The following is a 47,095-nucleotide window of genomic DNA, read 5'->3' on the forward strand; positions in this document are numbered from 1 at the left end:
AGCTGCGATTGTCGCCGGCCGCGTTGATCTCGGTAGTGCGCTCGAAAGTGGACAACTCCGTGCAAGCGGCGACGACTGGGTGATGCTCAGTCTCGCATCCGCCTTGTCGCAAGTGGCACACTAGAATCCGCTCGCAACCGCGGCATATTCGCCGTCGAGCGCGGGTCGCAGAAGAGCCCGTGAGCTAGATCTAGTGATCATGAGCCATCTCCGTGATGACTCTGTTGGTTCAGGTCATCACGTGTGAATGTGACCAGTGGCTGCACAAGATCAAGTGGTCCTCCGTTTAGCCCTCTCTCTTTTGGGCATGGCGGGAATCCCCAGCTCGGTGTTCCGGGTGGCGCGGTGCTGGGTGTCTCGGAGTTTGTCGCGAAGGTAGGTCAGGGTGAGGTCGATGCCTTCGATTTCGCCGAGCCAGCCTTGGTCTTGGGCGCGTTCGCGTCGCTTGATCAGGTCGGTTTCGATGTCGGTCAGTCGTGGGAGCATTTTCGGGTCAACGTGCAGCATCGGGCAACGGATGCAGGCGTGTTCGTGGGCGCAGGGTGTGGCGTAGGGCCGTCCGCAGGCGCCGAGTTCGACCTTCCGTTTGTCGAAGTGCGCTTCGAATTCTGCCCATTCTTCTGCGGTGACGGGGCGGTATTCCTCGGCGGGGCGCGTCGCCCTTCGGCGTTGGAGGTGGGCTTGGTAGTGGCGGGTGACGTCTTCGTCGAAGACGGCGACGTAGCCGCGGGTGGTTTCCAGATTCAGGTGTCCGAGCAGCGCGGCGCCGATGTGAATCGGTAGGCCGTTGTTGACGAGGTCGGTGACGAACAGGTGGCGGAAGTCGTGGGCGCGGAAGTGAATTCCGGTGAAGCGTGGGTCCGTTGCGGCGATTTCTTCGCAGATGGCTCGTAGTCTCGTTCCGATCGCCCCCGTGGTCATGACTTCGACGCGTTGACCGATGTGGCGTTGGAACAGGAACGGTTGCGGGTCGCTGGTGATTCGTTGGTAGTCGTCGTAGCGGGTGGCGAGCGGCACCGAGGTCTTGCCTGCGGTGATTCGGCGGATAACGAGGGCGATCACGTGAAACAGCTCCGCTGACATGGGGATGACGCGTTCACGGTCGGACTTGGACGGAGCCACCACGAGCAATGCGATCACTTCACCGTTCGGTCGCTGGTATTGGCGCACGCTCAGATGGGAGAGTTCGGTGAGTTCTTCGATTCGTAGTCCGCTGTGCCGGAGGGTCTCCACGATTGCCCAGGACCAGAATGCTGCGTCTTCCTTGAGGGTGACGTCCATTCGTTTGCCTGTGTTTTCATCGCGGACGTGCACTCGTGGCCTCTCGCCGCGGCGTGCGAGGTTGGTGTCTTCGCGGGAGTAGATCCGGGTGTAGGTCTGGTCTCGGATGGTGAACTGTTCGTCCGGTCCGGCGTCGGTGGCGTGTTCGATCAACTCTCGTAGATGTTCGTATCGTGACTCGACATGCTCGACCAAGACAGGCAGCAAGGGTTGCAAGGTTCGGATCGTGGCGTGAGTGCGTTCGCGTGCCCGCCGCTGGTCTTTGGCGAGGGCGCGCATTTCACTGCGAGGGATCGGGCACGGTACGGACCACTGCGCCCAGCGCTCCGGCTCATGCACTGCCCATGCCTGGATGTCGTAGTACATCGCGCGGATCGCCATGAGAACACTGACCTGGCGCAGTCGAGGGCTACCGTCGTCGAGAACGGTAAGGGCAGAACGCCATTCGAGGTAGACAGGTTCCGAGATGCGTAGGTCCGCCTGCTCGGGGTTGATGCGTTCGATTCCTTTCCAGAACAACCGGACCAGCACGCAGGCTTGACGGGAGAGTCCTGAATACGTCACTTCCGCGCATCGCCGGTCGAGGTAGTCGATGAGCAGTTGCCGAACGGCCGGATTTGCGACCTGGTACTGATCGACCATCTGTGTGGTCGTCAACTGCGGAGCACGAAGAGCGCCCCGCAGAGTGCTCGGCGCCGAGGCCGGGAACTGGCCGATCGCATGCAGGACCTGCCAAGCGGAATGGCCTGCGTACTTCCCGTAGTGGACGCCCGTCCGCTTCATGGATTGGCGGGTTTGTACCGCGTAGTGCATGAACGCCTCTGGCGTCAGATCCGCCAACGGTATGCCCTGCGTGGTCAGGGCCGCACAGATGTCGAAGACCGCCCAGCGTCTGTAAACCTCGCTCAGTGGCGACGCACGGACCGCTGATACGAAGGCGTCCAACAGCGGATCGTGTTCTGCTTCGATGAATTGTGTCGTGTAGTTGACGAACTTGTTGGCTCGGAACGTGGTGAGTGTCGGGCGAATGATCCGCAGCGCGAACACTGCTTGGGCGGCTTGCGTGAACTCCGAACGGATGGCTCTCCCGTCGCCTACGACGTCGCCGATGGTCGTCGTGGCCAGTGGGCTGGCGTCCCAGCGTTCCTGCCAGCTGTTGCCGGGATACCGGGTCAGGTAATCGACCATTTTGCGTAGTCCCCGATCGCGGATGTGCCGACGGTTGACTGGCGTCGGCCACACCTGTGCCGCGATCGTGCAGATGGTCACGATCGGCGCGTCGGTGAGATCGCCGTAGCGGTGCAGGGAACGAGGCTCGGGCGGGGCGGCAATGACGGCAGGTCGTGTGAACTTCGGCGCCGGCAGTCGATACTGATGATCCTGCGGACGCACCACACGTTCTCTCTCAGTCGCGGGCACCGAACACCGCCTCGATGTCCTCGTCGCGGTAGCCCGCGGCGTACGAGACTTGCGGGCGTGGGCGAGTGAAATGCTCGCGCAGTTTGTCGTGTAGTTCTTCGATGCGCGGTTGCAAGTAGCCTTCTGTCGTCGACAGATGCTGATGCCGGAGAATCGTTTGAACTTCCGGCAACGTCAGCTGCGGGTCGTTCGCCATGCGTACCGCCGCAGTATGCCGAAGATCGTGCAGAGTCCAATTGGTACCGAGGATCTCGTTGGCGCGCTGCATGATCCGGCGAAAGGCCCAATAGGTCAGTGGCCTCGTATCACCGCGTAGGGTGCGCCAGATCTGTTCAGCTGGTCCTGGGGTTCCGCATCTGTCGAAGTATCTGGCCAGATAGTCGAAGGCCGCCGGCGACCCGGGAACTGCAGACAGTTCACGTGTTCCTTTCGAGACCACCCAGATCCGCTGAGAGCCCCAATCCACACGGTCACCGGTTACTCCGAGCAGTTCGTTTGCGCGTGCTCCGGACGAGACTGCGAAGGACAGCAGGGCGCGGTCCCGATCATGTCTCATCGCGGCGAAGAGTTCGTCCCACATCTGATCCGGAAGCGATCGAGGAGCTCTCTGGGATTTCTTCTGTCGGAGCGGTGGACGGTGAAGACGAGGTGGAGGCTCGAGCGGGTTGCGGTGCCCCACCAATCGGCGGCGACCAGGCGAGGTCGGGACAGGGTTCAGTAGCGGCCCGCGCCCGTAGAGGAGGTGGAACTCGTAGAATTCGGAGATCACGGTCAGTGCATGGTTGATCGTCGAGGCTGCGTAGCCGGCAACCAGCAGCGGCTTGCCGGTTCGCACGTTGACCGAACCTGCCTGCGGCGCTGAAAGATCGGCGCGTCGACGCTGCGGATTGGCTGCGCAGCGAAGCCACCCGACCAGCAGTTCGACTTCAGTTCGCGACGCCTGGTGCCATGCCACGTCCACCGCAGCAAGTACCTTCCACCAGCGAAGGAGGTCGTGTGCATACGACTTGATGGTCAGTGGACTCATGTCGGAAAGAACGAGATCGATCAGGTATGCCGTGATCGGCTCTACAGGAATGCCGTTGACGACCACGGCGAACGGCACACCTGTGGATGGATCCGCTTGTCGAACCTCCCCGATTCGTGGCAGCTCTATCCGTCCCTCGAGAACCTGCCGCCGAATCTCGTCCATCGCCTACCCCCTGCTGTTGGGATGGCATACCCGCTTTTAGTGCAGTTAACAGACACGACGGACAATGGCTGGCCGGAGTAACCGTGCGAGTCACCGATGCCGGCGGAACCAACCTCGTCGAAATCGACATGCTCGTCACCGCCGACGCCATCACCGAAGTGCCGGCCACCACTTGTGCCGGGCAATGACCGACACGCGAAAAGGGCCGGTGAGCAATGCGCTCACCGGCCCTACGCGTACGAACTCGACCTAGGTCACCAGTTCTGGAGGATGTAGATGTTGTTGTCCCAGATCGCAGGATCGGTGAGCGAGAAGGAGATCTCGCCTCGGTGGGACGCCGTTTCCTCGACCAACTGATCGATGCTGGCGTAGACGTACTGGCCGTCGCCCTTGTAGATCGAGCCTTCGCCGAGGGCGATGCTCCAGTAGTCGTTCGGAACAACCTCGAGGAAATCCGCGGCATTGGTGTCGGCAATGAATTGAGTTTCGTTCGGATCGAATCGAACACCGACATACCCGTTGCCGGAGTACGGGGTTGCGGCAGATGCGGCGCCCGCACCGAGGAGGGCGACAGCACCGGCTGCGACAGGGACCAGCAGCGCAGCTACGGCCATACGTGAACGGGACATGGAAACCTCCTGTGACGCGAAGGCTGCATCGGCCGCAACCCACTTTGATGTAACTGACGGTATCGCAAAATCGGGTAACCGAACATTTGCGACAACATGACGTCGATCACGTCGGTGGTAGCGCGATAGGCTCGCAATCTGGGCATTCATACTTTATGACTAGGTGGAACAAGGCTGATCGTCTTTAAGTGCGGAGGGGGAAACGATCCGCTTGCCGCTTTCAGCTTCAAATGAGTAAATGCCTGGCACTCAACCCGGTCGGTCGGATCACCTACTGCATCCGCCTGCCCGGCGGCCCGGCCACCTGCGGTGTCCCCCAAGAGGATGCTCCGCTGCGCTCCGCTCTGTAGAAGCGAAAAAATCCTTTTTCCTTCCTGTCCTTCCGATCTTGATCGACGTGCTCGTCACTTGTGTGGACGCCATCACCGCGGTGCCGGCCACCTAGACGGTTGCGGAGACGGCCGTGATTGTCTCGGGGCGTTGCGGGATCACTGGTTCTGTCTGGCTCGCTGGGGGTTCAGACGATACGAAGTGTTTCCCAGTTCGGACCGCAGCCCGAGTGCGAAGAGTTGGCACTCCACGTCGTTGGCGGCCTTTCGTACCTCGTACGCGGTGGTGCCGGCAGTCGGGCGTGATGATCGTTTCTCACGTCCCCGGCACAGGGTGCGCCGGGGACGTGAGAAACGACTCTAGCGCCTATTTGTGCAGGTCAACCTATATAATTCGGGAGTCTAATTCGGTAGCGGACCTGACCAGTTCGCTCGATTCTGGAGGATTCCTGTGGCTGATTTGGCTACTGCTGTGACTGTGTTGGATGCGAATGGGCGGGCGGGTGTGCCGTCGTTGCTGATTTCGGGTCTGGGGATGGGCAAGTCGAGTTTGGTGCGTGGGTTGGCTGCGGCGGATGGGGTGTTGTGCAAGACGGTGTTGGGGTCGTTGCGTGAGCCGTCGGATTTCGCTGGGTTGCCGGTGGTGCGGGAGCACGGTGTGACGTTGGAGGCTCCGGCGTGGGCGAAGGAATTGGTGGCCGGTGGTGGCGGGTATCTGTTTCTGGACGAGTTGACGACGAGTCCGCCTGCTGTGCAGGCGGCGATGTTGGCGGTGGCGCTGGATCTGACTGTCGGTGATGTGCAGTTGCCGAAGGGAACTCGGGTGATTGCGGGGGCGAACCCTCCGGATTGCGCCGCTGGTGGGTACGAGTTGGAAGCGCCGTTGGCGAATCGGTTCTGCCATGTGGAGTTCACGCCGTCTGTGGATGAGTGGTTGGACGGTATGTCGACGGGGTGGGGTGCGCCACCTGCCTCGCGTGCGGTGGCCACCGATGAGCAGCGGGTTGCGTTGGTGCGCAGTTCGATCACCGGCTTTGTGCAGCGCAATCCTGATGCGTTGGATGCGTTTGGGTCGTCGGCGGCGCAGACCGGTGGCGCGTGGCCGTCGCGTCGTACGTGGTCGATGTTGGCGGCGGTGTTGCCGCATTTGCGCGAGGACGACAACGCGGCGATCAACACGGCGGTGTTCGGGTTGATCGGTGAGGGCGCGGGCGTGGAGTTCTTGGAGTGGCGACGTAGCGCAGATCTGCCCGATCCGGTTGCGGTGGTGGAGAATCCCGATCCGGTTGCGGTGGTGGAGAATCCCGATTCGGCGTTCGATTGGCAGTCGCGTCCTGATCTGGTGTGGGCGGTGCTGTCCGGTGCCGCGGCGTGGGCGGCGGGGCGCGGCACGGTGGAGGCCTGGCGCAGTGCGTGGGGTCCGCTGATCGCGGCTGCGGAGGCAGGCGCACCGGACGTGGCGGGCGCGGCGGCGCGCACGCTGGCGAAGGCGCGACCGGCGAAGGCGACTGTCCCGGCGTAGCCGCGTCGGTTCGCGCCGATGTTGACCGCTGCGGGTCTGATGGAGGCGGCAGCATGAGCGGGGTTCGGGCGCTCGCGCCGGATGAGTTGCGGGCGTTTCGCCTGGCACGGCTGGTTTCTGCCGAACAGATGCCGTATTTCATGAGGGCGTTGTTCGCGGCGCAGCCTGTTGCTGCACCGGGGTTGGGCACGTTCGCGGTGGATGCGCAGTGGCGGCTTTATCTCGATCCGGCGTTGCTGATCGGAGCGGCCGCGTGGCCGGTGCCGGTGGCGGGTGCGGTGTTGTTGCACGAGGTCGGGCACTTGCTGCGGGCGCACGGTGTGCGGGGGCAGTCCTTGCCGAAGCCGGCGGGGCATGTGGCGTGGAATTACGCGGCGGATGCGGAAATCAACGACGACTTGCTGGCGGCGGGCGTCGGGTTACCGGACGGGGTGATCACTCCACACTCGTTCGGGTGCGAGGACAGCGGAATCGCAGAGGACTACTACACGCACCTGATCGATCCGGCTACGGGACAACAGTTTCCAGACGACGACGATGTGGGATGCGGATCCGGTGCGGGGTGCGCGCCGGTGCCGGGGGAGTTGGGCGCGGCAGCGGGGGAGGTCGCGGACGGGTTGGACGACGCGGAAGCGGATCTGGTGCGCCGTCATGTGGCGCGGGCGGTGCAGGCGGCGCAAGGGAAGGGGCGCGGGAGCGCACCGGCAGGGTTGGCGCGCTGGGCTGGTGAGGTTCTCGCGCCGCCGACCGTGCCGTGGGATCGGGTGTTGCGTGAGGTGATCCGGCGAGCGCTGGCGGATCAGTCGGGGCGGACGAACTACAGCTATGCGCGTCCGCCCAGGCGCAGCGTGCCGGGGATCGTGGCCCCGGCGATGCGGGGTCCGTCGATCACGGTGTCGATCGTGATCGACACGTCGGGGTCCATGTCGGCGGCGGATCTGTCGGCGGCGATGGGTGAGGTGGCGGGTGTGCTGCGGGCGGGCGGTGTAGCGCGGGAGCGGGTACGGATTCTTTCGTGCGATGCGGCATCGACGTCTGCGCAGGCGGTGCGGTCGGTGGCCGATGTGGTGTTGGTGGGCGGCGGCGGTACGGATATGCGGGTCGGGATCGATGCGGCGAACGCGGCCCGTCCTGCCCCGCACGTGGTGATCGTGTTGACGGACGGGGATACGCCGTGGCCGGATCGTCCGTCGCGGGCGCATCTGGTGTGCGCGGTGATCGGCAACGACGGCGCACTGTCTCGGACCCCGGACTGGGCGTCGAGTGTGCAGATCCCGGTCGGCGTCGCGTGAACGCGGTGAGCGGTGACCTGTTGCGGTACGCGCAGCAGGTGTTGACCGGCACCGGACATGCACCGGATCAGGTGGCGAGCGTGGTCGCCGGTACCGGCGAGGATGCGGCGGCGCGGGCGTTGCGGGCGGGGTGGGAGTGCGCCGCGAATCCGGTGGCCGGGGCGTGCGAGCAGACGGAGGAGGGGTCGTGAGCGTGGAATGGTTCGATCTGGCTCAGCGTCTCTATGCCGCCGAAACGGGGCGCGCCGTTGCTCTCGGCTCGCGCACACCACGTTCACCCCGTCAGCGTCGGCGCTGGCGGTGCGTGCGAGCGCACGCGGCGGCAGCGTGAGCGTGTCCGCTGCGGCGTTCGGTGGACGCGAGGAAACCGCCTGTGATGAGGCCGGGTTGGCGTTGCTGGCACGGTTGGGCGGCACGCTGGCGGCGGATACCCCGGCGATGTTGCTCACCGACGACAGCGGCACGATCTCGGCGCTGGTGGGGTTGGCGCGGGCGCACGCTCACCACAGTGACCCGAACATCTCCGGTAGCGCCGCAATGGTGGGGTGGTGGGCGGATCGGGCGGATCATCCCGGCACGTCAGCGGTGGTCAATCTTCCGGCCGCGTCCAGTGCCCGCTACGTGCTCGGAGTGGTCCCGGAAGCGCAGCGGTCGGCGCGGGTGTGGCGGACGTGGTTGCAGATCACCGACGAGAGTGTCGCCGGGATGCACGAATGGGCGCGTGCGATCGGCAGTGGCCGGCTGCTGCCGCTGCTCGCTGCGATCGGCGAAGACGACGCCTATTCGTATTCTCGGGCACAGTCCGCACTGGTGGACGGCCACGACTGGTCACGCCCCGACAACACGGCCAGCGCCGCGATGGGCCTGCGAAGTCGTTGTGACGCAGCAGATGTGATGTCATCAGCCTTGCTCGATGATCCGATGTGGCGCGAGCGCGCACTGCACACCGGCCACGTCGCGGTGGGCGTGGCATCGATGACGCCGCCACCGAAAGGCTCACGTCGACGCAACGGATCGCTGTCGGTGACGTGCGAGCGTCTGGATTCACGCCTTCGGGTCGGATCTGCTGTCACCGGCTGGGTCGGTACACCGCGACGGCGTCCGTTCGAGCAGTTCACTGTCGAGGTCACATCGACCGAGGTTGTCGGCGGGAAGTTGGTTCTCGGACTCGGTTCTGTGGGGATGCATGCGCCGCCGAGTGGCGCGTCGGTGGTGTTGATGCCGCAAGCGGCGTCACCGCACACGATGCGCGCTGGTCGTGGCCGGTACTGGCGGCTCTACCGAGGTCGGCGGTCCTGGCTTTCGACGGGGCAGACGCCCGTCCCTTCCCGGCGTGAAGTGCCGTTGGACGTGCTTATAGCTGGCGCAGAGGAATAGCACCAGCAGCATACCTGCCGTAGGTAAATAGCCAGTTCAGAGACTTTTTTCAGGAAAGGTTTGATTCGTCATGCGCATTACTGTCCAGGCATCAGATATTGCTGCCCCTTCCGGTCTGGTTCCGTCGTCGGATATCGCTGCCCCCTCCAGCTCGGTCCCGTCACCGCCGCGCCCACCCGCTCCCTCGCTGACGGGGTCGGAGATCATGGCCGATCCGATCACGGCGCGTGTGCTGTTTTCGGTGTGGTCGGGTGATCCTGCGGTGGTGGTGCCGTCCCCGCCTGGTGCGGGCAAGACCCGATTGCTTGCACTGCTCGCTGCGGCGTTGGCGCACCGGGCGGATCTGCGGGTGGGGATTGCGGCGCAGACCCGCGAACAGGCGGTGGAGATTGCACGCCGATTGGGAGCACTCACCGATCGCGCCGCCTTGATGTGGAAGGCGAAAGCACCGGCACCGGACAGCGGCGGCACACCGGTGGTGTCGGGGCAGAAAGTGCGCTGGCAGGGCGAAGTCGGGGGAATTCTGATCGGCACGACGGCCAGGTGGTTGTTCTCGGACCCGGACCGAGTCGGCGCGGACGTGTTGATCGTGGACGAGTCGTGGCAATGCACCTACGCCGATCTGGGAGCGCTGGGAGCCATGGCGAAACAGGTGGTGTGCGTGGGCGATCCCGGACAGATCGACCCGGTGGTGACCGGCGATGTATCTCGTTGGGAGGGAAGCGACACCGCACCTGATCTACCCGCCCCGATTGCACTGTTGGCTGCGCACGGCGATGCGGTGGGGATGGTGCGGTTGGCGCACACCTGGCGACTCGGCCCCGACACGACAGCACTGATCGCGCCACTGTTCTACCCGGATCTGCCGTTCACCTCCAAGCGGCCTCCGGAACACCTCACCGATTCGAGCGGTGCTGTGTGGCCCGAATTGGCGCACCGCCCGATCACTGCCTGCGGAGGCCCGTCCGATCCTGCCTTGGTGACTGCATGCGCTGCGCGGGCGGCGGAACTACTGGCAGCGGATCTGGTCACCACCGCAGGTCAGCGGCCGATGACGGCCGCTGACGTGGCCGTGGTGGTCCCGCACGTGACTCAGGCTGCGGCAATCCGTGCCCTACTGAGCGAGTACCCCGGCGTACTGGTCGGCACCGCCAACTCATTGCAAGGCCTCGAGCGTCCTGCCGTCGTGGTGCTGCACCCGTTGGCGGGATACCGGACCTCCGAACCCTTCAACCTCGATGCGGGCCGTGCCTGTGTGATGCTCTCGCGTCACCGCGCCCACATGTCCGTCGTCATCGACAGCGCGTCCGCGAGCGTTCTTGCACATGGTGCGCCGTCGTCCGCGCTCGAGGTCCAGACCGGCCTGTTGGCCGCGCTGCACCGCACTCCCGCTGTGTAGACCACTCGAAAAAGAAAGGGACTTAGGCAATGTCCGAAACAACGAAGATTGAATACCGTGCACGCGTCTGGGAAGGGATAGATACATTCGATGCAGTCGCGGCATCGACGGCGGGCGGCAGTATGCGCGATGAGTTCCGCTACGAGCAGGACCGCGAGTCGCAGATCCATGACAACGGCGTCCGCGCTGTGCGGGCAGCAGAGGGAATGATCGCGTACGCCCGCCACTGCGGTACCGGCACCGAAGAATTGCCCACGGTGTTCGCGGACTTCCTCTCCGATGCACGTCACCTTGCCGACGCGTTGGGCGTCGATTGGGACGAAGCGAACCGGCAAGGGGAGGGGCATTACACCGCCGAGTTGTACGGCACCGAGTAGTCGAGGCGCTGACGGTCGGGCAGTCCACGGACGTTCGGCCGGCAGTCCCCGGCACCGGGAGTGCCAGGGACTTGGAGAGCAGCTCTCCCTTGCTATTTACCCTTTCGTCTGGTTTCCAAAAACGTTGTTAGGCAGATTGTTTCATGTTTCATCAAAGTGAAAAGTCTGATAGATTCGACCTGTCCAAAGCGCAACAATTCGGGCTGGTCTGACCACCTAGCCCGCTCATCCCGTGAAGGGGAGTTTCCATCATGATTGTTATTGATTCTGTCGCGGCCATCGCGGAATTGGGTGTCGACCACTCGTCTCGGCCCGGAGCTTTTGTAGATTTGCTCGACAAGGCACTATGCCCCGATTTCGGCGGTGAGTCTCTTGCCGATCCGTTGGTTCCAGGCTTCCCCCCGGAGGGTGCTTGGGTAGAAGTCAGCGCTGAGAGTGGCGCTGTACGTAGAGGATGGTTCTCCGTGGACCCGAGCATACCTACAGAGGATCACGCTCACGTGAGTGTCATCTGGGTTGGTGCAAGAGGGAGCGAAGGGCTAATCGAGAGTTGGTCGGGTGCCGCTACTTCCGAGCAGGTAGTCCAGTTCAGCCAGTCGTTCGAGGCACCTCCCGGTATGCCCGATGCTCAACGCAATGGAAGACATGAAAGGTAGCTACCGTGGATGGCGGATCCACGTTAACATAATGCATGCCTGCGGTATCTGAGAATCTTTCTCCCATGGGCATGCGTGCGTCCGCAATCCCGCGCATCCAGGAAGGTCAAAGATAGCTGTGGAACAATCGCTTCTGCTGCGGCACTTGGACACTCGCGCTTTCCGTCTCTGCATTCCCCGAGCCGTGGGCTTGCAGGTGCTGAACCCGGCGATCGCGGCCTCGTTCGAAGAGTACGTCCACAACAGTTTGTGGGCCATCTGCAGATCGAGATCTGCAGATGGCTCCAATCGCGCACAAGTTCAGATCCCTTGACCTACAGCATGATTGGTCTCAACGAACTTCTGGTGATGCTGGATCAAGGTCTCGCAGAGACGTCTTTTTCCTTGCCGCACCGCAAGACGGCCTGACGAAAGGACGGTGGCAGTTCGGCGAAGAACTGCTCGTCCGCTGCTTCTACGAGGACAACGGCTACAACCGCCTTCTTTCGTCCGAGTTCGGTGACTTCGATCAGCAACGCACGTGAGTCTTGTGGATCGATTTCTCGGGTCAAGAGTGCGCACCGCCGCCAACCCGTCGGTGAACGGACATCGAGACAGTCCCGACCCCGAAGGGTGCCACTGGTCATCCTCGGTCACGGTATGGGCAGGCATGAACAGCCAGCTCTGACATTCGTCGCCAGAGACGGTGAAGGCGACATCGCCGAATGACGTTGTCTAGGTGAATTGTCGAAGCATTAACTCTAAGTAGAAGTTGTCAACTCAGCATGTAGGCTCAGCATCCCACCCACTGGAAGGCTGCACGATGACATCACCGACCACCCATGCCGACGGCGGAATCGCGATCGAGCAACGAGGACGCGTGCTCGTGGCCCGGCTTGACGGCGGCTCGCTCGGTCAGTATGGACCGGCAATCCTCGCAAAACTCGATGCGCTCGTGTCCCGCGCGGAGAGCGACGACACTGTGGGCGCGGTCGTCATCACCGGCGCTCACCCCGAACGCTTCGGACACGCCGATGTTCGATGGCTGCACCACGCCGGGGCAGGCAGCCCAGCACTCAGACCGCAGGTGCTTTCGAAAGTTCTTCGGGCCGCTCGCACTGTCCGCTACATCAAGGGGGCCCGGCGACTTCTCGGCCGAACCGTTTTCGGGGGAGCCATCGATCTGGTCGATTTCCACGAAATGCTGTGCCGCATGAACTATAGCGGTGCGGTTTTCATCGCCGCGATCAACGGCACTGCCCTGGGACTCGGTTCAGAGATCGCGCTGGCCTGCGACTACCGCATCATGGCCGATGGTGATCACGTAATCGGCCAGCCCGAGATTCTCCTCGGGCTGTGCCCCGGCGGCGGTGGGACCCAGCGCCTCTCGCGGCTCGTCGGCCCTCGCCAGGGCCTCAAGCTGATGCTTAATGGCGGCGGACTCGACCCTGCTTCGGCCCTCGCGATCGGCTACGTCGACGACGTCGTGGCTACTGACGAGCTCATCGACCGCGCGGTCGCACTCGGAGACCGCCTCGCCCGCCGGCTCAAGCCGACCGTCGCGGCCATCAAACGCAGCGTCTACGCCGGGGCGTCGCGCAGCCTTCACGACGGTCTCCACTTCGAAAGCGCCGAGTTCTTGTCGACTCTCGCAGGACCCGAAGCGCAGAAGGCGATGCGCGCCTACGTGCAGCGGACCAGCGAATGCGGGGACCTACCGCTCTACGATCGGGCAACGCACGACAAGGCCGCCGACAGCGGCGTCTTCGATCGTCCCCCCGCCGCGTGACGGGCCGGTCGCACTCCCCGATAGTCCGCTCCCGCGGCTGGCGCCAGACCTACAGTGGCGAGAACCCGTTGGCTCGCGGTGCCCTGATATGTCCAAACCTCTTGCATCTGGCAGAGCGAGGTGTCACGCAGGGAGATCGCGTCGGGGTACTTATGGGCAAGCGCCGCGAGTACGTGATCACACTGTAATAGAGTCCGTATGCCCAGCCGGGATCTGCCGCATTCCAGTAGACGTCCTCCGCTCGTACATCGAAGCGAAGTGGAGGTAGGAGCTGAATGCGCGCAGCGGGATCGATACCCCTTGTGGGTTTGCCGGTGGTTCCGCTGGTGAACAGCATCGCCACTGGGCCGTCACTTCCGATCGCGACAATGTCGGTGTCGGGCGCTCGGGTTAGGAGTTGGTCGAAGTGTGGGCCGGGTTTCCAGTACCTCGATCCCGTCGATCGGGTCCAGTTTGGCGCACTGAGGCGGTTCCGTGACGATCAGTTTCGCGCCGCTGTCGGCGACGCGAATTTCGCCCGCGCTTGTCGCGAACGCCGTGAATAACGGGACGATCACTGGACCAGTCGCCAGCCGTTCCGGTCATCGTCGGACGGGCAATCCTTTGCAGTGCTGTACGGGGCGCTGAGAAGCTCGGACACAGTCGATGGTCGCGCCCTCGAAGTGCCGGTCCGCGAAGTTCGCGCCGCCCGCGCTTCGTGGCGTGCGGTCATCGTCTCCACGATCTGCGGGGGCCACCGGACATCGATCGGCTTCGCTGATTTAGTTGAAATCGACGGTTTCCGTAACGAGCAGACCGCGTTGGAGTGAAACATGAAGCGTGATCAGAGAATCGCGCCTTCGTTGCGTGCTCTGTTGACCGCGTCGATCCGCGAGGAAGCGTTTAGCTTGCGGAGGATCACCTTCATATAGGTTTTCACAGTGGAGGTGGTCAGGTTCAAGCATCGACGCGATGCTGACGTTGGTCGCCCCTGTTGCGGCCAACGTCAGCACATGGGCTCGCGTGCGGTCAAACCTACGGCTCGGACGGTATTGGCTCCCAGCTTCTGCCTTCGTTGCAACTTTGTAAGGCGCTCAGCCAGTTCACGTTTGGTTGAGGGGTCCTGGGTGACGGCGGCGTGCCTGCGTATATCCGCTTCCAGCTCTGGCAACGAGCTTTTCAAAAGCTGATTCTCACGAAGAGCTCATCGTGGGCCACCGCGCGCGAATCGCCGAGTGCCCTCCGGGCGCACAGTTGCTGCTCGCGCGAAACCAGGTGTTCCGTTATGTGCACGCACGAGCTGTCGTGTGGGACGCGAGGAAACGGCCTAGCGCCGGAATGGTCAGCCTGCGAAGTAGGAGGACGACTTCGTATCCGAACGCTACGCTACAGACGAGTGCGAGGCTGGCGACGCGATGGGTAGACAGGGCCGCGTGACATGCTGGGCGACGGCCCCAGCCAGGGAGTTGCCTGCCGACGAGATGGATGGGCCGACCGGCCGGAAAGTCCCGAGCCCGGCGTGTGCGTGTACCGGTCCGCCAATCGATTCGAAATTTGTTCACTGCTGCAATGGATTTGAGTCCGCAGCCGAGGCCGGAGGTGGGGCGAGTGCGGCTCGGGACATGACCCCCGCCGCGTCGATGGTGTCAGTGACCTGTGACCAATCCGGGCATAGTGAACCACTTCCGAGCGTCGATGGGGAGTGAATGAGATGGCGGCGACCGCGTGATCATGGCTCTGTGTGCGGTCGCCGGCGATCTGGTTTGCCGCGTTTCTATCAGGGTGTTCGGCGTGGGGTAGCTGCGAGTTCCTCACTGGCATTGGAGGTGTGGTGGTTCGCGGCGTTGTCGAACATTCGGATTTTGTCAGGAGTCATGCCCAAGCTTGCCAACGCTGCGAGGAATGCAACTGCGGCGAGGATCCACCACGCATGTGTGAATGCTTCGTGCGCGTCTACGTAGGACAGTGGTACGCCCAGGACGATCACGAGAATAGACACTCCGAGGGCGGTCCCGATCTGACGATTCATGTTGACGACGGCACTGCCTGTGGCTGACTGTTCCGGGGGGAGATCAGCGGTGGCGGAGGAGAGAATTGCAGGTAATGCTAGACCGACCCCGGCGCCTCCAATGAGAAATCCGGGTAGCAGCGTTGCCGCATAGTCAGGGGTTTGTCCGATGCTCACAGCAATGACGATGGTGCCGATGCCGAACAGTGTGCACCCTGCAGCGACGATGACGCCGACAGGGATTCGGGCGGACAGTCGGTGTGCGAGAGCTGCGAACAGCGGGACCATCGCGGGGCCGGGCACGACAGCGAAACCTGTTTTGATTGCCGAGTAACCCCAAATCTGTTGTAGCCACAAAATATTCGCGAGCAGCGATGCTGCGAACGGGATCGCGAAGAGTATTGCTGTGAGGTTTGCGAAGGCAAACGGTTTGACGCGAAGGAGGGCGGGGTCGATGACAGGCACGGGATGACGCATTGTTCGAAGAGCGAACCCGATCATGCCCAGTGCTGTGGTCACCCAGGCAAGATAGATACGGGTGTCGTTCCAGCCCCACTCCGGGCCTTGTACCAATCCCAGGGTCAATGCTCCGATGGCAATGGCCAACATCGCCGCCCCCAACAAATCGGGCATTCGCGTCGCATGTGAAGTGGCCGGCTTGGGCAAGACGACGGCCCCGGTGATGATCGCAAGAATGCCGACGGGAACGTTCACGAGAAATACCCAGCGCCAAGACACCTCCACCAGGACACCGCCGATGGCCGGACCGAGCGCGGCGGCCAGCGCCCCGCTTGCCGCCCAAATGCGCACGGAGCGTTCGCGAACCGACGGAGACGCTGATGCGACGACCAAACCAAGGCTCGCGGGGGTCAAGATCGCGGCTCCGACAGCCTGAACGATGCGGGCACTTACCAGCCACCAAATGCCGTCGCTGGCTGCGCAGACTGCGCTTGCGATGGTGAACAAGGCCAATCCTACGAGGAATGCGCCTTTGCGTCCGAAGCGATCTGCGAGTCGGCCGGCGGGTACGAGTAGCGCCGCGTAGACGATCGTGTACGCATTCAAGATCCAGGACAGTTCCGACAAGGCGATACCACCGAAGTCTCTGCCGATGTCTTCGAATGCCACGTTGACGATGAACACGTCCAAGCTGGCCATGAACGCTGCCAGTGACAGTACGAAGAGTATGAGTCCGAAGCGCTGCTGTGTACCGTGCGTTGTCATCGAACAGTGTCCTTTGTGTGTGCTGATTTGCGCAGTAGAACGGTAAGAACGACATCGGACGCTAGGAACTCGACGACTGTCGCCGCCGTTGCGAGACCGGTGATACCCGTAGAGGGCTGTCATGAGGAAAGAGCCATGAGTTAGCGTGTGGCAACCTTCCGGTCTGCATCCAGACTTTCGTCAACGGCGCATCCGTAGGCGATTCGAGCAAGTAGCGTGATGCAACTCATGAAACCATTGTGCGTAGCGTTGTGCAACTGATCTAGGATGTTCCTATGCGCCGCACTCATTTCTCCGAGATGAACTGTTCGGTTGCGCAGTGCTTGGAAGTCGTGGGGGAGCGGTGGACCCCGTTGATACTTCGCGACGCTCTGATGGGTGTCACCCGGTTCGATACCTTCCAGGCGCGGTCGGGAATCGCGCGCAATATTTTGAGCCAACGTCTGGAATCCCTTGTCGAACATGGGGTCATGACGAAAGCGTTGTATCAGGAAAAGCCGCCACGGTTCGAGTATCTCTTGACGGAGCGTGGGCGTGACCTGTGGGTTGTGATCGCCGCTATGCGCCAGTGGGGCGACAAGTGGGCCGCTCCGAAAGTGCCTCCTGTTGTCGTCGAGCACGTCCGTTGCGGGCATCGTGCTTTCGTCGTCCCTACGTGCGAGCATTGCCGCGAAGCGATCGAGCTTGAAGACCTCAAGGCTCGGCGCGGCACGTGATGTTCTTCTGGTCGTGACTCGAAACGCTGTGTACACCGCCGCTCCCGCGGCAGGTTTCCCGGTAAATGGGCGCGACTGCGTGCGCGACCTTCCCCAACTCGGGCCTGCGACCGGCCCGCTGGCGATGTACGGGTTCGGAGAAGAACCCGTGGAGGCAAGCACGCTTTTTCGACCCCGGGTGTGCCTTTCGCGTGTGACCCACACGGATGAGGCATGGATCGGACACCACAGGTAGAGCTGGCGGGTGGCGCGTTACGTTCATGCCAGGCTTTCTGGAATGCGCCGGCGCCAGGGCCGACGAGAGCGGAAATACCTGAAATGGCCGGGACCACAGACTTCTGCGGACCGGGTATGGCAATTGAGGATGTGGCGGGCTTCGCGCTGTCTATTTCGCCGGGGCCGGATTCATTGTTGTGATCAAGCTGGGGCTCGACCACCGAGTATTTGTGTGATGGTGGTCCGCATGTTGCCGGTGGGCCTATCTGGTGTACTTGGGCGGGCGGGAATTCGGGCGCCGAGACGAGAAGAAACTTGAACTCGATTCCAGCACAACGAATGTGGGTCCTTCATCGCATGTAACGGCGTTCACGCAGGGGTTTGTTTCGTGCGTTCTCAACCCGAAGGTCGGCTTGTTCTTTCTGCTTGTCGCGCCGCAGTACGCCACACCATTGACCTTGGGTATCGGCCACCCGAACCCGCTAGCTGTTCGGGCGGCCGGGAAAATCTGTTTGACCACGTGAAGGTGAGTGGCTTGTCGCTATGAAGTGATTCTGCCTGCCGCGAAAGTTGCGCCCTGGACGGCTTTTCCGTTCGTGCCGTACGTCAGATGTGCAAAGCTATTGAATCCGCCGATCTGGCAAACCGGATCGCCGAAGTTGCAATAACTTGCCGCGCGAGATCCGTAGGTGCCACTCGCGGACTCGATGCTCCGCCCGCTCAGCCCGAGGGGGTTTCCGAACACGACGACGGCCTTGACGCGGGCGGTTACCGCGCTCGGCAACACTGCGCCCGTAACACTACTCGGTGTGGGCAATCCGACTGCATTGGAGACCACCGTTGCACCTTGCGAATATCCTCCGATCACGAACTGCGTTGCAGGACAGGAAGATGCGACAGAGTTGACGTGGTTGACGAGGTCTCGGGAACCAGGCCCGGCGCTGAACTGACTGAAATCCGCCGCATAATTCACCGCGTACGTGCTGACCGAGAACCCCGATAGCTGGGAGGCGAGACTGTTCACGAACGGTTCGCCGGTAATGCCCAGGCCCGGCAACTCACCGGTTCCGCGGGCAAACGATATATCGACATCCGAACAAGGTGCAGCGGAGGCTTCCGCGGCTGACACGACGATAGTTCCGGTCGCGAGCGAGAGCGCCGCGGCGCCGTACGTCAGAATGCGAGTCTTCAAGAGAGGACCTTTCCATCAGGCCAGTTCGATGAGCATCGACGGCACGGCTTGTTTGATACAGGGCGTTAGTTGCAGCAGAGATATCGGCAGCACGAGTGATTGACCAACAAAAAAGGGGGGTGAGTTCGACGCGCAAGTTTACGCCAGCACAGCGTGCGCGCAGCATTTCGGTTGGAACGCTGACAAGGTGTCGGGGCTGATCGACCGACGCTCTCATTCATGGTGCGTCGAGCGACTTCTGCACCCTAGATATTTCGGAGTTCGTGGACAGGTTTGGCAGGAAGGGTAGAGGTCGATTCTTCAGTCGTCTTCATCGTGCGCAGTATCTTTCGCATGTCTGATCCTCGTCATCGAGTGAAACGGGTCAAAAAGCAGTGTGCTGGAGAAACCAGCAGATGGCATCTTGCGGGGTGAGAAAAGGTGAGGCTCGACATCAAAGCCGGGAGTGGAGGAGTGGGAGTCTCGGTGCCGAGTCAACAGTCCCAACACGGAGGCTACCGCCCGGTCGAGTTTGACCGTCGGGCTTTCGAGCGCAGTACCGCCTGCGATCTCGACCGGATGGTCAAGCGGAGGAACTCCCTCGGTCCCACAATGAACTCGAACGGCTCGTCCCCGGCACGTGGTCCGCACAGGTCGATGAACGCACACGTCGAACTCTGCTGATTCCAGACGCGATCCGGTTGCCTCTGTCCGAGAAAACTGATCCCGATAGCTGGAGTTACGGAAGATATTGTCAACCAGAGCATCAGATTTTCTGATCAGCGATCTCCGAACGAACATGCCGGCATTCAGGTTTAGAGGTGAGGACCCACAGGAACCAGGCTGGTTCAAGTCTTTAGGTCAGGTCATCTGCCGGATGCGGGGGAGCGCATGGGCGAGTTGTTCGAACAGTGCCGGCCAGCCGCGCCTGAGCCAGGTCAGTCGGCCGTGTTGGAGATGGTTTCCGTCGATGACGTGTGAAACCCGTTGGCGCTGTTCGGGAACGCCCAGGGATGTCAATTTCGCGTAGACGGGATTGACGGGAAGATCTTCTCGCCGAACGAACGACCAGACGTCGCGGGTACTCCAGTTCCAGATCGGCCCGTACGCGATCGTGCCGTCGGCGCGTTCGACGATTTCCTCTTGCCCGCCCCCGCGTGTGTGCATCGCACGTCTGCCGGCGGATTCCTCGGCCCGCACTCCCCACAGCTCACCCGGCCCGAACAGCTCATGCGCCTTCTTGGCGAGGCTGCTGATCAATACGTCGTGCAGATCGAGCAGCACGGAAGGTTCGGGAGCGCGGTGATCCCACAGCCCGGAATTGGCGAGTACGTCCAGTAGCGGCGGATCTGCCGGTAGGCGGTGCAAATCCAGGGACCATGTTTGTGCGAGTTGGCGGATGTAGTCGTAGGTTTCGGGGTATTCGAGACCACTGTCGAAGAACACCACCGGTACATCGGGTTCTACCCGGCGTACGAGGTCGAGGACGACGAGGGAATCCTTGCCGCCGGAGAACGCGACGTACCCGTCGTGGCGGTGCAGGTGTGCGGTGATCCGTTCTCCGATCTCGGCCAGTGCCGCGGTGTCGGTGCGGGCCGTGGTCGGCCGCAGTGCCTGCAGGCGCGTCAGGTCGAGGCCGGAATCATCGCCGGGGGAAGTCACCGGACAACAATAGATGGGAGATCCTGCCAACGCCTGCCTTCTGTTTCGCCCTGCACCCTTATTCGGCGCCCAGGTCCGCGGCGGGGTGTGTACGGTGCGCCGGCAGCACCGAGACGACGACGATCCTTCCAGCCGGGTCCTGTTCGCGGTCTGGCTTGTGGGGTATCGGCATCTGCCTCTGCGTAGCTTCGCGCATACCGTCACCGCGGCAGAGTCGAGCTTGCTGAGGAATGATCGACCGAGCAGCAGAGCCGCCTGCCGGGGATTGCGGTCATTATCCCGGTTTCGTTGTGGGGCTGGCATCTTCTCGTCGATTCCCGATTCCCGATTCCCGATTCCCGATGTCGGTGGCGGCAGATCGGCGTTGATCGAACGACTATCACGTGGTGCCCCGACGACGATGTGGGCAGGCGGAAGGTGATGTGCGTTACGCGAGTCGGGGTTCGTCGAGGAGACCTACGGGCGCAGGCATTGGGTTACCGGGTGTTCCGCGTCCTCGATCAGGGGCTGTGGTCCTCGATCCTCGACGACTGGAGCAATGTCCTCCTCGTATCTGGGTTTCCTTGGTGATGCATCGTGGGCATCAGGGTGTGAGCGGCACGGCTGTCTTGAGGAAGGCGAGTTGCTCGTCGATCACGATCGGGAACATCGGTTCGACGTAGGGGTCGAAGTGGCCGCCGTGATGTATGTGGAGGGTGGCGTGAGGGATTTTCGATGCGGTTTTCCGGGCAACCGAAGCTGGGGTGACGGCGTCGTCGTCCATGATCTGAACGAGTGTGGGGCATGTGATCGCGCCTGCGGTGCGGGCGGGGGAGTAGAGGCCGATTTTGAGGAGGATTCGTGCGGCTACGGTCTCGGGGTAGTCGCCCTCGCGCAGTTTGGAGGCAGTAAGGAGTCGGTCGCGTCCGTCCATCGCGTCGGGTGATGTCATCACTGCCGTGGCTCCGGGCCTTCCTACCGAATTGATGTAGTGCGGTGGTCGTTTCAGTAGGGCCCGTGTTTGGTCGACAAGAGCAGATGGCAGGACGCGTAGCGTGTTGCGCAGGCCGGTTGCGCGCACCGCGGCAGGACCGCTCACGTGTGGGACTTGTGCGATGACGGCAGCGAAGTCCTCGCCGGTTCCTGCCAAGGTGAGGACGTGGCCGCCCGCGAACGACGTGCCCCAGCCGACGATGCGCTGTTTGTCTACACCGTTCAACGATCGGGCGTAGGCAATGGCGTTGCGGTAGTCCTGGTGCTGTTTGGCGATATCGAGAAGCTGCCGCGGCTCGCCATCGCTGTCGCCGAAGTGTCGGTAGTCGAAGACGAGGACCGTGTAGCCGGCGCGGGCAAAGGCGTCTGCATATGTGTAGAGCCGGAAGGCGCGGGGGGTGCCGAAGCCGTGAGCCATGACCACGGCAGGTGTGTCGGTCGTGGCTGTAGACGGACGAAACACCGCTACTGCGCAGCGCACGCCCTCGGAATCGAACCATTCGTCGCTGCGGGTGTACTTGGCGTTGTCGCTGATAGGCATGGTGCGTCTTTCGTGTCGGCGTGATGCCGGTCGTGCGGCAACAGCGCAGGGCAGCGTCCTTGATTACCGTTCAAGGCGAAGTTAGCAGTGTCTTGAACGTCAATCAAGCTAAAGTTTTGCGTGTGCCCCGGAACCGCGCCCGTCGATATCTGGCACAACGGTTTCCATTCGACATGGGAAGGGTGGATCGCGTCCAATCTCGCCTTGCTGGGTGTCTCCGATGTCGATGTCGAAGCGATGACCCGCGTGATCGTGTTCGTCATGCGAAAGCATGGTCACTCATCCGAATGCGGAGCTCGAGAACCGGGCAATTGTCGGTGTCCTTCTGCGCATGATCGATCCGCCGCGAGATGCGCGACGGGTATGACGCTGATAGGCCCGAGGGGTACGTGGTCCGCCCTCGGCTCTCGATAGGAAAAACGTGCATCGTCCAGAAGCATGATGGACGCGGCATCACCTTCCGTTCCCTCACAGAAGGGCTCGGGCCCCCCACCGTAGGCGCTTTCGCGGCGGTGGACAGAAATATAGGCGCAGCCGTTTTTGGGGTTTCCGCTACCCGATGAGGTTCAGGTGGAGACGAAAATGCAGGCGACGTGCGTAACTGACTGCGGCGCAAATAAATGCGGATAGAATTTCGATGCCCGCGAGAGATTCCCGGCATCGAGCAGGGGGCGTGACCAGCCAGGCGCAGAACATGCTCGCCGACTGGGAGGACTTGTGCTCGATAGGGCAGGCCGTGGCCGTCGCCGGCGCACCGGCGATCGAACAGGTCGACACCCGCATCACGGATTTCTTTCACCAACGCCGCACCTGCCTTGGTTTCCCGTTGATCAGCGGCGCGGTCGGTGCGGGCATGGCGGCGAACACCGGAAGCGGCGTTCTCCCACGGCTGCGGTCCGGAAATGTCACCGCCGGCAATCTCGGCAAAGCCGGCCGTTACGCCGGCCCCAGAATCAGTACGGTTTGCCGCGATGGGCCGTAGGAAACGCCGATTGGTTGGTCACGGCAGTTTCTGCGGTCGTAAATTGCCGTGTTCACCGTTTCCGTGGTGCCGTCGGGTGGAGACCTCGACGGCAACGAGGTTGACGTTGGTTGCGTGGCGTTTCGATTCTCCCGGCGCGCATGCAACATCTACGCGCGTCACCTTCGGTCCGTATGAAGGTGAACGGTGATGCGCGGTGGTTGTTGTTCGGTTTTCGGTCGATGATTATGTTGTGAGGCAACGTAATCGGGTCAGTCGATGGACTGCCGACGGTGTACCGCTGGTAGGTTTCGTTCCATGTTCACACATACGGGTGGGTCGGGGCGGCGCGCGGGGCGGCGGATCCGATCCTTCTGCGGCGTCTGCGCGACAATCGTCGTCAGTCTGGCTTTCGCGTTGGTGGCGGCGCCTGTTTCGTATGCCGCTCCAATTTTGCCTGGAACGGTCATCGAGAGCAGTGTGCTTGATCGGGCCGTGCTCTCGGCTGACTCCATCACGACGGTCCTCGGTTACGGCACGGCGGACGAGCACGGGTCATCGACCGAGGCGACCGCGCTGGTGTTCACCCCGACCGCGCCCGCGTTTGCGGGCACGCGGCCCGTGGTCGTTTGGGGTTGGGGTACGGCGGGAGTTGGTGATTCCTGTTCCGCAAGTGGTCGTTTCGAGCGTCAGGATTCGCCGACTCAGGCGGTGGATGTCAGTGTGGGGTTCATCTCGACGCTCGTAGCTCGAGGGTTCGTCGTCGTTGCTCCCGACTACATCGGGCTCGGCAGCATCGGCGCCCATCGATACCTCGCGCGAGATGCCGAAGCGCACGCAATGTTGGACGCGGTCAGGGCAGCGCGAGCTACAGATCGGTCGCTCTCGGAGCGCGTGGTGATGGCGGGCCATTCGCAAGGTGGGCACGCAGCCCTTGCCGCTGCGCATGCGGCCCCCTCGTATGCCTCTGACCTCGACGTGCGTGGGGTTGTGGCCTTCGCGCCTGCATCGAACCTGGAATCTGTCATCCCCCTTCTGCGCCCTGGTATCCCGTCGATCCCCGCCACGAGGGGGCCGGCTGCTCTCCTGGTCTATCTTCTGCACGGACTTCGTAACTCCCGGCCCGACATCGATGTGAACCGGTTCCTGTCCCCGGTAGGTCGCAGGTTCGTCGATTCGGCTGAAGTCGGGTGCACACCTGATCTGCGGGTGCGGCTGGGCGATGTCGGTGTGGGTGAGTTGCTGGCGCAGCCATTGGACGACCCCGCGTTCGTCGCTGCGCTCGACGAATATGTCGCCATACCGGTTGCCGATTGGCGCGTCCCGATTCGAATCGAACACGGCACCGCCGACACTGTGGTTCCATATCCGGCTTCGGCGCTTCTGTCGGCGCAACTCGCAACGTCCGGCACTCGAAACGATCTGTCGACGTATCCCGGTGTGGGACATTTCGATGTCGTGGCTGTAGGAGCGGACGACGCGGTGGCTTTCATCGAATCGTTGGTTGGGGCCGGCGAGGGCTGATCGTCATGGCTGTGTCGGCGATGATGGATGTGCCGCGTTGCATCGGTCTGGGCTTGTCCTGGATACGGATCTGCGGTTCGGCGCGTCGACAACCTGGTTGCCTACTGGTGCTCGCAGGAGTCGGAGGATAGGGCGGCGGTCGGTAGTGCGCCGATCGGCCCCAGTTGATCTACGCCGATCAGCGGTGGTCCGTGTGCTGCGAAACCGTTGAATGCTGCTCGCAGCCGGCCTCGCCGTCGCCTGCGACTGAGACTGCCCTTGTTGGCGTTCTCCTCGATCGGGAGTGATGGTTCGGCAGGAATTGCGGGGTCGGGGTGAGTGAGTTGCGCGAGCCCCGGTCATGCAGTGGGGGATGGGCGAACGGGCCACTTTCGGTGGTCTTGTCGTGCATTGCCCGGTTGTAGAGAGGTAGGTCGCGGTGTTCGTCGGTGCGTTGGATGTAGGCGCGCATCGCTTGTTGTGCGCCGGCTTGCGGGGTGGACAAGAACTCGATGCTCTCGATGTGGAGACTTCGTGGAGGTTGCGCGATGCGCCGATGGAGACGCTGCGTTGATGGTGAGCTCGAGAGGGCGGGCGGAGCTGGTCGCCGAGCGCGACCGCGCGGTCTACGAGCTCGTCAGGAGGTGCGACGCCGTCCACGTAGTCGATTGTGAGGGTGGGGTCGGATGGAGGGACGCCTTCATCGAACATCAGCTTGCCGTCTGGGAGGGTCACGATGCCACGCTGGGTTGACAATACATACCTAGCGTTTACGCTTCGACCATGCACCCAAACAACGCCATCCGGCGGGACATCGCTTTCACATCATCGGGCGACGAGTGTCGCGGTTGGCTGTTCATGCCCGACAGTGCCGACCCTGCAGGCACTCCCTTGGTCATCCTCGGTCATGGCATGGGGGGGACGCACGAATTCGGTTTGGAGTCGTTCGCCCGCCGGTTCGCGGCCGCCGGAATCGCCGCGCTTACCTTCACTTACCGGCACTTCGGTGACAGCGACGGTCAGCCACGTCAGCTGCTCGACATCGATCGCCAGCTCGACGACTGGAGTGCCGCCTTGAGGTACGTGCGCGGCCTCGACGAAATCGACAGCGGCCGGATCGCGTTGTGGGGTACCTCGCTCGGGGGAGGTCACGTTCTGAATGTGGCTGCTCGCGATCGGCAGGTTGCGGCGGTGGTGAGTCAGTGTCCGTTCACCGACGGACTGGCTTCGGTGCGGGCGGCAAGTCCCCGCAGCCTGGGCAAGATGCTTGTTCCGGTCCTTCGTGACGAGCTCGCCCGGGTGCGGGGCGGGGCCCCAGTGCTGGTGCCGCTCACCGGTCCTCCTGGTTCGGCTGCGCTCATGACCTCACCCGACTCGGAATCCGGGTACCGCGCACTTATCCCGAGCGATGCCGAATTCGAGTTCGGGGTGGCAGCTCGAATCGTCAACCGCATCGGTCTGTACCGCCCGGGCCGCTCGGCGAGTCAGGTGAGTGCGCCGATCTTGTTCTGCATCTGCGACGACGACGCTGTAGCCCCGGCGAAGATGGCGCTACGCTACGCGGCGACCGCTCGACGCGGGGAAGTCAAGCGTTACGCAATCGGGCATTTCGACATCTACGTCGGCGACGCCTTCGAGGTCGCTGTAGCCGATCAGACGGAATTCCTCGTTCGTCACTTGAAGGCGACGTAGACGGGTACCCGCCGGCTTCGTTGACTGTTTTGTGGGGTTCGGTTCGTGCGCACAGGCTTTGCCCCCTTCGGATAGATCTCTTGGCTTCATGAACGAGGCGTCGCAGGGTTCGGTGGGTGCGATGTCGATGCAGCACCTGTACGTGTTGTCCGCTCATCGAGCAGGAGGGGCCATATCGACCTTGTAGGCGGGCCGCTTCGAGGGCGCCCGTCGTCCACGCCGTGGGTGCCGAAACCACGGTGTGGGTAACCGTCAGGTTCCGCGGAGTGCCTGAGGTATTCGACAACATCGGTGCTCGAATGGGTTGAAGCGGCGCACTTATCTCGTCTGGTCTCGGTCCCGTTTCATCCTCGGGAGACGGTGGGAGAGGGCAGGCCGAGAGACCATCCGAGGGGAAAGACGACGTGCTCCCGAGAAGTTGGACTGAGAAATTCAGTTGCGATTACTGGGGGGAGCAGTTGAGGCGGGCTCAATGTTCGTTCGCTGAGGCCCATGGCACCCGCCGGATCGGGCTGAGGACAATAAAATTCAATCGTGAGGTCCGGCGAGGCGTCATGGTTTGCGTCAGCCCTGCGGCCGGGTTTCGCCGATGACGAACCGAAGGCGTGACCGAGAGCCGCGACTTCGGCGTCCAGGACCGGGATGTACTCGGAGGTCCGCATTGTTTGTCGCACACCGACGGAGCTGAGCACGAGCGGGCGGAGTGCCTGCAAAAGCGCGAGCGATCGTGGCGTGTAGACGCGCGGCTTGCGCTTGGCAATTGCGTGCATCAACGACTCGGCGCACCGCGTTGGCGATCGAGTGGAGGGGCTCAGGCCTCGCTCGCCAGGAGTGCACCCGGCCCGCGGACCGCCTCGACGTCCTGGGAGCTGGTGACCACGTGCCCGGCGGCGCAGATGACGGCGAGATGAACCTCCTCGCCGCAGCCGACATGACGGTTGATCGCGGGCGCGCCGGCCGGGTCGGCCTGGTGGCGGTCACCCCACTCGCGCAGTGCGAGCAGTATCGGCAGCAGCTCCCGCCCGCGGCTGGTCAGGTGATACTCCTTACGCGAACGGCTGCCCGATTCGCGATAGTCCGCAGGTTCGAGGATTCCCTCGTCGACGAGTTTGCGGAGCCGTTCAGAGAGCAGGTTGCGCGGGCACCCCAGGACGCTGTGGAACTGCTCGAAGCGCGTCGATCCGGCAAACGCCTCCCGCACGATCAGAAGTGTCCATTTCTCCCCTAAAACCTGCAGGCTGCGAGCTATCGAGCAGTTGCTCATCAGGTAGTTGCTGCGATCCATCGAAAACCCCTCAAAAAGTATTCCACCTCACCTTCGAGTCCTGCCGTGAGTCGGAGGTTCGGGCAATGGCCGGGCGGCCAACGCATTCGCAGGTCGGGGAACGCTGTGCTCGTGCGCCAGCGCGTGAGGTCCGAACCGGGCGGGACGGATCAAGCTGACCGCAATCAAGTCCGGAGGAACCACCCTGCAAACATCTCCAAGCCTAGGCGACCGGAATTTCGCCCATGCAGCGGCAGATCCCACCGGCTCGCCGAGCCTTCTCGCCGCATCCGTGGACAACGGAATCTAAGTTGACATTATGTACTTAGATCGGGCAGGGTTCAACCGAGATGCACTTCACGTCGAACAACGGAGATCGCACATGCCTCAGGACCTCGTACCTCTTCAGCTTCAGGTGCTCGTCAGCCCGCCCGTCGACCTCGCGATCGGTGGCACCTTTTCCCCTGCCACCGCGACCCTCGTCACCGGCCCTACCGAGGCGGTCCTGGTCGACACGCTCTACACCCACGCCGACGTCGAGCGGGTAGCACAGGCAATCGAGGCAACCGGAAAGCAGCTCACGACGATCTACATCACCCACGCCCATTTCGACCACTACGTCGGACTTGGCACACTGTTGGAGCGCTTCCCGCATGCGCGAGGTGTCGCGACCGACGCTGTAACTCAGCTCATCCGCGACACCTTCGAAACAGACAAAGCGATCACCGACGTCTGGATGCCCGGTCAGGTCACCGAGAACATGCAATATCCCGATGTGCTCGAAGGAGACACGATCACCCTGGACGGGCGCGATCTCCGGGTCGTCGATGTAGGCCAGGCGGACATCGAGCACAGCACTGTTCTGCACATCCCCGACCTCGATGCAGTGGTCGCCGGTGACGTCATCTACAACGGCGTGCACCAGATGCTCGGCCTCACTGGTCCCACCCAGTGGCGGCAGTGGATCGAGAGCGTCAACAAGGTGGAGAGCCTGGCGCCGCGCCTCGTCGTTGCCGGCCACAGGGCCCCGGATCGCCTCGACACCGACGTGGCGGCGATGCTGAACGGGACACGGGACTACATCTCCACATTCTTGGCTGAATCCGCCGAAGCGGCAGATGCCGAGACGCTCGTCGCCCGCATGACGCAGCGTTTCCCCGACCTGATCAACATCGCAACTCTGCAGTTCTCGGCGGCCGCCGCCATCGAGCGGAGAAAGCAAGCCGAAGCCCCCGAATCAGCCCACTAACGGTTGGAGGTACCACTGCATGGACGCGGCCGCTGAGGTGGCTGTTCGTGCCACGATGGTGGCGGCCCGGTTGTCGGTCTCCGCGTCGACGCAAAGCCCGACCGGTGACCAGGGATGCAGCCCAGGGCCTGTTACCGGGCATCGGTTGCAAAAGCGTCGGTCTCTGTCAGTAGCGAATCAGCAACCCGGAGCAAGGGTGCCGTACTTACCACCGTTCGCGGTGACGTACCGGGATCGCTGAACGTGTCCGTTCACAGGTTCAGTGCATTGACTGCGCCGTTCAACCCGCTGAACGAGGCAATGGCCGCGATCACCTGACCTGGACGGGCGGTAGGCACGCAGGCCAGGGGGATGCTGAAATCCCCACTGTTCTCACGGGTGGGAGCCGCAGGCCTCGAACACTTGCAGAAGCGGGCGAATAGTTCAGGCGGTGACGTTGACGTTGACGTCGCGCGTGCGCACCGTCGCGCCGACCGATTTTGGTTGCAGTGTTTTCGGGTGTCCAGCTGTCTTGTTCCTCGAGAAAGTATGCGGTCCTGTGATCGAGCGTGCATGTCGTTTTTTCACGATGGCGGGCACCGGCTCGATTGCGTCGGTGGTGACAGAACGTGCCGCCGGTTTCGAATGTCGCCTGGTTGTGGGGCGTTTCGGCTGCGAGTGTGTCGAGGCTTCCAGGTGTTGTTCAGGCGATGGAGTGGGTGATGACTGCGGTGTAGGTGTCGGCGAGGATGCCGTCGGGCGGTACCGCGATGTCGATTGCGGAGTTCCATGTTGCGGTGCAAGTGGTGTCTGCTAGTTGGATTGTTCGAGGTTGTGCTGAGAGGCGTTGGGGGCCGGTGGAGTGGCTGCAGTCGGTGCCGTCTGCGGTGTATGACGTCTGTGTTGGGTGAAGTGGTGAGGAAGTCGAAGTTCCGATGAAGGCGGGCATGTGCACTTGTACTTGCCAGCCTTGGTTGCCGGTTCGGGTGTCCCTGACGGTGACGGACATGGTGCCGTGCAGGGTTGTACCGGGGCGCAGTTCTGTGGCGGCGATGAGGGGGCCGGTGCTGACGGTGAGCGAACCGGGGTTCGCGGTCGTGGGGGGTTGCGCTGGGTTGGTGGGGATCGGCGCGATGCTGTGTGCGCCTTCGGGTTCTGCTGTGGCGGGAATGGACATCGTTGTGCTCGAGGTCGTTTCGTGGGTGGTGGCGGCGGAGGTTGTCGTGTCGGTGCCGACGTGCCGCGGGGTCACTGTTGTTGTCGTTGTCGTGTCGATGCTTGTGGGGGTGATGTGGGGGAGGGCTTGCGGGGTCGTGTTCGCACATTGTTGCGGTGTGGGCGGTGTGGGCGTCGGGCATGTCGGGATGGGGGGTGGGCCTGTGGAGGGCACAGCCGGGGAGGGCGCAGCAGTGAGGAACAGTGCGCATGTGGTGGCGAGCAGTGTCCAGATCGGGCGGGTGAGGTTCATCGGCTCTGCCGGCGTTTGCTGCGGGCGACCGCGACCGCGACCGCGACCGCGACTGCGACCGCGACTGCGGTAAGGACTGTGAGGGCGGTGATCCAGATCCACCACGTGGGGCGCGTTGACTGATCGGCAATGCTTGCGCCTGTGCCGGTGTCGGGAAATGTGAGGGTCGCTGTGCTCGCCCGGTGGAGGATTCCGCTGGTGAGTTCGACTTTCGCCTCCCAGGGGCCTTCGGGGAGTTGGGAATTGAGATTGAACACGGCTTGGCCTTTGTGGCCTGGTCCTACTGTCGAGGTTGTTGCCGGGAACGGTCCTGCGGAGATTCCGCCGGGGCCGTCGGTCAAGGTCACCGTGCCGTTGACGTCGACTGCTCGGCCGCCGGTGTTGGTGAATTCGGCAATGATCTGTGGTTGACCGTTGTTGTCTCGCGCGGGGGTGAGGGCGTCGATGACATAGTCCGCGGGAGGGCCGTTGCCTGGGCCGACGGAGAGGTAGGTGCGTATCCCTACTCGGTTGACGACTGTGGCACCACTACCGGCCGGGTCGGCGCCGGCGATCTGTGCCCACAAGACCGCGTATTGCTCACCTTCGGGGGCCTCGGTGGGGACGCCGACGGTGACGCTCACGTCCTGTGTCTGTCCGTCGGCAAGTTCGATTGCCGGTCTGTCGACCGACATCCATGTCGTCAGTTCGTTGATCGCGGCACCCTCTTCGAGGACGAATCCGGTGTCCGAATCCACGTGTGCTGCACCCGGATAGATTTGCACGGATTGTGATGCCCCGGTGCGGTTCGAGATCTCGATTCGCCTGTGAATGGCGGTGCCGGGAGGAAGGTTGTCGATGATGTAGGTGGCTGCGCGCGGATCGTCGGCCAGATCGAGAGGCGCTTCGAGTAACCGGATTCCCAGTCCGGGATTGTCGGCGGACGGAGGGGCAGGCGCGGTGGGTTGCGCGTGGGCGAGGGAAGCGGGCCCGGCGGTGAGGGAGAACGCTGCCAGAGTGATCAGGAGGACTGTACGCACGAATCGCCTTTTCTGGGTGGTGATGTGATGGCGCTTGAAGGTGCCCGCATATCCAGTCGACGGGATACGCGGGCACCTTCTGTCATGCGACCGAATGTGTGAGGGTGGCGGTGTAGATGCCGGTGGTAGGGCCGTTGGTGATGTCGACCGAAAGATCTCCACTCCAGGTCGCCGTGTTCGATCCCGCTGCGGCGGTCGCTGTTTGCACTGTCTTTGCCGAATCCAGTGCCACCGCTCCCGCTGCCGTGACTGTCACGATTCCGGTTTTGATGGCGGTGGTCGGTGTGTAGGTGATCTTGGCTTTGGGAATGGTCACGGGTCCGGTGAAATCGGTGGAGGCGGCGGTCGATATCCAGCCGGCGGTGCTCAGGCGAAGATCGGTGACGGCGACCGGGGTCACGATGCCCGTAGCCACTCCTGTGGTGAGGTTCTGGACCAGTGCCGTTGCCGGTGGGGCTGTGATCGTCAACGGCCCGGCCGCGAGAGTGAAGGTGACGATCGTGTCGGCAGCGTGGGCAGGCATAGCGGGGAGAATCAGGGCGGCTGCGCCGAGCGTGACGATGCCTGCTTGCAGTATTTTCCGCATGTGGTGTCCAGTCTCGAGGAGGATGTGAGCCAAATCACTGCTCATCTAACACTTGATTCGACCGAATTGCGTGACCTGTTACCGATTCGGGCGAAAAGTCACTTTGCGGGCACATCAGCAGAGCCCGGAGAATGGTCCGGGGTGCCGCCGTGTGGGTGGGCACGTCCAGGACTTCGACGGCGACAACGAGGACGTGGCAGCCGCAATCGTTGATCGAAGATCTCACCCGTTACATCCAGCACCTGGCCATGGTCAGATGCACTGTCTCGGCGCCCTGACGAAACGTTGGCCTTCGATCCACGGCCTTTCCGCTACGAACCGGCGATCATCGGGATGTTTGTGCGAGAGCAGCAATCCAAGGCAATGCCCGGTTCGTAACGATGCATTGCCGCGACGGTGTCGGACCACTGCTACACGTCCCCCGCACGCAGGTACCGAAACCCTTCGCCCCGGTGCGGGGCACCGGATACCGCTAACGGATCCATTCGATGGTCCATGAACACCTTCGCTCCCCCGTCACCCGCTCGCACGCTCGGGCTCGTTGAGGAAGAAACAACTCTCTCTATCCAAACACGTTGAGTGAGGGGGAAATGCGATCCTGCGCACCCCCTCGTGGTCGGATGGACATCCGCGCCGGTCCCGATCGCCGTGCGCCCACAGGCGCAACCGACTGACGACCGTGACGCGCAACAGCGTCCGGCACAGCCAAGGTGCAGCGATCGTAGGGCCGAAGTTGCAAACCCGGATGAATCTCCCAAAGCTGTCCGTTTTCGAGGAAAATGATTGGCAGCCCGATTTCGACGATGTGTGCGCCAGAACCGTCTGAGCAGGGTGACGTCGACGGCGGCTGCACACTCTGTGCGGCCAGCGCCGGCTCTGGGTGATGGTGAAGAGGCGTCGAATAGCTCGTCCATGACGGGGTGGTGTCGACGACCTCGTGGGTACGTTCGTCGTGGATGCGGCGGAGTACCGGTCCGTTTTCGGTCGTGCGAGTGTTCGGGGTGGTTCCCATGTCCTGGAGGATTGCCCGCGTTCCGGGTGTGACTGCTGATGTGGCGTCTCGGAGTGGACGAATTCGCTTGCAGAGCAGTAGTTCACGGATTTCGGCACCTCCTCCGTCCCCCGTTCTGGGTTTTGGGGGTGTGAGCCGGGTGGAGGGTTGTAGTGCGGTGCGCGGCATTACGGCGGGCTGTGGCGGCGGTGGTGAGGAGGTATTCTTCGGCGGCGCTGTAGTCGGTGAGGGTCGTGCCGTCAGGGCCTGGGGCGTGGATGATCAGGTCCAGGTAGCGGCGCCGGTAGAGGTAGGCGTCCGGCTCGGTGAGCAGAAATTCCACGGCGGCGACGATGTCAGGGTGCGGCGTTACTCGTGTACGCCTGACGTGCGGGTGCTGGGTGTGTCCGTGGAGGCTGGTGGCCTGAGGAGACGGTGCGGAGCGATCCGCCTCGGTGAGGGGCGCATATCGGGGCGCTGCCGCAGAGCGTATCGAGTGTGCTGCCCGGGCGGAGGAGTCGGATACTGGGCGGGGATTCTCCGCTTGCGGAAGCGCCACTGGAGCCGGTAACTGGACTGACAGTCGGAATACTGCCGAGATCATTCAGCTACGAACATTCTGTGGGGCGGACAGTCACCACCGTTTCGGTGACTGTCCCCAGGCGATGAGTTCGTCTTCGAGGTGATCGAGGAGTTGTGCCTGGTCACCGAAGTGATCCGGGTGGATCCCGAAGACGGTTAGTGTCATCTTGTCCCCGTATTCCACGGCCCACGCCGCAATTGAGGGTCCCTGTCGGCGACGGTCTGCGGGAGTATGACCCTGCATGATCGCGCGCACTGCAAATGACTCGGCACGGTGTTCGCCTATAGCTGTCGCGGCCGCTGGGGCAACGCCGAGATTCGATACCGTGGCGTCTGGACCGATCACCGATCGCATCATCTTTCCGATCAAGTCCTTCGGTAACAGGCGAACGATCGTCTGCAGGTTGTCGGCAACCTTCTTGTTTCCCGAAGTCGTGTATTCGATCAATGCTTCTTTGCTCAGTCTTCTGATCGTAGTGAGATCCTGCCCGGGGTCGATTCGCTGAGGAACTCTGATCCACACGCCTCCTGAGGCATTTGCGCGTTCGTCGCCGTCCTCACGTCTGTTCACCGCGATACAGATACGTATGCGGTCGTCGGTCACCGTGCAGCCGGCTCGTTGTACGACACCTCCGATGACGGCGATGAGCAGACTATTCGACGTTCCGCCGCATTGTTCTGCGGCATTGTTCCACTCCCTTTTGTCGAGATCGACGATAGCCAAGGTCGTGTCGGGTCCCCGCTCGCTCGCCGCGTGCGAAGGAACCTCAGCGGGCTTGATGGAATTGCGGTTCTTGCTTTTTCTCTGGCGCCACAGCGTGGAGGCGATGATCCGGCTCGCGTGCGTTGTTTCGACGAGTTGAGAGCACGCATCGCGCAGATCTCCTGCCAGGCCACGTAATCCGGCAACCTCGTCGAGTGTGGGAAGCGCGCTGGACGAGGTGCCGTGGTGCGCCGCGCTCAGGGCGTTATACAGTCCTTGACCGTCGGCGATCATGTGTGACACCAACAGGGAGAGGACGAATCTCCCCGATGTTGTGTGTGCGCATTCGAGGCGCCAGCCGTTGCCGATGATCGGATCGAGATTGGATTGACGCAAGCGAGTTTCTGCCCATGTCGAGACTTCTCGGTCGGCTACCGGCTGCGGCTCGATATAGAGCTCCGGTGTTCGGTCGGTTCGTACCCATCGATGTCGAGCGAGCGGTATCCGTACCTTGTGGACACGCCTGTTGAGTGCCCCTGCGCCGAGTTGATCGCGTAGACGTAGCACCGCTTCGATGCCGGGATCGGCCGGATAGATCCACAGGTACTGGATCGGTGCCGATAGCCCGAAGTATTGTTCTGCAAGCATGTACGACTCGTCGGCTCCTGCAACACGGCTCATGTCGTCCTCTCTCGATCGTCGGCGGGGTCAGTAGATTTGGTGCACAACATTCCAGTTGACAAGTTCTTCCGACAAGAGCTTTCGCAGCTTCGTACTTGTGCCGAAATGCAGTTCGTCGAAACCGACGACGGTGAAGGTGAGGGTCTCGCCCACTTCGAGCAGCCACGATTGCAATCCCTCTCCGAACCGATAGGGGAGTGCGGGATCGACGTGCTGCGCGATGCCTCGGAATGCCACCGAGGATGCGAGTTCGTCACCGACTGTTGCGAGTTCGGCGGGGTAGCGCCCCAAATTCGATGTCACGGTGTCCGGTATTCCAGTTCCCGCGGTAGCTACTTTGACCAATAGTGCATCCGGTAGCAGTTGTAGGAGGGGTTGTAAGTGGATCGACGCCGGCCGGCGTCCGGTTTCGAGCGTGGTGAATGCTTGTTTGCATTTGCTTCGGATGACACTGAGATCCCCACCTGCGATGGGCTCGTCGATCAAGATCACCGATACTCCTGCCGTCGCGTTTCCGCGATCGTCTCCCACTGTCCGTTGGCTCACGGGAACCCCAACCTTGATCGGAGTCCCTAACGGTGCATATCCGGATCGACGGAGCGCGCCGGAGATAATGGCGATGAAGAGTGAATTCGCCGTTCCACCATACTGTTCCGCAACGCTGCGCCAGTGGGAACTGTCCACCGCGATCGTCGCCCACGCATGATGGGCGTTCGGTGCACGTTCATGCATGGGCAATTTCGTCAGCGAGAGGGGTGAAGCGTGCTGCCTCGACGTTCGCTGCGTTGCGGCCGCAGCGAGTGCCTTCCCGATTCCGGAGGCCGCCCCCGTCAGCTGGCGCGCCGCGTCGAGTCCATCTGCGATCAGACCCTGTCGCGGCGTCGCTGCCACCTCGGCCGGTTGCGGAGGATCAACAGTGATCGCAGCCAACGCCGCCGAGACCATTGCCTTGCCGTCTGTTACCAGGTGCAGCGCTGTCAGCGACAGTGCGAAGCTTCCATCGGCGACGTACGTGCCATGGAGCTGCCAGGATCGTCCGCTCTCGGAATCGAGTGGCGCCGAATACAAGTCGGCATTCAACCAGTCGGAAACCGACTCCGCTGCGACAGGGATTTCATCTATGACTACTGTGCTGGTCCACGAAGATCGAACCCAGTACGGTCTGGCAAACGGGATCGCCGGTGTCACCAAACGGCGATGCAACGGACCTTCGCTCAGTCGAGAAGCCATATCCGCCAGTGAATGTCGATGCGGTGGCGTGGGGAAGATCCACTGCAGTTGCAAGACGACAGACCACCCCAGCGCGGTCTCCATGAAACGATAGAGATAATCCGAGGGATCGAGCCTATTGCCCTGATGCGGCGTCATCGAGTATCCGCCTCGGCGCCGGTAACCGGTTCGCTGACTTGACGTTCGATGATGTCGGCGGCCGCGGCGACCGCGTCCGCCGATGTCGTCAACATTGCTCCGAATGCGCGGACACGTTGTCTGCATTCTTCGGTGAGAATTTGAACCAGCCCGGATCGCAGTCGAGCAGTGTCAAGACCCTTCAACCGCGTCGTAGAACCGATACCCAATCGAGTCAACTGTGAGCCCCAGAACGGCTGGTCCGAACCCACCCAGCAGATCATCGTCGGACGCCCCGCTCGGATCCCGGATGCGGTAGTACCTGCGCCACCGTGGTGTACGACCGCTTTGCACAGCGGGAAGACCTTCGTGTGGTCGACCGAGCCGATCACTTTGAGGTGTGAGTGGTTGCCTGCGTCGAATTCGTTCCACCCCATACTCACCAACGCTCGTTCACCCAGTTCCTCACATGTAGCTGAGATGAGGGACAACAGGGCCGCTGGATCGGATACGGGCATGCTGCCGAAACCGAAGTACACAGGCGCCGGTCCGGCCTCGATCCATTCGACGAGGGCGGGATCGAGTTCGCGGTCTTCACCGATACTTTTGCGCTGCCTGTCGTCGAGGTCCACGAATCCGACGAAGGGCCGTTCCGCCCCCCAATCGGAGGCCAGTTCGGGTACGAAAGTCCTGTCGTATGCCTGAATCTGTATGCTTCTATACGAGGTGATGCGCTCGCGCAGGGTTTTCGTTGCCGGCTTCAAACCGAGCTCGGTACGCAACCGATTCTCCCTGGCCCGCGTGAGCTGCCAGAAGAGTCCTTCGAACAGTGTCCAACTCGCCCGGTTCACCCAACGCGGCAGTGACACAGACGCTCCCGCGACGGGCGAAAGATGATTGTTCGGCACTATCGGTGCGTGGTGAAGCGTGATGAACGGTATGCCGGATGCCTCGGCGAAATTGAACGCGACCTGTTCGGTGGTGAAGCCGGTGACGATCGCGTCGGCGCCCAGGTGGATCTCGTGCATGTCGCACACGATCTGCGTCCAGCCGAAATCACGAATCTCTGCCAACGCCCGCAGGCGCTTGACAGGTGAACCTGTCCGCGCTCTGTTGCGCACCAGGTCGGAGTTCATGTGAGCTCGGGTGTCGTAGCCGAAGTTCCGTGCATCCAATCCGAGTTTCGATGCGAAGTCGAACAGGTTCGGGGGAGATCCGAATACGACGTCGTGCCCACGCCGACTCAGCTCGGCACCTATTGTTACGGCAGGTTGAATATCTCCTCTAGTGCCGTTGAAAGCAAAAACGAACTTCATGGCTTTCTCCCACCCGGGTGCTATCTTGGAGCATCTGTAGGCAATGTGTTCGTGTTACCGACAGTAACCGTCGTACATTTCACCTGCATGACAACACCAAGAGGATGTGATGTAGGTCATGAAATTTGTATTGGCATTCAATGGATCTCGCGGAGATATACAACCCGCGATCGCCCTTGCGACCCGCCTGTCCTATCGCGGTCACGATGTTGCTGTGGGCGTCCCGCCGAATCTGGTGAAGTTTACTCGCTCTTCGGGTGTGGAAACGCATTCCTACGGGCTCGACACCAACGAGCTTTTGGCATCCGATCTAGTCCGACGAGACCTCAAATCGTCGAACCCGAGAAAGCGGCTCGCAGCGATATCGGAAATCACCACACGCGGGGGCAGGAGAATGCAATCGGAACTACTCGACCTCACTCGCGACGCAGATGCGATCATCGGCGGTAGTGCGGGACAAGAACGTGCACTCAACGTCGCGGATTATCGTATGATCCCCTATATTCCGATGCATTATTGTCCTGTCCGAACGAATAATTCGGTGTTTTTCTTCCAGCAGCTGACGCGGCGCTTCCCTCACGGCGCTCCGACCCGACTGTCCTGGATCGCGTTGGAACAGCTCCTGTGGAGGACCGGAAGGGGGCCTGAGGAGGCGCTCCGTGCGGACCTGGGACTTCCATCTATCGGTGCGCCGGCAGCTACTGCCATCACCGCTCGGGGAGTCCCGGAGATTCAGGCCTACGACCCAGCGCTCTTTCCCGATCTGGCCAGGGAATGGGGCGCGAGCCGCCCGCTCGTCGGTTTCCTCACTCTGTCTGCAGACACCCGAGCGCGTATGGGCGTCGACTCGAATACGCCGAATCTCGGAGCCTGGCTCGACGCCGGTACAGCTCCACTTTACGTAGGCTTCGGCAGCATGCACGTAGAGAACTCGAAAGAGTTGGTGCGCAGCATCACCTGGGCTGCACGACGACTGGGAGTTCGTGTGCTTATCGCCGCCGGCTGGACCGACCTGGAGCCGGCGCGGGATGACGACGTACGGATTGTCGCCTCTGTCGACCATGACGCCGTGTTGCCACGCTGCGTTGCGGCAGTCCACCACGGCGGTGCTGGGTCCACCGCGGCGAGTCTGCGCGCGGGCATCGCGACGTTCGTATGTTGGATAGGTGCAGATCAGCCGATGTGGGGTGCGAGGGTAGAGCACTGCGGCGCAGGGATCAGCATCAGATTGAAGGACATGACCGCAGAGTCATGGCATGCGGCACTAACCCGCCTGCTCTCACCTCGCTGCGCCGCCGCGGCGCGAGGTTTGTCGACGGTCATGATCAGCGCGGATGCGGCCGTCGACCGTGCAGCCGATATCGCGGAGGAAGGAGCCCGCGTCCACCCCGTCATGGATTGATCCGATCCACTCTTGCGGTCCGAAAATTCTTGACGGCAAATGTTTCCGACTCGGAGTCAAAGCCGCGAATAACGAGGAGTCGTACGGAGTGCATCGCGACAATCGCCGGAACATAGACAACGATAGAAAAAGCCGCATATCCGTACTTGCGGTGCATGAGAAAGGTTCGCGGCAGAAAAATCATATACTCGATGAAGGACGACATTCCCGTTTCCATACGCCGCGGAGAGACGCCGACAGTGATGGAAGGAATGAAAGCAATTTGTCCGCCCGTACTCTTGACGCATAACCCGGTATCCACATCCTCGAAAATATCTCGGCGCATGCTCACCAAGTTTCTGACCTCGGACCAAGTATCACTTCGCAAAATCATATTCGATCCGTAGAGAACGGGTACCTCTTTGACTTGTTTGTCTCTCTTTCTGTGAAATTTGTAAATACCGAGACGGTCCTTGAGTCGCTGGACGGTAGTACCGTAGGGGAGCCCGTAGGCCTCGCCGCGACCACAGGCAGCGGACCACCGCATATCAGTGTCGGCGCTAAAGAATTCAACGATGTTTTTCGACCAGTCCGGGGGCACCAGAGTATCGGAGTCGATCCGGGCTACCAATGGACCCACCGCGGCGTCCAATCCGGCGTTGCGTGCAAAGACCAAGCCTTGCTCAGGCTCGCGGATCATTCGCACCTCGTCGAATCGATCGGCGAAGCCGGTGACGATGGAGACAGTCGCGTCCGTCGAATTGTTGTCGACAACCACGATCTCGACGATGTGTGCCAGCTGGCGAGTCAGCCGCTCCAGGCATTGGCCGATGCTGTCTTCTTCGTTGTATGTCGGTACAACCACCGACAGGCACTTCGTCTCCACACCAAACTCCTTCTTCACACTCTGCGCATGTAGACGCGGAGCGTCAACGGCGCAAATACGGCGAGTACGGCGCCTGCACCGAGCAGTGACCACGCGATTTCAACGCTGAAGTCTCCGTGGTTGGCGAGGTCCCGAACCGCCGACACGAGGTGCGAGACCGGATTGAAATTGGCGAATGTCTGCATCCAGTGCGGCATTGTCGATACCGGAACCAGAGCATTGGACATGAACGTCAGCGGCATGAGCACAAGCATCGAGACGCCCTGCACTGTCGATGCCTTGTCCATCAGCACTCCCATGAGAGCAAAGATCCAGCTCAACGCGAAGGCGACGACGATGACCAGCAGGCACGCGACAATTACCCCCGGAACGCTGCTCGGGCGGTATCCCATGACCACTCCGACGATGACCGTCATAGTGGTGGCGACGACATACCTGACCACGTCGGCCAGTAATGCGCCACCGAGCGGTGCGATGCGCGCGATGGGCAGTGACCGGAACCTGTCGAAAACTCCTTTGTTCATGTCTTCGCGTAACTGGACGCCGGTCGAGACGGAGGCGGCGATCGCCACTTGAACCATCACACCGGGGATCAACGTCGGCAAGTATGCGCCCACCGTCCCCGCGATGGCTCCGCCGAAGATACTCGAAAACATGACCGCGAACACGACAGGTAGAGCGATGACATCGAAGAGGTGCTGGGGAGTGTGCCGGAGTTTGAGCAACCCACGTTGAGCCATGGTCGCTGCGTGCGAAAATGCTTGCCCCACATGGATACGACGAGGAACCGTTCGGCCGGCGAGTGGCGAGCGCTCGACGTGCACCCCCGCCGATACACTTCTCGTCATAGCGAGGCCCCTCTCCTCGCCTGGCCCGTGATCGCGATGAACACTTCATCCAAACTCGGTTTCGTGACATTGATTTCGCGGATCGCAATGTTGTCCGCGCGTAGATCGAACAACATCTCCGGTAGGGCGCATAGATCTTCGACGGGAAGCGCGACCGTCCCCTCCGCGGAGATGACGGCATCAGCGGCGGTATGACGCGAGATGATCGCTGCCGCGGCGGCGACGAATGCTGGATCGGACAACGTGAGAACCAGCATCTGGGATCCTACTGTGGACTTCAGTTCGTCGGTGGTCCCTTCTGCGACCAGAGTTCCGTTGTCGACTACGGCGATTCTGTCGGCAAGAACGTCCGCCTCTTCGAGATACTGAGTGGTCAGCAAGATCGTGGTCCCTTCGGTTACCAACGTGCGCAACCGATTCCACAACTGCGCCCGCGTCCGGGGATCGAGACCCGTAGTCGGTTCGTCGAGGAACAGCAACGGAGGTGCCGCGACTAGACTCGCAGCCAAGTCCAGACGTCGACGCATCCCTCCAGAAAAATTCTTCAGCAAACGACCCGCAGCTTCCTCCAGGCCGAAGTCGGCGAGCAGTCCGTCAGCGGTATCGCGAGCCTGGGATCGTTTCATTCCGAGCAACTTGGCGAAGATGACCAGGTTCTCCGCGGCGGTCAAATCCTCGTCGACAGAGGCATATTGACCGGTCAACCCGATCAGTGATCTGACAGCTGTGGGGTCGTGGACCACGTCGTAACCGAAAACCTTTGCCGTCCCGCGGTCGGGGCGGAGCAGGGTAGAGATCAGGCGGACGAGTGTGGTCTTCCCTGCTCCGTTAGGGCCCAATACGGCATACACCGAACCTGCAGGAACTGCGAGGTCGACGGAATCGACGGCACGGAACTTGCCGAAATTCTTGGTCAGGTCAACCGTCTCGATGGCAAGGTCAGGAACAATCGTTGTCACAGTGCACCTCTCCCGCCATGGTTGCTTCAGTTGTGAGATCGCCGAGCCTATGCGTGGACGCATCGGCTGACAAATTTTCGGAGTTCGTGAAACCTTCAACCACACGCCAACTTCGGGAGATCGACACGCGGCGTGTAGTGCCGAAACAATGCTCGACTTACCTCCCGTTCACATCACGGTAATGGCTGCTTCTCGTCATTGTGTAAGACAACCCACACAGCTATGGCTGACGTGAGGAACATTACGGACGCCTCGGTGTGGCGGACAGTCGCAGTGGGTCTAGCGTCGCCACTACTCCCACGTGTCAAGGCGCCGACAGTTTCCGTCGTGAAGTATGACGGCGTCACGGCCGGAGACCTCAGGCGGCGCATCGCGCATCGGGGTTATCCGAAAGGTGCTGTTTCCCAGTGAAATACGTCGTCTCAATCGACAGTCTGTTCAGGTTCAGTTCTCGAACACACAACGGTGGCACGGCGTAATAGCGGTCTGGATCGTTAGGGGTGTTCCCATGAGTACGTTCACCGTGCCAGGCAATGGGTGTGATGTCGTGACGCTGTGCGAATTCGGCTGCCCGGTGCGATGATCAATCCATGCACCGTTCGATCGATTTTTCCTTCGACGTGCCCTGTAGATAGGGCGAGTTAGTTCCGCGCCAAGCGTTTTGAACGCTGCGCACCAGTTCGAAGAACGTAACTGCGACAGTCAGGACGGTCGATGATCATCACAGCCATGAGTAACTGGAAGCCCGCTCCGGGCACACTGATGGAATGGCATCCCACGGTATCCGCTCGCGTGATCGCTGACGCCGCTCCTCTCGATGCGGGGTCCCCCACTTTCCTGCAGCAGAGCCATGTACAGGGTTTTCGAGCAAAGCAACAACGCGGCGGTCGCCATAGGGCATTTCTCGGGGTCGCCTCCGAGATCGACGGCGACCTCGACGTACCTGCACTCACCCGCGCGTTGGTCCGCTTCGTGCACAGGCACGACGGGCTACAGACGTACTTCAGTACCGATGACGGGAACGTGGTCAGGCATAAAGTGGACTCGACCGCAATCGCTTTCGAGGCTGTCGACGGCGGTGACCTGGCTGAGACGGCAGACTTCGAGGCATACGTGATCAAGCGGTTCGAAACTGAAGCCACTGCCGTGAGATGGCCGGGATTCGCCTTCGGCGCGGTGCTCCGCCCGGGCGGTTTCACCATGTATTACGGATGCGATCACGCTTTCACCGACGGCGCCTCGCAGGTTCTGGCTTTTTCCGAACTTGTCGATCTTTATCAAGTGGAGGCACTCGGCGCTGCACCGAGTCCGTACTCGACCACGGACACCGAAGGATTCCGGTCCTATGCGCGCATCGAGCAGGAACGCGCGATGGATTACCCCGTCGACTCACCCCTGGTTCGCGAGTGGCTGGAAGTATTCACCGAGAACGGCAACAAGATGCCCGTGTTTCCTCTCGATCTGGGTCTTGCACCCGGACAGACTGCACCTGTGCGTCCGGTGGAAATCAACGTGCTCGATGCACGTTCAACCGAACTCTTCGATGGCATCTGCAAAAGCGCGGGTGGCAGAATACTCAGCGGGATATACGCCGCCGTCGCCATCGCCGATTACGAACTTGCAGGCAGCGCCGACTATTACGGCATGAGTGTTCTGAATAATCGAGGTCTGGGCAACTTCCAACTCTCACAAGGATGGATGTGCAACTTTGCCCCCGTTGCATTCCATACGGCTGCTGCAACGACTTTCACCGAATTGGTTCCGACGGCGCATGCCGGCCACCTCAGATCCAAGCGGCTTGCCGACGTGCCGGTGCAATCGGTGCTACTCGCCATGCTGGCCTCCGGAGTTGCGAGGGGCGATGTCACTGCCAGCCCCAACATGTTGTCGTACATCGATTTTCGGTGGTTTCCCGGCGCCGGTACCGCGCCGTACGAGCGAGCAATGGAATTCACCGGTGAAGGCGAAACGGCCAACGCGTCGATGTGGTTCAACCGAGACCGGCATCATCTCTATCTCGGCAGCCAGACCCCCGACACCCTTCGCGCACGGGAACAGTTGGCTCGGTACCACAACCATCTCGTACGCATTTTCACGACAGTGGTCGACGAGGGCGACTACCGCATCGCGAACCCTGCACTTGGCGAGAAGAACGTAGCCCTGGCGAATGCTGCAGAAGACCTGTAGTCCATCCGGTATGAAACCAGGACAGGAGAAGATCGAGAAGTGTGTCGCGCAGGCGCTCATGTGGACGGCTCGTCTCGGGTCTTGACACGGTGCTCGTCTCGGCGCGTCGCAATCCGAGTGCGGCAAGGCTGGCACAGCGGTGCCGCGGGCTATCGGACTTCGTGCACCGCTGCGACGACCGCATCCAGGTACTTGTTCACTGTCGATGTTGCTGAGGCCGGAAATCTGGTACGTAGTGCCAGACCTTCGTGGGAACGCGAAAACCAGAACTGGACGTCGTCTGCGATTGAAACCCGGCTCAATTGCCGAGGGTTGATCGGACGCGACAGAGACCCTTGGGCCTGCGACCCACCCGGCATGCCACGATAGTCGGCATAGGACACGGAAAATATGTTCCTGCGAGTTGGTGAGACTTCTCCCGACAACGCCCGCAGGACCTGCGCGGACGAGAGTGTCGAGAGCGAAAGCGCCTCGTGGAAAGAAAGATTGACCGACCGCGCCGTGTCGTGAAAGCGCTTGTGCGTCGTGACGGTGATGGGCGCGTTCGCCACCAACCATCCGAAAGTGTGATTGTGGCGTGGTTCTCGGCGAGTATGAACTGGAAACAGAAGGCGAGTGTCCCTCGTACCTGTCAGTTGCGTGGTAGCGAGAGCGATTGCAGCGAGGGCTCCTCCGAAGGACGAGTGTCGGTTGTCGGCACAGTTCGCGTCAAATCTCTCGGCTTCGTGCGCGTCCAACAGGATTCGGGTGTCGGTGCCTTGCGCGGACATCGTCCCGGGCGGCAATTCCAGGTCCAGCGGAAAGTGCGGAGTGTCACCGCCGCACGCGCGGAGGAAGGACCTCCACCCGGCGATGCGGGGGTCAGCCGGGTCAGGATCAGCGGTTGCCGATTCACGGAAGCAATAGTTGAGGAAGCTTCCGGGCTCGGGCAGGGGGTCGGTTGGGGACGGGTCGTCGATCGCCGCGGCATGACGGCGGTACAAGTAATTGAGTTCGGTGATCGCGATACTCATCGACCACCCGTCGCAGATGGCGTGGTCGAATCCGCAGATCACCGTCGATTGATCAGCGCGGCTGATCGCCCCGAGGAAGTACGCCGGAAAATGAAACGGATTGCACGCTCGGTCCATGCGCTCCCCGAGCAGTCGCCGTACGTCCTCGGGTGTGTGCGCCTCCACCACAGGTTCCTGACGAAGCTGTTGCTCGGTGACATCAGCGACATCCAGGCGCAGTGCTGGCGGTGCGCCCGGGCGATCGGTGAGGGAGAACGAGCACGACAGTGCATCGTGGCGGGCAGTCCACTCTTCGAAACTGATTTCCAGTGCTTCTTCGTCAATTATCCCCGGTACGTCGAAAGCAGCTGCAAGCCATGTTGTCTCGCCTGCACCGCCAGCCAGATGCAACTGCTGATTCGACGTGGGTGGAACAGGATACGTCGATCTCGCGGGGATCGTCGACGGCGTCCATTGCATGATTCGGCCGGGGCGTGCCTCGTATTGATCGAAAAATGAGACGTACATCAGGGTATGGACCTCATTCGATGTGTGTTCGGTAGCAAAAAATCGACGGTGCGGGTGTTTATTGCCGACTACGGGGAATCCGACGTCTGGCGCTCACAATCTGATGGATGTGTCGACTCGTACTGGCTTTACGTAGGTGTTGACTCGTCGAGGTACTTCGCATGGATTGCATACCAACAGATCTCATCTGGGGAGGACGGATCTCTCAATGTGACGAGATTCTTACTTTTGAAAGCGTACGTGGTTGGTTCGCTTGCGGGGGTGGCGAGAGACTTGGTATAGGCACAGTAGAACGCGAGGGGTTCCTGGACGCAACCGCAGGTGTCTGGGATGTGACGAGGCCCATTCGCGTGCTGGTGGGCGGTGCTGGTGTCGTCGTTGCGAGGTCAGGTGAGCGACCTGTCCCGCACATGCCGCTCTCATGTCGGAAGGACAACGTGACCGCTCGTCCACACATCGCGTTCGTAATGTTCGGTGTCCAGGCGTTTCGATTTTGCGCACCTGCAGGCTGTCCATCGGCACCTGTTCGGTGACCGCTGCGAGGGGCTGGTGAGATCCGCACCGTCGACACCGTGCCAGGCGATCTCGGTATTCTTCACGATCCGTCTGCGGCTATCCCGGACGAACTCGAGCGAGTGTTCGCCGGCGTCAACAGCGGGGTCTACCTCAACCATCACCGTCATGAAGCTTTCGTTCACGACCTCGCCGGGCACCGGGGCGATCTGACCCGTGTTCACCCGTTCGCCGACGGGAACTCCCGCGTGCAAAGGGTGTTTCTCGACCAACTCGCCCGCGATGCCGGCTGGGTGATCGAGTGGTGCGAGTTGAGTGTCGACGCCGTCCAGGCCGCCGGCAACTTCGCCTGCGTGGAAGGCGGAATCATTCTCGCTGACGTCCTCTGGTCCGCGATCAAACCTGTCAGCGAAGTGTCACCAGAGTCCATTGCTGTCACGCCCCGGGAGGGCTCCATGTCTTCCCGTGATCACTGGGAGTCCATGATCGAGCATCACGACCCCACGCCCGAACAAACCTACTCTTGGGTTCCTATTGAGAACCGATGCTGCACAACATAGATCGGTTTGGTGGTCGGTTGATCTACTCTTGGGCTTCTTGGGTGGGCCAGGCGTTGTCGGAACCGTTCACCACTCGAGTTTCACGCCACTGGTCTCCCGAGGTGGCCATCAGCTGCGGCCGCGAAGCTGATGTTTTGAACGGATGTACATCGCGTCCGGCTGACTTACGCAGGGGCGCTACGCGCTGGGCCGGTCAGTGGCGCGGTAAGGGAGTCGATTCAGTTCCCGCCGCCGTGGAGACGTCACGCGGCAGATAACTGCGTCAAATCATATGGCGCGCCGTGGTTCTGGCAGACATTTGAGCGCTCTGTACGCGGAGTCCGTAACTTGCCACCGCGACCTTACCTACGGGCGCAAAGTTTCATGACTGTTTGAGGCGGCCAATAGATGCCTGCGTGGTGGGGGTAGCAGTTGGGGTTTGTGGGCGGTCATTCCGCGGCAGTTCATCCCGCAGGGCGTGTTCAAGCAGGCGCCGCAGGCGGCCGAGCAGGCAGTGACGTTCTTCGGTAGCTGATACCGCAATCCACAGATAGCGCCACTTCGGGGTCGTCCGTCCAATATGCTGGACGGACGACCTGAGTGCCTCCGCCTGACAAGGATTCCCATGACCGCGAACACCCCCGTCCACGCTTTCATCGACGACGCCCTGGGCGATCTCGACGCCACCGGCGTCGCCGCCCGGATCGAATCGGGTGAGGTGACCGCGCGGGAAGTCATGGAGGCGTCGATCGCCCGGGCAGAGGCGGTTCAGGCGCGATTGAACGGTCTGGCCTGCACTGATTTCGACCGTGCCCTCGCCAGGAGCTACCGCCCCGCCAAGGGCGTCTTTGCCGGTGTCCCCACCGCGATCAAGGACAACACCGACAGCGCCGGCCTCCCCACCCAGCAGGGCAGCACCGCCTTCACCGCGGTCCCCGCAAAGACCGACAGCGATTTCGCGAAACAGTTCCTCTCCACCGGGGCCATCTCGATCGGCAAGACCCGGCTGCCCGAGTTCGGATTCAGCGCGTCTACCGAATACATGGCCGAAGAGCCCGTCCACAACCCGTGGAACCCGGCGTACTCGTCCGGCGCTTCATCGGGTGGCGCAGCCGCACTGGTTGCTGCCGGAGTCCTCCCGATCGCGCACGCCAACGACGGTGGTGGATCGATTCGCATTCCCGCCGCTGC

General features: G+C 61.9%; 40 protein-coding genes and 1 pseudogene (1 of these 41 running past the window's edge). 20 read left to right on the plus strand and 21 right to left on the minus strand.

Going from position 1 to position 47,095, the window contains the following annotated elements; translation table 11 throughout:
* Positions 1 to 124, plus strand: the 3' portion of a protein-coding gene (locus AC2ETI_RS29405) for a winged helix-turn-helix transcriptional regulator (RefSeq protein WP_483634759.1). Its footprint begins 560 nt before the window's first position; the window shows 124 of its 684 coding nt (coding positions 561-684); the start codon falls outside the window, past its left edge; it ends in the stop codon at positions 122 to 124.
* Between the two features lie 146 nt (positions 125 to 270).
* Here AC2ETI_RS29405 and AC2ETI_RS29410 read toward each other — a convergent pair whose 3' ends face one another.
* The 3 genes from AC2ETI_RS29410 to AC2ETI_RS29420 all read right to left on the minus strand — a co-directional run bounded on the left by AC2ETI_RS29410 (position 271) and on the right by AC2ETI_RS29420 (position 4,521).
* Positions 271 to 2,700, minus strand: a complete 2,430-nt coding sequence (locus AC2ETI_RS29410) for a tyrosine-type recombinase/integrase (protein ID WP_483634760.1) — start codon at positions 2,698 to 2,700, stop codon at positions 271 to 273.
* Positions 2,687 to 3,892 carry a tyrosine-type recombinase/integrase gene (locus tag AC2ETI_RS29415; protein WP_483634761.1) on the minus strand — a complete coding sequence of 402 codons (1,206 nt, stop codon included), beginning with the start codon at positions 3,890 to 3,892 and terminating at the stop codon, positions 2,687 to 2,689. Before AC2ETI_RS29415 ends, AC2ETI_RS29410 begins: the two co-directional genes overlap by 14 nt.
* A 254-nt stretch (positions 3,893 to 4,146) precedes the next feature.
* Positions 4,147 to 4,521, minus strand: a complete 375-nt coding sequence (locus tag AC2ETI_RS29420) for a hypothetical protein (protein WP_483634762.1) — start codon at positions 4,519 to 4,521, stop codon at positions 4,147 to 4,149.
* A gap of 780 nt (positions 4,522 to 5,301) precedes the next feature.
* Between AC2ETI_RS29420 and AC2ETI_RS29425 the strand changes: the two genes are divergently transcribed.
* The 7 genes from AC2ETI_RS29425 (at position 5,302) to AC2ETI_RS29455 (ending at position 10,817) form a co-directional block, all read left to right on the plus strand.
* The gene (locus AC2ETI_RS29425; protein WP_483634763.1) at positions 5,302 to 6,372 is read left to right on the plus strand and encodes a P-loop NTPase family protein; all 1,071 of its coding nucleotides are present in this window, start codon (positions 5,302 to 5,304) and stop codon (positions 6,370 to 6,372) included.
* A 53-nt stretch (positions 6,373 to 6,425) separates the two neighbouring features.
* Positions 6,426 to 7,664, plus strand: a complete 1,239-nt coding sequence (locus tag AC2ETI_RS29430; protein ID WP_483634764.1) for a vWA domain-containing protein — start codon at positions 6,426 to 6,428, stop codon at positions 7,662 to 7,664.
* On the plus strand, positions 7,661 to 7,855 hold the full coding sequence (locus AC2ETI_RS29435) for a hypothetical protein (protein ID WP_214890706.1): 195 nt from the start codon (positions 7,661 to 7,663) through the stop codon (positions 7,853 to 7,855). The genes AC2ETI_RS29430 and AC2ETI_RS29435 overlap by 4 nt, the downstream gene beginning before the upstream one ends.
* Entirely contained in the window at positions 7,852 to 7,995 is a 144-nt protein-coding gene (locus AC2ETI_RS29440; protein ID WP_483634765.1) for a hypothetical protein, read from the plus strand. The genes AC2ETI_RS29435 and AC2ETI_RS29440 overlap by 4 nt, the downstream gene beginning before the upstream one ends.
* Positions 7,992 to 9,041 carry a hypothetical protein gene (locus AC2ETI_RS29445; RefSeq protein WP_483634766.1) on the plus strand — a complete coding sequence of 350 codons (1,050 nt, stop codon included), beginning with the start codon at positions 7,992 to 7,994 and terminating at the stop codon, positions 9,039 to 9,041. Before AC2ETI_RS29440 ends, AC2ETI_RS29445 begins: the two co-directional genes overlap by 4 nt.
* Before the next feature lie 70 nt (positions 9,042 to 9,111).
* Complete coding sequence (locus AC2ETI_RS29450; protein ID WP_483634767.1) at positions 9,112 to 10,440, plus strand: AAA family ATPase; 1,329 nt, start codon at positions 9,112 to 9,114, stop codon at positions 10,438 to 10,440.
* A 29-nt stretch (positions 10,441 to 10,469) separates the two neighbouring features.
* A complete protein-coding gene (locus tag AC2ETI_RS29455) occupies positions 10,470 to 10,817 on the plus strand; it encodes a hypothetical protein (protein WP_483634768.1) in 348 nt (115 codons plus the stop codon).
* Between the two features lie 1,012 nt (positions 10,818 to 11,829).
* Here the strand turns inward: AC2ETI_RS29455 and AC2ETI_RS29460 are convergent.
* Positions 11,830 to 12,099 carry a hypothetical protein gene (locus AC2ETI_RS29460; protein ID WP_483634769.1) on the minus strand — a complete coding sequence of 90 codons (270 nt, stop codon included), beginning with the start codon at positions 12,097 to 12,099 and terminating at the stop codon, positions 11,830 to 11,832.
* A 176-nt stretch (positions 12,100 to 12,275) separates the two neighbouring features.
* Here AC2ETI_RS29460 and AC2ETI_RS29465 point away from each other — a divergent pair, with 176 nt between their 5' ends.
* On the plus strand, positions 12,276 to 13,241 hold the full coding sequence (locus AC2ETI_RS29465; RefSeq protein WP_483634770.1) for an enoyl-CoA hydratase/isomerase family protein: 966 nt from the start codon (positions 12,276 to 12,278) through the stop codon (positions 13,239 to 13,241).
* Positions 13,242 to 14,064: 823 nt separating this feature from the next.
* Here AC2ETI_RS29465 and AC2ETI_RS29470 read toward each other — a convergent pair.
* Positions 14,065 to 14,181 (minus strand): LuxR C-terminal-related transcriptional regulator, encoded by a 117-nt coding sequence (locus AC2ETI_RS29470; protein ID WP_483634771.1) that lies wholly within the window; start codon positions 14,179 to 14,181, stop codon positions 14,065 to 14,067.
* 816 nt (positions 14,182 to 14,997) lie between these two features.
* Entirely contained in the window at positions 14,998 to 16,452 is a 1,455-nt protein-coding gene (locus AC2ETI_RS29475) for a DHA2 family efflux MFS transporter permease subunit (RefSeq protein ID WP_483634772.1), read from the minus strand.
* A gap of 275 nt (positions 16,453 to 16,727) precedes the next feature.
* On the opposite strand from AC2ETI_RS29475, the gene AC2ETI_RS29480 reads away from it, so the two are divergent.
* Positions 16,728 to 17,168, plus strand: a complete 441-nt coding sequence (locus AC2ETI_RS29480; RefSeq protein ID WP_483634773.1) for a winged helix-turn-helix transcriptional regulator — start codon at positions 16,728 to 16,730, stop codon at positions 17,166 to 17,168.
* 757 nt (positions 17,169 to 17,925) lie between these two features.
* Here the strand turns inward: AC2ETI_RS29480 and AC2ETI_RS29485 are convergent.
* From AC2ETI_RS29485 to AC2ETI_RS29495, 3 genes are all read right to left on the minus strand, one after another.
* Positions 17,926 to 18,576: a cutinase family protein gene (locus AC2ETI_RS29485; RefSeq protein ID WP_483634774.1), complete on the minus strand. Its 651-nt coding sequence runs from the start codon at positions 18,574 to 18,576 to the stop codon at positions 17,926 to 17,928.
* An 840-nt stretch (positions 18,577 to 19,416) separates the two neighbouring features.
* Positions 19,417 to 20,217 (minus strand): phosphoadenosine phosphosulfate reductase domain-containing protein, encoded by an 801-nt coding sequence (locus AC2ETI_RS29490; RefSeq protein WP_483634775.1) that lies wholly within the window; start codon positions 20,215 to 20,217, stop codon positions 19,417 to 19,419.
* Between the two features lie 583 nt (positions 20,218 to 20,800).
* Positions 20,801 to 21,730 (minus strand): alpha/beta hydrolase, encoded by a 930-nt coding sequence (locus tag AC2ETI_RS29495; protein ID WP_483634776.1) that lies wholly within the window; start codon positions 21,728 to 21,730, stop codon positions 20,801 to 20,803.
* Between the two features lie 673 nt (positions 21,731 to 22,403).
* Between AC2ETI_RS29495 and AC2ETI_RS29500 the strand changes: the two genes are divergently transcribed.
* The 4 genes from AC2ETI_RS29500 (at position 22,404) to AC2ETI_RS29515 (ending at position 25,886) form a co-directional block, all read left to right on the plus strand.
* A complete protein-coding gene (locus AC2ETI_RS29500) occupies positions 22,404 to 22,712 on the plus strand; it encodes a hypothetical protein (RefSeq protein ID WP_483634777.1) in 309 nt (102 codons plus the stop codon).
* A gap of 297 nt (positions 22,713 to 23,009) precedes the next feature.
* Positions 23,010 to 24,215, plus strand: a complete 1,206-nt coding sequence (locus AC2ETI_RS29505; protein ID WP_483634778.1) for an alpha/beta fold hydrolase — start codon at positions 23,010 to 23,012, stop codon at positions 24,213 to 24,215.
* A 552-nt stretch (positions 24,216 to 24,767) separates the two neighbouring features.
* The gene (locus tag AC2ETI_RS29510; RefSeq protein ID WP_483634779.1) at positions 24,768 to 24,947 is read left to right on the plus strand and encodes a hypothetical protein; all 180 of its coding nucleotides are present in this window, start codon (positions 24,768 to 24,770) and stop codon (positions 24,945 to 24,947) included.
* A gap of 30 nt (positions 24,948 to 24,977) precedes the next feature.
* The gene (locus AC2ETI_RS29515) at positions 24,978 to 25,886 is read left to right on the plus strand and encodes an alpha/beta hydrolase (RefSeq protein ID WP_483634780.1); all 909 of its coding nucleotides are present in this window, start codon (positions 24,978 to 24,980) and stop codon (positions 25,884 to 25,886) included.
* An 811-nt stretch (positions 25,887 to 26,697) separates the two neighbouring features.
* On the opposite strand, the gene AC2ETI_RS29520 is transcribed toward AC2ETI_RS29515, so the two are convergent.
* On the minus strand, positions 26,698 to 27,171 hold the full coding sequence (locus AC2ETI_RS29520) for a winged helix-turn-helix transcriptional regulator (RefSeq protein WP_483634781.1): 474 nt from the start codon (positions 27,169 to 27,171) through the stop codon (positions 26,698 to 26,700).
* Between the two features lie 361 nt (positions 27,172 to 27,532).
* Here AC2ETI_RS29520 and AC2ETI_RS29525 point away from each other — a divergent pair, with 361 nt between their 5' ends.
* Positions 27,533 to 28,399: an MBL fold metallo-hydrolase gene (locus tag AC2ETI_RS29525; RefSeq protein WP_483634782.1), complete on the plus strand. Its 867-nt coding sequence runs from the start codon at positions 27,533 to 27,535 to the stop codon at positions 28,397 to 28,399.
* Positions 28,400 to 29,081: 682 nt separating this feature from the next.
* Here the strand turns inward: AC2ETI_RS29525 and AC2ETI_RS29530 are convergent.
* From AC2ETI_RS29530 to AC2ETI_RS29560, 7 genes are all read right to left on the minus strand, one after another.
* Complete coding sequence (locus tag AC2ETI_RS29530; RefSeq protein WP_483634783.1) at positions 29,082 to 29,846, minus strand: hypothetical protein; 765 nt, start codon at positions 29,844 to 29,846, stop codon at positions 29,082 to 29,084.
* The gene (locus tag AC2ETI_RS29535; RefSeq protein WP_483634784.1) at positions 29,843 to 30,865 is read right to left on the minus strand and encodes a hypothetical protein; all 1,023 of its coding nucleotides are present in this window, start codon (positions 30,863 to 30,865) and stop codon (positions 29,843 to 29,845) included. The genes AC2ETI_RS29530 and AC2ETI_RS29535 overlap by 4 nt, the downstream gene beginning before the upstream one ends.
* A gap of 82 nt (positions 30,866 to 30,947) precedes the next feature.
* A complete protein-coding gene (locus tag AC2ETI_RS29540) occupies positions 30,948 to 31,496 on the minus strand; it encodes a WxL domain-containing protein (protein ID WP_483634785.1) in 549 nt (182 codons plus the stop codon).
* 1,049 nt (positions 31,497 to 32,545) lie between these two features.
* Complete coding sequence (locus tag AC2ETI_RS29545; protein ID WP_483634786.1) at positions 32,546 to 32,785, minus strand: hypothetical protein; 240 nt, start codon at positions 32,783 to 32,785, stop codon at positions 32,546 to 32,548.
* A 291-nt stretch (positions 32,786 to 33,076) separates the two neighbouring features.
* Positions 33,077 to 34,408, minus strand: a complete 1,332-nt coding sequence (locus tag AC2ETI_RS29550) for a hypothetical protein (RefSeq protein ID WP_483634787.1) — start codon at positions 34,406 to 34,408, stop codon at positions 33,077 to 33,079.
* 27 nt (positions 34,409 to 34,435) lie between these two features.
* Entirely contained in the window at positions 34,436 to 35,776 is a 1,341-nt protein-coding gene (locus tag AC2ETI_RS29555; RefSeq protein WP_483634788.1) for a condensation domain-containing protein, read from the minus strand.
* Entirely contained in the window at positions 35,773 to 37,071 is a 1,299-nt protein-coding gene (locus AC2ETI_RS29560; protein ID WP_483634789.1) for a glycosyltransferase, read from the minus strand. Before AC2ETI_RS29560 ends, AC2ETI_RS29555 begins: the two co-directional genes overlap by 4 nt.
* A 118-nt stretch (positions 37,072 to 37,189) precedes the next feature.
* Between AC2ETI_RS29560 and AC2ETI_RS29565 the strand changes: the two are divergent.
* Both AC2ETI_RS29565 and AC2ETI_RS29570 read left to right on the plus strand, forming a co-directional pair.
* Positions 37,190 to 37,372, plus strand: a pseudogene (locus tag AC2ETI_RS29565) (glycosyltransferase); the annotation flags it as partial.
* Between the two features lie 240 nt (positions 37,373 to 37,612).
* Positions 37,613 to 38,473 (plus strand): glycosyltransferase, encoded by an 861-nt coding sequence (locus AC2ETI_RS29570; protein ID WP_483634797.1) that lies wholly within the window; start codon positions 37,613 to 37,615, stop codon positions 38,471 to 38,473.
* On the opposite strand, the gene AC2ETI_RS29575 is transcribed toward AC2ETI_RS29570, so the two are convergent.
* From AC2ETI_RS29575 to AC2ETI_RS29585, 3 genes are read right to left on the minus strand one after another with little or no spacing between them, the layout of a single operon-like run.
* Entirely contained in the window at positions 38,463 to 39,338 is an 876-nt protein-coding gene (locus AC2ETI_RS29575; protein ID WP_483634790.1) for a glycosyltransferase family 2 protein, read from the minus strand. The genes AC2ETI_RS29570 and AC2ETI_RS29575 overlap by 11 nt on opposite strands.
* Before the next feature lie 14 nt (positions 39,339 to 39,352).
* Complete coding sequence (locus AC2ETI_RS29580; RefSeq protein ID WP_483634791.1) at positions 39,353 to 40,186, minus strand: ABC transporter permease; 834 nt, start codon at positions 40,184 to 40,186, stop codon at positions 39,353 to 39,355.
* Positions 40,183 to 41,145 (minus strand): ATP-binding cassette domain-containing protein, encoded by a 963-nt coding sequence (locus AC2ETI_RS29585; RefSeq protein ID WP_483634792.1) that lies wholly within the window; start codon positions 41,143 to 41,145, stop codon positions 40,183 to 40,185. Before AC2ETI_RS29585 ends, AC2ETI_RS29580 begins: the two co-directional genes overlap by 4 nt.
* Before the next feature lie 714 nt (positions 41,146 to 41,859).
* Between AC2ETI_RS29585 and AC2ETI_RS29590 the strand changes: the two genes are divergently transcribed.
* On the plus strand, positions 41,860 to 43,332 hold the full coding sequence (locus tag AC2ETI_RS29590) for a condensation domain-containing protein (protein ID WP_483634793.1): 1,473 nt from the start codon (positions 41,860 to 41,862) through the stop codon (positions 43,330 to 43,332).
* A 149-nt stretch (positions 43,333 to 43,481) separates the two neighbouring features.
* Here the strand turns inward: AC2ETI_RS29590 and AC2ETI_RS29595 are convergent, their stop codons facing one another.
* A complete protein-coding gene (locus AC2ETI_RS29595; protein ID WP_483634794.1) occupies positions 43,482 to 44,852 on the minus strand; it encodes a condensation domain-containing protein in 1,371 nt (456 codons plus the stop codon).
* 554 nt (positions 44,853 to 45,406) lie between these two features.
* Here AC2ETI_RS29595 and AC2ETI_RS29600 point away from each other — a divergent pair.
* Both AC2ETI_RS29600 and AC2ETI_RS29605 read left to right on the plus strand, forming a co-directional pair.
* Complete coding sequence (locus AC2ETI_RS29600) at positions 45,407 to 45,925, plus strand: Fic family protein (protein WP_483634798.1); 519 nt, start codon at positions 45,407 to 45,409, stop codon at positions 45,923 to 45,925.
* Between the two features lie 604 nt (positions 45,926 to 46,529).
* The coding region (locus AC2ETI_RS29605; protein WP_483634795.1) for an amidase family protein at positions 46,530 to 47,095 on the plus strand (566 nt) is incomplete at its 3' end.

The sequence above is a fragment of the Rhodococcus sp. MurmanLake-1 genome, assembly GCF_056945715.1.

Coding starts and splice junctions, on each gene's coding strand:
- AC2ETI_RS29525 (WP_483634782.1), top strand. CDS start 27,533: ATGCCTCAGGACCTCGTACCTCTTCAGCTTCAGGTGCTCGTCAGCCCG.
- AC2ETI_RS29515 (WP_483634780.1), top strand. CDS start 24,978: ATGCACCCAAACAACGCCATCCGGCGGGACATCGCTTTCACATCATCG.
- AC2ETI_RS29465 (WP_483634770.1), top strand. CDS start 12,276: ATGACATCACCGACCACCCATGCCGACGGCGGAATCGCGATCGAGCAA.
- AC2ETI_RS29455 (WP_483634768.1), top strand. CDS start 10,470: ATGTCCGAAACAACGAAGATTGAATACCGTGCACGCGTCTGGGAAGGG.
- AC2ETI_RS29580 (WP_483634791.1), bottom strand. CDS start 40,186: ATGACGAGAAGTGTATCGGCGGGGGTGCACGTCGAGCGCTCGCCACTC.
- AC2ETI_RS29475 (WP_483634772.1), bottom strand. CDS start 16,452: ATGACAACGCACGGTACACAGCAGCGCTTCGGACTCATACTCTTCGTA.
- AC2ETI_RS29450 (WP_483634767.1), top strand. CDS start 9,112: ATGCGCATTACTGTCCAGGCATCAGATATTGCTGCCCCTTCCGGTCTG.
- AC2ETI_RS29530 (WP_483634783.1), bottom strand. CDS start 29,846: ATGAACCTCACCCGCCCGATCTGGACACTGCTCGCCACCACATGCGCA.
- AC2ETI_RS29550 (WP_483634787.1), bottom strand. CDS start 34,408: ATGAGCCGTGTTGCAGGAGCCGACGAGTCGTACATGCTTGCAGAACAA.
- AC2ETI_RS29555 (WP_483634788.1), bottom strand. CDS start 35,776: ATGACGCCGCATCAGGGCAATAGGCTCGATCCCTCGGATTATCTCTAT.
- AC2ETI_RS29560 (WP_483634789.1), bottom strand. CDS start 37,071: ATGAAGTTCGTTTTTGCTTTCAACGGCACTAGAGGAGATATTCAACCT.
- AC2ETI_RS29420 (WP_483634762.1), bottom strand. CDS start 4,521: ATGTCCCGTTCACGTATGGCCGTAGCTGCGCTGCTGGTCCCTGTCGCA.
- AC2ETI_RS29495 (WP_483634776.1), bottom strand. CDS start 21,730: ATGCCTATCAGCGACAACGCCAAGTACACCCGCAGCGACGAATGGTTC.
- AC2ETI_RS29480 (WP_483634773.1), top strand. CDS start 16,728: ATGCGCCGCACTCATTTCTCCGAGATGAACTGTTCGGTTGCGCAGTGC.
- AC2ETI_RS29520 (WP_483634781.1), bottom strand. CDS start 27,171: ATGGATCGCAGCAACTACCTGATGAGCAACTGCTCGATAGCTCGCAGC.
- AC2ETI_RS29590 (WP_483634793.1), top strand. CDS start 41,860: ATGATCATCACAGCCATGAGTAACTGGAAGCCCGCTCCGGGCACACTG.
- AC2ETI_RS29430 (WP_483634764.1), top strand. CDS start 6,426: ATGAGCGGGGTTCGGGCGCTCGCGCCGGATGAGTTGCGGGCGTTTCGC.
- AC2ETI_RS29510 (WP_483634779.1), top strand. CDS start 24,768: ATGGTGAGCTCGAGAGGGCGGGCGGAGCTGGTCGCCGAGCGCGACCGC.
- AC2ETI_RS29415 (WP_483634761.1), bottom strand. CDS start 3,892: ATGGACGAGATTCGGCGGCAGGTTCTCGAGGGACGGATAGAGCTGCCA.
- AC2ETI_RS29540 (WP_483634785.1), bottom strand. CDS start 31,496: ATGAGCAGTGATTTGGCTCACATCCTCCTCGAGACTGGACACCACATG.
- AC2ETI_RS29460 (WP_483634769.1), bottom strand. CDS start 12,099: ATGACCAGTGGCACCCTTCGGGGTCGGGACTGTCTCGATGTCCGTTCA.
- AC2ETI_RS29595 (WP_483634794.1), bottom strand. CDS start 44,852: ATGTACGTCTCATTTTTCGATCAATACGAGGCACGCCCCGGCCGAATC.
- AC2ETI_RS29505 (WP_483634778.1), top strand. CDS start 23,010: ATGTTCACACATACGGGTGGGTCGGGGCGGCGCGCGGGGCGGCGGATC.